Origin of the sequence: Mycobacterium sp. IEC1808 (assembly GCF_002101935.1) — a bacterium.
Taxonomy (GTDB): domain Bacteria; phylum Actinomycetota; class Actinomycetes; order Mycobacteriales; family Mycobacteriaceae; genus Mycobacterium.
In genome coordinates, this window is the sequence record NZ_LQPV01000015.1 from 166,678 (window position 1) to 224,178 (window position 57,501).

Here is a 57,501-nt window from a genome sequence, read left to right on the forward strand (position 1 = left end):
TCCGGTCAACAGCTCGATCATTATGTCGGCAGACGCCTCGCTGCCCGGGTTGTTGACGATCGCGACCGTCAGCGCCCCCGCCGCGCGGGCATGCTCGAGCGCCCCCAGCACGTAGGGCGTCCGGCCCGACGCCGTGATCCCGACCAGCGCGTCGGCGGCGGCGAGATCGGCGAGATCGGCGGGGTCGAACGCGTCCTCCGCGCCCTCGATCGCCTCGGTCAACGCCGCGCTCCCGCCGGCGATTACGCCGCGCACCAGGTCCGTGCCGAACGTCGGCTTGCACTCGGCCGCGTCGAGCACTCCCAGCCGTCCGGGTGTCCCGGCCCCGACATAGATCAGGCGGCCTCCCCGCTCGAGCCGCGCGACGATGGCCTCGGCCGCCGCCGTGATCCGCGGGACCGCCGCCGCAACCGCTACGTGCGCCTCGCCCTCGGCGGCAACAAGCAGCGCCACGACCTCGCCGACCGGCCGCAGGTCGAGGTCGTCGAGGCCGGGTCGGACGGCCTCGGTGGCGAGGGCGTCGAGGCCCTGCCGGACGGCCGCCTGCACCCGGGTCACGTGCGGCTCGTGAATCGCGCCGAGCCGCAGCGCGCCGTCGAGCGCGTCGCCGGCGGCCGGGATCAAGTCGAGTTGTTTGCGCAGCGCCTCCATCCCCGCCAGGCCGCCGACCATCGCGACCGGCCCATCCCCGGCCGCGCGGGCGGCCGCGGCGAGCGACTCGGCGGCGGCGCCGACGATCGTCGACGCCACCGGGTCGTCGTCCGTAGCGAGGACGGCGGGCGCGAAAGACGCGACCGCCGCCGCGTCGGTGAGCTGCGCCGGCCAGGATTCCGGCGCCCCGAACCGGGCGCGGGCGGCGTCCAGCAGCGTGGTGGACGGGCCCCGGCCGTCGTGGGCGCGCAGCGCAGCGCGCAGGCCCGCGGCGCCGATCCACGCGCCGCCACCCTCGTCGCCCAGCCACGTGCCCCACCCGTCGGCGGTTCGCAGCGCGCCGTCCGCGCCGATCGCGAGCGCCACGACCCCGGTGCCCGCGATCAGCACGACGCCTGGCTTCCCGTCCAGCGCGCCCGCGTGCGCGATCACGCTGTCACCCGTCACGGCGACCCGCTCGGCCCGCAGCGACCTCAGCAGCGACTCGGCCAACGCGTGCGCCGCGGCCGGCGCATTCAGCGCCCCGGCGGCCCCCACGATCACCTCGTCGACCGGGCGGAAATCTCGCGCGACGGCGAGGATCGCTGCCTCCGCGGCCCGGACGCCGCCCGGCGTGGCGAGTCCGGGCGCGCCCGCCCCCTCGGCCCGCCGGCCGCCCCCGGACGCTCGACACGACGTCTTGCCGAGGTCGATGGCGAGGATCATTGGACCCATACTTGCACGAGGGCGCCGGTTCGAACCCGCCGTTTTCGCCAATTGTTCGCGCCGCAACTCACCAGCAAGAGCCGTACGATTTGCCTTTGTGGCGAGTGAGTTGCCGAAGGAGCTGCTCGAAGAGACCCAGAGCGCAATCAACCATGTCGTCGGGCTTCAGTTGTCCCCCTCTCAATGGTCGGTCGTTGACGCTCGCTTCCACGAGATCGACTGGGCGACCAAACATGACGACACCGCCGCACTGACGGAAGCGCTCAGTAACCTCGCCGATCTGGCGGGATCGGACGGAGAGTCCGCGGTAAGAGCGGCGCCCCCACGTGGGGCGCCCCCGCTTCGGGCCGAGCTCTCGCGCGGCAATCCCCCGCGTGTCGCACGGTTCTCCCTCGCCATACTTCTGAGCGCTGTCGCGACGGTGGTAGTGGGCCTGCTCGGCGTCTTCGCCGTCGGGACCAGCCTTTCAAAACGTTCGGTTGCACCGACGCCGGCGCCCCCGTCGCCCACACCCCCGGGGCCGGCCACGTCGTTCCATGCGGGGTTCATCGGATTGGTGCTCGGAGGCGTACTGCTCGCGATTATTGGTGCGGCGCTCATCGCGGTAATGATCCGAAGGCGGCAGTCGCGGATCAACGGTGCGCCCGCCGGGCGGCCTGCGATGCCGGTGGGTGTTCTCGACGCAGCTGTCGACATCCAAGTCCCGCCCCCGCAGGAGATACGCGAGTTCGCCAATCGCTTGGTGGACACGCTTTCTGCCCGGGGCGGCTTCCGCTCCGCGGAAGGTTGATCGCGTGACGATCAGCATCCGCGGTCACGCACTTCACGTTTTCGTATTCGTGCCGCTTTTACCTGGCGTGGGTAGTCCCGACAGGGCCCTGCGGAAGACGTGGATGGCGGCATCGAAGATCGGGATCACCGAGCCCCTCGCCGATCATGACGTCCCCGTCGAGCCGCCAGACGAGCTGCCCATCGACGACGTGTGGTTCCGCGTGCTGGCGGGCAAAACCGATGCCGACGCTCAAAACGCCGCGTTCGTATTCACCGCGCATGACGTTGCGGCGGTTGCCATCAGGCTGCGCGCGCCGACGACCGACGTCGAAGACGCATGGACCGACTTGTCGACAGCGTGGCGCGATGCCACCGGCGGCGATCAGCTCATCGGCGCGTTGGGCGCAGTGCACCTATTCACCGGCGTCGGCGACCAACCGGCAACCGTATTGGCCGCGGAAGCCGCCGGCACCGTCCGCAAGTTACAGGCCGACCACGCAGGCTCAGGACTTGAATTGTCGGCGGAAGTCGAGCCGGGAATTGCGCTGTGGGATAGAGAATCGTCGTGGGGACGTTCAGTCGTCGCGCTGACCGACCGCGAAAACGCCGCGGTGTTAAACGAATGGTGTTGGCTGACAGGCGAGAACGACGACATCGGCCTATTGATGCGCTACTTTATGCATGCGAGCAAGCTCCGCTTTGAGGTTAATGTGTTCCAGCGGGGCATTTCAGATTTGCGCGAACAAGAACGCAGACTCGACGACGACCTCGCCGAAATGTTCGCGCTTCACCAACAATTCGAGACAGAGGCGACATCGGCGAGCGAGTTGATCGACGCACAGAGCCGGCTGGGTCGCGCTCAGGGCGAGGCCACCGGCCTTCTGATCTCCATCACGCGCCTGCGCGATCTGCATCAGACCGTGGAGATCGCCGCCCACAACTTACGGGAATATCAGCCGACTGATGTTGACACAGCCACTTCAAACAGCTCACCTTTCGCGCGCGAGCTTGGCCTCGCCGACTGGCTTCTCCATCGGGTGGATCACGAGATTGCTTATCTGGAGTCGTGTCGTGAACGCGTGGCTGAAGCGCAGAAGCTCACCGACCTTCGCCTGCAACAGATTTCAGCTGCGCACGGGCGAACCGCAAACTTGCTTGCCGTCCTACAGACCAGCCTTCTGGGCGCGCTGCTGGGTGCGTTCAGCGTGTCGAACACGCTTGGCGGCAAGTTCGACGTGCCAACATCGGTGCGGGCGGCAATCATGGCGCTGGTCGCCTCGATCGCCCTGCTCCTGCCAACACTGGCGCTTCGATGGGCGCATCGATATGCATGGCCCGAACTCATCGCCGTCGCTGCGGTCGGCGGTGTCGTGGGCTGGCTATGCGCGGTGCTGGCGTCGAGCCACGCACCAGTATGGATGATCGTATTATCTGCGGCATTGGGTGCGACGTGTTTATCCTGCATCGCCCATCTCAAGAATGGGCGTCGTAGACGAGCCCGATGACTATCAACGCGGCCTCACCGCGAGCGCCGGCGAGATGACGTTTCCCGTGACCGGATCCGTGCAGTTGGGGCCCTTCACGTTGCCGCCGGCATGCGCGCAGCAGTAGTCGTTGCCCTGGCCAAGGTTCGTGATGCAGAACTCGTAGAACTGCTGATTGAAGTCGGCGCGCGCGACGGCAGGTGCGACGAACGGGCTGGCGACAAGGGCGAGCGCCGCGCCGAACACGGTGGCACGCACCAACCGAACCGCACGCGCCTGACGGGGCGTACTCCTCCTGGGGCGGATAATCATCAAAGGCTCCTTCCGTGTATTCATGCCGCCGGCGCGTCGGGCACGTCGTCGCTGACCGCCTGCACCGGGCTTTCACTCGCGGGGACGCTGCCGTCGCCGGGGACCTTCATGGCACTCACCGCGATACTGCGGCCGACCTCCGTGTAGGCGGCGAACTGCCCCTCGGAGAACCATTGGTCGGATGTGTTGTCGTGCGGGAACTCTGCGCCGCCGTTCTCCGCGGCATAGGTCAAAACCCAGTCGGGCAACTCCCGCCACAACACAGCCTTGGCGATGATCAGCCATCCGGTTCTGGCTTCCTCCGATTCGATTCCGGCTGCGTCGGGATAAGTGATTCTTCCCCGCGCCACAGCGCATCTGGTGATGCGCGAGTTGAGGCTGCAAAACGCATTACTTTCGGAGAATTGCTCACCGGATCCCGGTGCGAGGTTTTCCACCCCGAACGGTTCGCCGGTCTCCATGGTGATCTCGACGCCGAGCTCGAACCTGGCAAGCCTGATCGCTTCGGACAGACCGGACAGCAATGGAGGGCAGTCGCCGCTGCTGTCGATGCAGTAGATCAGCCGGCACCGCCGACGGAGAGCCTCGACGAGGCCGAGATTTTCGTAGTGTCCACCGTCGGTGACCTGGACCAGTCGCGCATCGAACCTGTTGATCCCCAATAGCTCTCGATAGAAATACCCGGCTCCGCGCACCGAGGGCAGCGCCTTGGGGAACGAAGGGTCGGCGGCTTTGAGTTGAGCGTTCCTGACGAAAAGCGGGTTGGGGAGCCAGGTTCCGAGCCGGGCACCGGACAGCGCGAGCAGCGACTGGATGCCTTTGCTTTCCCTTCCCATTGCCGACGCGAACGCCGCTCCGCTCACCGCCATCGCCGCTTCGACGGTGAGGTCCCGTTGGATGCGCGGGGGTGACGCGTGGCGAAGCTCCGCGGTCTTGAGCCAGCCGAGCGCCGGTCCCCCAACGTAATCGGCGGTCATGACGAACGACACGGCATTCAGGCCGGGCGCCGGGCGGATGTCGCCGTCCGATATCGCGGCGGCCGCGGCAAACACGAATTTCGGACCACCGGTCTGCGCCTTGCCGTACTGGTCGAGCCACGTCGATTCGCTGGGCTCGTACTCCACCGCCTTCCCGCCGAGGCGGCGCACCGCGAATGTGTGTGCCAATCGTTGCCGATAGAACGGATGCAGGCTCAGCGACGTCACGTCGAAGCAACCAAGGAACAGCGCAAGCAGCATGATCCCACCCAGGTATAGCCACTGCGGGTCCGACGTCAAAGGCTGGCGGCTGCGGCCCGGATGGTCGATCGCTTGTTGGATCTCCATGTTGAAGACGTGACTGGCGACGACTCCGAGTAGCAGCAGCCATGCGACCAGCAGCACACCCAACGTCAAAACCACCAAGGCGATGCGCACGACTCCGGAAGGAACCAATTTCAGCCACCGCGATGGATTTACCGGGCTGTCCTTCTTCGACGTCATCGACAAAAGTGTCGTCGCGTACTGCAGGCCCACCACCGCCGCAATGCCGCCGATCGCGCCAATGGGGCCTTTATCCGGTCGTTGCAAACACAGCCACATCAGTGCGGGCCCGGCGACGCTGAGACCGAATACCAGCAAGGCCAGCAACGCGGCCCTGCGACCCAACCAGACGAACCTGTTTTGCCATGTGGTGCTCCCCCGCGACGTGGAGGCCCACTCGCAGACCAGGCCGCCGATGACGCACAAGATCACTGCCGCAACGGGAATCGCGATGGCCGCAAACGCCGCTACGGGGCGGGCATGAAGCGCTTCGATATCCAACCGCGAGTGCGCGATCGGGTTGGCCGGCGATATTCCTTCCCTATAGGGGACCACCGCCCTGAACGGGAAATAGTTGACGAATATGCCCAGCAGCCAGCCTAGAATTACCGCCGACGAGGCCAGGATGAGCAGTGATGCCAGGAGGTTCTTGAAAACCTCGGCGAGTGCCCGCAGCAGCGCGAGCGGAGAATCCGCGAGGTAGTCGCAGCGGCGGCGCAAGGAGTCGAATTCGACTGAGCCCGCGCTGAAACGCTCAGACAGCCGCGCGATCGCGCCACCTACCCCGCCGCCGGGCGTTGGCTCAGGTTGAACGCCGAGCACCCGCGCCCCGGCGCTGAAGCCGCCCCCCGACACCGAGATCACATAGTCGAAATCGTCAAGCGCCGGCGTCGTTGGCCACGCGTCAGCGACCGCACCTCGCGGGCCGGCGAGCTGCTGCATCGCGCCCATCGCCACACAGGCAGAGCGGATTCCGCCGCCCGACAGACACAGCGCCGTTGGCGTCGGAACAGAGCCGCCACCGTCATGGCCGCCCGGACCGTCGTCGTCAGGTACGTAATAAGCCCGGCGCCAGGCCGCCTCGACGTCACCCTCCTCCGGCTCCGGCGCCGGATCCGGCAAAGCGTCGTCCCACCAATTTCGGCCGTCGTGTTGTCGTCGGTACCTGCGCATGCGCCGGTGCGACAGGGCCGCCCGGATTACCGCGAACACGGCTGCGGGGACCGCCGTCACCGCCACGATGAGCGCGCACCATTTCACGGTCGCGACAGCCGCGGGCGCATAAATCCAAAACGCATCGGGCAGTCGACTGAGCGACCCACCGGGCGTCCGGTGCAGTACGCAGTAAATCAACGCGTCCTCGAGCGCGTGTGCGACCGTGGCGACTACCGCCGCAGCAAGGATGTAGCAGCTCATCCTCTTGCCCGCTTCGGAGAACGCCAGAGACCTGAAGACCACCGCACAGGTAATGAGCGCCAGGCAATAACCGGGGATCACCCAGTGATCGAAGTGCAGGGCGTCACTCAGCGCCTGCGCCACAAAGGGCGGTATTCCCTTCCAGAGAAACTCCGGATTCTTGGAAAAGATCACCGTGAAGAGGTATTCCGCGTCGGCCCTCCCCCAGTACGCGGCGAACAGATATCCGCCCAAAGCAATCAAGATCGCGCTGGCAATGCCATGCCACCAACGAAATCGTCTCGGCACGAAGCCGCGTGGGCTTGCCGCGGCGGTCATGATGACCTCGCCGGTCGATCAGTGGTGCACCGGGTCTGTGGTTGTTGGGCGTCCATGACTACCCCTTTGCAGCGCGAACGACGGTGTTGCGGTGTGCTGCTGCTGAGGATTCCGCCGCGGACGCCGGGCCGGCTAGAGTAATCGACTACCTGACGCGTCAGTGCACGAGACCGAGTTCCTGATCAATCTGCGCCCAGTACCGGGGGCCGGTCGGGGTCAGCAGGATCCAGTCGTGAACCTGGCCCTGCGCCAGCACGAAGCCCATCGGGGCGCCGACGGCCAGGGCTTTTTGCTGAAGGGCCAGCGTCTCGTTGTAGAGCGAATCGAATGAGCCCGAGTAGACATACGTCGGCGGCAGGCCGTGAAGTATCGCCGGTGACGCGTACAGCGGACTCACCTCGGGATCGGTGACGGACAGGCCTCCCGCCCACACCCTGCCGATCTGACCCCCGTCGTGCGCCAGGTCGAGCCACGGAGAGAGCAGGACGATCGACGACGGCACCTGCTCACCGTGGGTGAGCGCATATTCAGCCGCCGCCAGAGCAAGGTTGCCGCCCGCGGAGTCACCGGTGACGCTGACATGTCCGGGGTGTGCGGTGATCTGCGAGTCGATGAAGCCGGCCATGTTGGGCACCACCGTGCCGGCCGTGCCGCCCTGCTGCAGCAGCGGGTAGATCGGCACCTCGATGGTCGCGCCGGTCTGATACGCCATCACCGTGTAGTCGATCCAATGAAAGATCGACGGCGGCAAGATGAACGCGCCACCGTGAATGGCCACCACATAATCGCCGTTGGGATGAGCCGGCGTGATCTGCACGACGGGCATCCCGTTATAGGTGGTGTGCTGCACCGTTTCTCCGAGCAGCAACGTCAACACCCGCGGCGGGTTGTTGGTCCCCACGATGCCGGTAAACGGATTGTCGCCGGTAAGCAGCGCCAAGAGCGGTGAATGCGGGTCCGCGAACAGAACATCGAATCCCTGGCTGAATCCGTTCCCCAGCGCCGTGGGGATCTGCTGGATTTCCTGCTGCACACCGAGCAGCGCCTGCTCGAGCGCCGCCAAAGGCGATGCGTTGGCCGCCTCGGTGGCGGAGTACGCGCCGGACGCGCCGGCCAAAGCCTGCACGAACCACTGGTGATAGGCCGCCGCCTGCGAGCTGAGGGCTTGATAGCCCTGGCCGTGCGCGGAGAACACGGCGGCGATCGCCGTGGAGACCTCGTCCTCGGCCGCGGCCAACACCTCGGTGGTGGCGCCCGCCACGCCGCGGTTTGCCGTCGCGACCACCGAACCAATCGAAGCCACGTCCGTAGCCGCGGCGGACATCACGTCTGGCAACGCAACAACATACGACACCGAGCCGCTCCCATTACCGATCGCCGAATAGCCAGAGCCTATGCCCGCGCCGCGGAGTCAGGGGCAAGTTTGCGAGGACCTCCGCCCCTGCGAACACAGGGTTTAAGAGTGTCCACCCCCGGCTATGTATGGATGACCAATATCAGCGTCCGTGCGCGTCCGGCCGATGCGGTCGGTGAGCACCGCGGGAGCGAGACGAAGCGATGACCGCCACGCAACCGGTTACACCTGATCCGCCGACGACTGACATTCCTCGCTACTGGGTAGAGCCGTATTCGCCCAGAGAAAAGGCGCCCCTTGTTGCCGGTGCCACGATCGCGGGCGGCCGGATTCGGCTAATGATCTTCTACGGCAAATCTTCGCATCTTCAGTTCTGGCAAGCCGCTGACACGGTCACGGGGCAACATCTGGCCGTCACGGTGGTCGACTCCGAGAACTCGCTCCCGACCAGCACTGTCGACGCGATTCTTTCCAACACCGCAAGCCTGCGCAGCATCGAGTCGCCAGGCTTGGCGAGGGTGATTGATGTGGGACGCGACTGGTGCGGCGGAGTAGTTGTTTCCGACTGGACGCGCGGTGCCACGCTGAAAGAAGTGGCCCGCACGCAGCCGTCGCCCGTCGGGGTCGCAGACGCGGTGTTATCCCTGGCGGAGACAGCCGACGTCGTGCACGGGGCAGGTTTCGCGTTGTCAATCGACCATCCCGAGCGAATCCGGGTCAGCGTCGACCGGCGCCTGGTGTTGGCTTTTCCGGCGACCATGCCAAATACGACGCCGCGGGATGACCTTCGGGGCATCGGTGCGGTCATGTATGGATTGCTCGTCAACCGCTGGCCCGCCAAAGTCGGTGCCCCGGTTGAGGATTGGGAGAGCGTCGAGACCGATGCAGAGGGCCTGATCCCAGCGCCCGCGGTCCTCAACCCGCAAGTTCCGTTCCTGATTTCATCCACCGCCGCAGGGCTAGTGCGTGATGGCGACGGCATCCGCAGTGCCAAGACGATTTCGACGTTGCTGCGCGAGGCCAGCGACGACGCCAAGAACTACGCGGCGCCCTCCACCACTCGCGAGCTGCTCTTACCTCCACCGCCCGGCTGCTATGCCAGCTTTCGCAATTTCGGACCGGCCGAAAAGGCCGAATACGCTCGCCGTCAGCTGTTGAAAACAATGCTGGGGACAGCGGCGGCTGTCGTTCTCGTCGTGTTGATGACGTTCGCCAGCACAATCAGTCGGATTGTGGGCGCCATCAACACCGACGCGGCGATGCACCCGGACAGGCTGGGACTTCAGACCACCACGGCGAGTCCGGCGACGCCGGCAGCGCCTCCGCCTGCCGCTCGAAGCGGAACGGTAAAGCCGCTCAAAGCCTCAGTCTTTTCACCCGGCGGGGCCCCGGACAGCCCAAACTCGGCCGGGCTGGCCATTGACGGTAATCCCGCCACGGCGTGGTCGACCGACACTTACTTTGACCCCGAACCGTTCCCAAAGTTCAAGGACGGGGTCGGATTACTGTTGGAACTTCCCGAGCCGACATCGCTTAGTGCCGTGACCGTCGATCTGGACAGCACCGGCACGGTGGCACAGATACGGTCATCGCCGAGCGCGGCCCCCGCCAAGCTCAGCGACACCGCCGAACTGAGCCCGCGCACCGGGCTGCGGCCCGGCCACAACGTCATCGCCGTGAACAAGCCCGCCCCGGTGACCGTCGTAGTGCTGTGGATAAGCACCCTCGGCACCACCGGAGGGAAAAGCCACTCCGACATTTCCGAGGTCACCCTCCAGCGGGCAGTCAGCCCGAGGTGATGAACAAAGCAGTCCGGATCCGCTTCGACAGCCCTATGACCACAAAGACTGCGAATCCGACGACCAGCCCAACCACCGCGGATATTCCGGTCTCGACCAACCAGCCCAGCACCGCACCAAGAGGCTTGACACCGTGGCGAACCTGGTCCTCGGCATGGTGGACCAGGTGATACGGCGCATGCCAACCGAGCCGGTCGCCGCCCGCCAGCAGGATGTGGCCGCCGACCCAGAGCATCGCCAGCGTCCCGACGGCTGACAGCGCCGAGAGCACCATGGGCATACCAGCGACGAGACCTCGGCCGACCCGTTGCCCGATTCGGGACGTGGTCTCCGTGAGCTGCAGGCCGACGTCGTCCATCTTGACAACGACGGCGACGACGCCGTACACGACGAGGGTGAGGACCAAGGCGACGACGATGAGAATGATGAGCCGCGGCACCAACGCCTGGTCGGCCACCTCGTTGAGGGCGATCACCATGATCTCGGCGGACAAGATCATGTCGGTCCGGATGGCCCCGCTCACCACTTCGTGCTCGGCGACCGGCGGAGGATCGGCATCACGACCGCGGATGCTCTCCCAAATCTTCTGGGCGCCTTCGTAACACAGGTAGGTAGCGCCGAGCATCAACAGCGGGGTCAGCAGCCGCGGCGCGAACTGACTGAGCAGCATCGCGACCGGCAGGATCACCACGAGCTTGTTACGCAGGGATCCGATCGCGATGCGTTTGATGATCGGCAGCTCGCGCTCGGCGGCGATGCCGTGGACGTATTGGGGGGTCACCGCGGTGTCGTCGATGACGACCCCGGCGGCCTTGGCGGTCGCGCGGCCAGAGGCGGCGGCCAATCGTGCGAGGACCGCGACGTCGTCGAGTAGCCCGAATAGGCCGGCGCTCATCGCGTCTCCCCGATCGCGTGGGAGGTTACGCGGGGTTGGCGAAGACGGGTTGCTCCCCGGACATTCCGGCGACGACGGCAGCGATCTGGTTGGGCGTGCCGATCAGCCCCCTTTGCAGAACTGATTCCCGCGCAAGAGCCGTCGCGGGTTCGTTGCTCATCCATGTTTCGTTGTAGAGGCGCTTCGCGGCCCGGACGGCATCCGGTGACTTCAGCGCGATCTCGCCCGCGAGCGCCAGCGCCGCCGACAGCGGATCCGCGGCTGTCCGGGTGACCAAGCCGAGCTCGGAACCCTCGCTGCCCGAAACGATGCGGCCGGTGAACGTCAACTCCTTCGCGACGTCGATCGGTATAAGTCTCGGCAGCGTCTGCGTGATGCCCATGTCGGGAACGAGGCCCCACTTGACCTCCATGATGCTCAGCCTCGCGTCCGGCGCCGCGATCCGGATGTCCGCGCCGAGCGCAATCTGCAGACCGCCGCCGAAGCAGTTGCCGTGGATCGCGGCGATGACCGGCGCCGGTACCAACGACCAGTCGTAGCTCACGCGCTGAGCGAGGTTCGCGGGCCGGTCCTGGTCTCTGTCCAACAAGACGCCCGTGCCACGTTCGCCACCCATGAAACTCGCGACGTCCAAACCCGAGCAGAAGCTCTTGCCCTCACCGTGCAGAACGACCGCGCGGACCGACGTATCACCGGCCAGCTTCTCCGCGGCGTCCACCAAGGCTTCGAACATCGCTTGGTCGAGCGCGTTGTGTTTGTCGGCGCGCACCATCGTCGCCGTTGCCACGCCGTTGTCTCCGATCCGCACCCGGACCCTGTCTTCGCTCACGGTTAGCAATCTATCGGGCGGGCACCCGACCAGGTCGGCCGCGGCAACCAAAGGTGGAGCTGCCGGAAATCGAAATAGCTAACCGGGCAGACCCACTCGCAGCGCAAGGTGCTCATCGAGTATCCGGCGCAGCGCAGCGTCCATCGGATGAGCGGATGCGAGGTCGCGGCCGAACCGATTGTCCACCGCAACCGCCGCGCCTTCATGCAGTTCGGCGGTGTCGACCTGATCGACGAATGGATCGAACAACGCGGGCGGCGTGGCCAGGTAATACAGCGCCCGGCGCGACTCGGTCAACCCGACGGCATACATCAGTCCGTGTTGGGTGATCACGAAGAGTTCGGACGTGACCCTGGCGTTCGGGGTCTCGGTCTCGCCCCATGCCATTGCGGCACGCCGGGTCTGCGCCAATCGATCCGAAACGTGGTCCGTGAGGGTGAGCAAACTATCGACGAGTGCTCCACCGGTTCGCGGATATGCGCCGATGGCTGGTCCGAAGTACCGCTGGAAGATCTCGCCGAAAAAGTCGTACTGTTGCTCGCTCATCGCGCACTCCCGGGTTCAGACAGGCCCCTCAATTGTGCGCCCAAAATCGTCAGCTGTGCAGCACGGGTTTGGCCAGGACGGCGACCTCGCTCCCCCGCAATCGATGCCGCACCGCCAAGGGCACACCGACGACGACTACCTGCTGGGGTCGCAGGAGCTGCATCTTCTGTTGTGGAGCTGCCGGGAATCGAACCCGGGTCCTACGGCATTCCCTCAAGGCTTCTCCGTGCGCAGTTCGCTATGCCTCTGCTCGGATCTCCTGGTCACGCGAACTAGCCAGGATGACGATCCCAGTCGCTGTGTATGTCCCGATGAGTCCCGCGACCGGACTCACCGGTGGATCCCTCTAGCTGACGCCAGGCTCCGGGTCGAGGGCGTTCCCGGTCTGACGGACTAGCTGTCGCTTAGGCAGCGAGAGCGTAGTCGCGCTGATGTGAATCGGCGCTTATATGGTTGCAACGACGCTTACGGTGGTCTCTTGCCTGCACCGGCACGCTTCCCTTGATTCGATGCGCGAAGTCGAAACCTTTCAGCCCCTTGTCTTTGTTGCTTCGAGCATCCCTGCCGATTTTCGGCAGGACAATCCATGGTACGCGGTAACCAACAACGGGCAACGGAATTAACTTCCCGCGCCGACCGCCAAAAGCCGAGTACCCCCGGTCGGGCGACTGCAGGGGGTACTCGGTGCCAAGACGGTACTTCGGGTTACTTGATGCCGACGACGTCCTGCGCGATGGCGGCGACGTGGGTCTGCGCGGCGGAAACGATGCGTTGCCGGTTCTTGTGCGCCTCCTCGTAGGCGATGATCGCCCGAACGTCGCTGGGGTCCGTCAGCTTTCTGATCGCGGCCACCGCCTCGTTGACGTTCAGGTCGTCGTACTTGCGGATCGGCAGCTCCTTTGCGTCCAAGACACCGGCGGCCGTCCGGCCCGAGTGCAAGGCGCTGGCGGCCCCGTCGGCCCCCTCGGACCGGGTGACCCGCTCGGCGGCCTTCAGCGCCGCGCTCTGGGAAGCGGATAGCGCCTTCGCCGCGATCTCGCCGGCGTTGCCGCCGCGCTTGACCAGGTCGTTAAACGCCGGACCCGCCGAGCGCAGCGCCTCAACGGTCCGGTCGACCCCCCGCGCCGACCACGCTGCCGGCAGGTTGACCAGCTTCACCGCGGTGCCGGCGGCCGCCTGCAACGGCGTGCGGCGTAGCGCGGCCGGCCCGCCAAGCGCGTCCTCGGCCAGCACGGTCGTGATCCAGTCCACGGTCGCCGAATGGGCAGTGATCAGGCGCTCGGCCAAATTCTCGATGTCCTGGCGCTTTGCGGCGACGGCCAGCGCCTTGAGGTACCGAGCGCGGTCCAACAGCTGGTCCTCGAGCGCGAGATCGCCCAGCAGCGCCTCATCGAACGGTTGCGCCTGCTCGGTCAGCGCCTTGACTGCTGCGGCGGCACGACCCAGGAACGGACCGATGACGTCGGGGTAACCCCCCACCTTGCGGATCGCGGACTCAAGGGACTCGGCGCGCTTGCGGGCATTGGCCGCGTTCTGCGACAGCTCGCGGCGCACGGCGTCGGTGCGCGCCTGGACAACGCGGGTTTCCGCGATCTGGATCTCGGTGTTGGTCAAGTCGAGCAGCGTGCGCAGCTGCGCGAGCAAACGGGTGGTGTCGGGTGCAGTCATTATTGTCGGCCTCCTGGCGTTGACGATTTTGATGTCGGCGCGAGGTGCGCCTGTAAGTTCCGGCTACCCGATCGCCCCCGGAGAACAAACCCCCAATGCGCGGGGTGTGAGATGTCGCTTCGCTTGTAGCGCGTGCGCCAAATATGGCCTCAGATCACGAAATTGAGGTTTTCAACGACCTGTCTGGCGATGTCTTTTTCGCCGCCGAGCTCGATGTCCTGGGCGCGCGCAGGGCACATGGGACGCCCGCCCGACAGCCTGGTGAACTGCAGCCCGTCCAGCCGAATCGTCGCCGTCGGCTCCTGGTCGCCGAAGTCCTCGACCAGCTGGGCGCGACCGTCCACGCTGACACGGATTTCGCGGGCCACCGGGCCGGTCAGCTCGAACAGGATGCGCGAACCGTCGGGCGCCTTGCCGCGTTTGCCGACCACGTAACCCATGGTGGCCGCGATCTCGTCGAGCGAAAGCTGCGACGCGGGCCCGACGAGCTCGCTCTCGGACGACGGCCGCGACAGCGCCTCGCGGATGTCCTGCTCGTGCATCCAGCAGTCGAACGTGCGCACCCGCATGAACCGGCCGTACGTTTCCGGGCCCACCGGCGTCGGCATCACCGCGTTCCACTCCTCTTCCGACATGCCGGCCAGCGCCTTGCGTCGATCGGCGGTGATCTCCCTGAACCGCGCGAGCACTTCCGCGCCCGACTCCCCGCCGAGGTGGCGCACCCAGCACTCGTTCATTACGCCGATGTCGTTGCGCACGTGGTCGAGCGCCGACACGTCGATATCGGGCTGCGGGGCCGCGATGCCGGCCAAGAACGATTCGGTGCCGATAATGTGCGACACCACGGCCTTGACGTCCCAGCCGGGTAGCGGCGTCGGCGCCAGCCAATCGCCCTCCGGCAGGCCGTCGAGCAGCGCGTCGATGGAGTCCCACACGGCGAAGAGCCCGGACAGGACGTCGGATTTATCCAGCTGCGTGACGGGGCGGTCGGCCATGGACGGATAGTAGGCCGATCGCGAGCCGATCCGTTAGCTTGCGGCGATCATCGCCACGGAACCCATGGCCATCACCATGCCGACGCCCTGGCATCGGCTCACCCGCTCGCGCAGCACCACCATCGCGAGCACGACCGTCGCCGCCGGATACAGCGAGATCAAGATGCTGGCCAGCGAAAGCAGCCAGGTGTGCAGCGCCAGCAGCATGGTCACGTTCGCGCAGATGTCCAGCACGGCCACGCCCAGCGCCAGCTTCAGCGGCTTGCCGGCCGGCATCTTCAGGTTCTTGCTCATCGCGGACATCGCGAACACCACCGCGGAGGCGGACAGCCGGGCGAACACCAGCGGCCAGAGTTTGGTCTCGTGCGGCGCCTGATGAAGAAACACCAGGTTCAGCCCCATCGCCGAGCCCGCCACGACCGTCAGCCAGGCGACCTTCGGGGTGAATCGATACGGCGTCACTCCCTCGACCGCCGCTTCGCGGCTGACCAGCATGACGGCGACCAGGGCCAGCACCACGCCCACCGAGGCCGCGCGACCCGGCCGCTCCCCCAGCGCCACACCGACCGCCACCGGTACCGCGGCATTGAGCACGGCGGCCAACGGAGAAACCACCGATATCGGGCCGGCGCCCAGCGCGGCGAAAAACGCCCACATGCCGAACGCCATCCCGACGCCGTACAGGCAGCCCCACACGACCGCGCCGCACTGAATGGGGCCGCCCACCACGACGGCCAGCAGACCGAGCAATACTGCCTCGACCGGGTAGGCCACGAGCATCACTCGCAGCGCCGCTACCCGTCGAGCGGCCACACCGCCCACGAAATCGCTGACGCCGTACGTAACGGCCGACAGCTGGGCGTAAGCCGCCCCGATCAGTTCATGCCCTTGGCGCGTCGCCCCAGTTCGCGAAGCACTTCGCGCTGGGCATCGCGCTGGGCCATGTCCTGACGTTTATCGTGAGCCCGCTTGCCTCGTGCCAGCGCGAGCTCAACCTTGACCTTGCCCTCGGAGAAGTAAAGTGACAGTGGCATCAGGGCGAGGTTACCATCTCGTATCTTGCCGACTAGTCTGTCGATTTGTTGCCTATGCAACAACAACTTTCGATTGCGACGCGGATCATGGTTGGTCCAGCTACCGTGCTGATACTCAGGAATGTGCAAGTTACGCAACCACACTTCGCCGTCATCGATGGTTGCGTAGGCATCGGCTAGAGAGGCCTGCCCTTCCCGCAGGCTCTTTACTTCGGTGCCTTGCAAAGCGACCCCCGCCTCGAAAATCTCGAGGATCGAATAGTTGTGCCGCGCTTTGCGATTGGTGGCCACGATCCGTTTGCTGCCGGGCTTGTCGCCGGCCGCCTTGGCCCCGCGGGAGTCCTTGGCCACAGCTATCGCCGTACGTACAGGCGCAACGTCACGTAGGCGGTCAGGGCGGCCATCGACACGCCGAGCAGGAACAGCCACGGCGAGATGTAGACGATGTCGGCGTAGTCGACCCGTGCGATCAGGTTGGCTTGGTAGAACTGGTTCAGCGCGTTGTCCAAAAACGTTGCCCGTACCAGGATTAACCCCGCGACCGAGATCGCGACACCAACCGCCGCGGCGACCATCGCCTCGACCAGGAACGGCAGCTGGGTATACCAGCGGCTCGCGCCGACCAGGCGCATGATCCCGATCTCCGTGCGGCGCGTATACGCCGCCACCTGGACCATATTGGCAATCAACAGGATCGCGCCGACGGCCTGTACCAGGGCGACGGCAAACGCTGCCTTGCTCAGCCCGTCCAGGACCGCGAACAGACGGTCGATCAAGTCTTTCTGGTTGAGCACCGAAAGCACACCGGGTTGTCCCTGCATTGCAGAGTCAAAGTCCTTGTGCTGCTCGGGATTGTCCAGCTTGACGATGAACGAGGCTGGGAAGGAATCCTTTCCGGCAACGTCTTTGTACTGCGGGAACTTCCGGATCGCGTCGTCGTAGGCGTCCTGACGGTTGAGGAAGCGCACCGATTTGACGTCTTGCCGTGCTTCGATCTTTTCGCGCAGCGCCTTGCACGGGTTGGTGCCGCAGGACGGGTCGTTGGCAGACACGTCCTCGGTGAGGAACACCTGCGTCTCGACGCGGTCCAGGTAGATGGCGCGGGAATGGTCGGCCAACAGGACCACCAGCAGCCCGCCGCCGAACAGGCCGATCGAGATCGCGGTCGTCAGGATCATCGCGGCCGTCATCGTGACGTTGCGACGAAGGCCGGTCAGGACCTCGTTGAGCAGGAAGCCGAAGCGCACTTAGCGATCCATCCCGTAGATGCCGCGCTGCTCGTCGCGAACCAGCCGGCCCAGCGACAGCTCGACGACCCGCTGCCGCATGGAGTCGACGATGTGGTGGTCGTGCGTCGCCATGAGCACCGTGGTGCCCGTGCGGTTGATCCGCTCCAACAAATCCATGATGTCCTTACTGGTGTCCGGGTCGAGGTTGCCGGTCGGCTCGTCGGCCAGCAGCACCAGCGGGCGGTTGACGAACGCGCGGGCGATGGCGACCCGCTGCTGCTCGCCGCCGGACAACTCGCCCGGCAGCCGGTTGGCCTTTCCGGACAGCCCGACCGTTTCCAGCACCTCGGGCACCGTCCGGTTGATCGCCTCGCGGCGCTTGCCGATGACCTCCAGCGCGAAAGCGACGTTTTCGTACACGGTCTTTTGCTGCAGCAGCCGGAAATCCTGAAATACGCAGCCGATGACCTGACGCAGCTTCGGTACGTGACGTCCGGGGAGCTTGTTGACGTGAAACTTCGATACCCGGATATCACCGGTGTTCGGGCTCTCCTCGGCCAGCAACAGCCGCATGAACGTCGACTTGCCCGACCCCGAAGGGCCGATCAGGAAGACGAATTCACCCTTGTCGATTTTGACGTTGATGTCGTCCAGCGCCGGACGAGCCGACGCTTTGTACTTCTTGCTGACGTTGTCAAGGGTGATCATCACGGCACGCCAGTGTAGCCGTGAATTTCGCTGGCGAGCCAAGTCAGCTGGCCGGTGGCGGGGAACTCGGCACCGGACCGGGCCCGGGCTGGGGTAGCTGCGTCGGCGTCGGCGTCGGGCTGGAGCTGGGCGGGCAGAAGGGCGGCGGTAGCAGGCACGGCGGCGTAGGCAACTGGAACGGCGGGGGCGTGGTGGTCGTCGTCGTGAGGGGCGGGGGCATGGTGGTGCTTGGGGTCGTGGTCGGAGTCGGCGTGACCGTCACGGTGGCCGGCGGCTGCTGCACACGGCTGCGCGGCACCCAGGTGTAGTTGGGGTCCGGCACGAAGCCCGGCGGCACCACCTGCGGGGCCGGGGGCTTGGGGGTCGCTTCCGGACGGTAGGTGTCGTAAACCCACCACACCGCCAAGAACGCGATGATCAGCACCAGCGTGGACGTGCGCATCCGGCCGCCGAAGAGGTGGCTCCAGCGCCGTCGTTGCTTGTCCTCGCCGCGATTCTCGAGGATGCTCACGGTGAACTTCAACGCCGTCGCACCGCATCTTCGACTTTGCCGTCGGTCGCCCCTTCCGCGGCTTCGGCGGCGGGCACGGACGGGTCCTCGACGAGGCCGACCGTCGCGTCGGCCGCGGTCACGATGCCGACCCGGGCCAGCGCCCGAATGACCAGGACACGCAGCTGGCGGCCGACCTCGAACTGTTTGCCGGGCAGGGTGCGGGCCACCACACGCAGGGTGACGGTGTCGACCTCGATGCTTTCCACGCCCATGACGGTGGGCGGATCCAGCAGCAGTTCCCCGAGCACGGGGTTGTCCATGGCGCGGTCGCATTCCTGGTGCAAGACCTCGTTGACCCGGTTCAGGTCGGCGTTGGTCGACACCGGGATGTCCACCACCGCGCGTGCCCAATCCTTCGACAGGTTGACCACCTTGACGATCTGTCCATTGGGAATGGTCAGCACCTCACCGTCCGGTGAGCGCAGCCGCGTGACCCGCAGCGTGACGTTCTCGACCGTGCCGGTGGCTTCGGTCGAGGCGACGACGGTCAGGGTGACCAGGTCACCGAACCCGTACTGCTTCTCCACCAGGATGAAGAAGCCGGAAAGCAGATCCCTGACCAGCTGCTGGGCGCCGAAGCCCAGCGCAGCGCCGACCACGGTCGCCGGCGCGACCAGCCCGCCCACCGAAAACTGCAGGATGCCGGCGATCTGCATCATCACCCAGATGCCGATGATGACGATGGACACCCAGGAGATCACCGACGCCACCGCCTGGCGGTGCTTGGACGTCTCCGAGCGCACCAGCGCGTCGCTTTCGGCGAAGCCCTCGGTGAGCTGGCGCGTCACCTGCTGGGCCACCCAGTTGACGAACCGGGCCATGAGCATGGCCGCGATCAGCACCATGACGATGCGCAGGCCGCGGGTGATGATCCATTGGCCGGCTTCGCCGCGCCAGAAGTCGTGCCAGCCCAGCGCCTTTATCGAAGCGGTCGATGCAAGAACAGTGGTGTTAGTCGTCATCTTTTCGGTTGCGCCACCGGATTCCCGCTTCCAGGAACCCGTCGATGTCTCCGTCCAGGACGGCGGCCGGATTGCCCACCTCGTAGTCGGTTCGCAGATCCTTGACCATCTGATACGGGTGCAGTACGTAGGAGCGCATCTGGTTACCCCAGGAGCTGCCGCCCTCACCCTTCAACGCGTCCAGCTCAGCGCGCTCTTCTGATCGCTTGCGCTCCAACAACTTTGCCTGAAGCACTCGCATTGCCGAGATCTTGTTCTGCAGTTGCGATTTTTCGTTCTGGCAAGTCACGACGATACCCGTTGGGATGTGGGTTAAACGAACCGCCGAGTCGGTGGTGTTCACCGACTGACCGCCGGGACCGCTGGAACGGTAGACGTCCACGCGCACGTCCCCGTCGGGGATATCGATGTGGTCGGTGGTCTCCACCACCGGAAGCACCTCGACTTCGGCGAAGGAAGTCTGGCGCCGGCTTTGGTTGTCGAACGGGCTGATCCGCACCAGCCGGTGCGTGCCCTGTTCGACGGACAGCGTGCCGTAGGCGTACGGCGCATGCACCGCGAACGTGGCGCTCTTGATCCCGGCCTCTTCGGCGTAGGAGGTGTCGAACACCTCGACGCCGTACTTGTGTTGCTCGGCCCAGCGGATGTACATCCGCATCAGCATCTCGGCCCAGTCGGCCGCGTCCACGCCACCGGCGCCCGAGCGAATGGTGACCAGCGCCTCGCGTTCGTCGTACTCGCCCGACAACAGCGTGCGCACCTCGGCGGCCTCTATATCGGCGCGCAGCGCTTTGAGTTCGGCGTCGGCCTCGGCGAGCGCGTCGATGCCGCTGGCGGCATCCCCTTCTTCGGCCGCCAGCTCGTACATCACCGGAAGATCGTCGAGGCGCTGGCGCAGCTCTTCGATGCGGCGCAGCTCGCCCTGCGCGTGGGACAACTGGCTGGTCACCCGCTGCGCGTTGCTCTGGTCGTCCCACAATTTGGGATCGGACGCCTCGTGCTCGAGCTTCTCGATCCGGCTGCGCAGACCGTCGACGTCGAGCACCCGCTCCACCGTGGTCAGGGTGGAGTCAAGGGCGGCAATGTCGGCTTGACGGTCGGGTTCCACAGCCGCCCACGTTACCGGCGACGAATGCTCAGGTCGTCGTCCGGGCGGCAGCGTTTAGCATCAGGTGACCCGTATGTGCAGCCCGGACCGCGACGCTCAGCCCCCTCGCGCACGGCCCGGCACGAGTAGAAGGCTCGAGGATGCGCTTATATCACGTCGCGATTGTTGGCTCCGGGCCGTCGGGTTTCTTCGCCGCGGCATCGTTGCTCAAGGCGGCCGACGCGTCGGAGGACATCGACGTGGCGATCGACATCCTCGAGATGCTGCCGACGCCCTGGGGGCTGGTCCGCTCCGGCGTCGCGCCCGACCACCCGAAGATCAAGTCGATCAGCAAGCAATTCGAGAAGACCGCCGAAGACCCCCGCCTTCGCTTCTTCGGCAATGTGGTGGTCGGTGAGCACGTGAGCGCCGCCGAACTCGCCGAGCGCTACCACGCGGTGATCTACGCCATCGGGGCGCAATCGGATCGGTCGTTGAAGATCCCCGGCGAGGACCTGCCGGGCAGCATGGCCGCCGTCGAATTCGTCGGCTGGTACAACGCGCACCCGCACTTCGAGACGTCGACCCCGGATCTGTCGGGCGCCCGGGCGGTGGTCATCGGCAACGGCAACGTCGCGCTGGACGTCGCCCGCATCCTGGTGACCGACCCCGACGAGCTCGCCCGCACCGACATCGCCGACCACGCCCTGGAGTCGCTGCGCCCGTGCGGCGTCGAGGAAGTGGTGGTCGTCGGTCGGCGCGGGCCGCTGCAGACGGCGTTCACCACGCTGGAGCTCCGCGAGTTGGCGGATCTGGAGGGGGTCGACGTGATCGTCGACCCGGCGCAGCTGGAGGGCATCAGCGACGAGGATGCGGCCGCGGCGGGGAAGACGACCAAACAGAACATCAAGGTGTTGCGCGACTACGCCGCGCGGGCGCCGCGCCCCGGCCACCGCCGAATAGTCTTCCGCTTCCTCACTTCGCCGATCGAGATCAAGGGCGACGGCAAGGTCGAGAGCATCGTGTTGGGCCGCAACGAACTGGTCACCGATGAGAGCGGGTGGGTATCGGCCAAGGACACCGGCGAGCGAGAGGAACTGCCGGCCCAGTTGGTGGTGCGGTCCGTCGGATACCGCGGAATGCCCACGGCCGGGCTGCCTTTCGACGACAAGAGCGCAACCATCCCCAACACCGACGGCCGCGTGCACGGCAGCCGCAACGAGTACGTCGTCGGGTGGATCAAGCGCGGGCCGACCGGTGTGATCGGTACCAACAAGAAGGACTCCCAAGACACCGTCGACACGCTGCTGAACGACCTGGCCTGCTCGAAACAACAGGGCGCGCTCGCGGAGTTCCCCGACGACCACGCCGACAAGCTGGCCGAGTGGCTGGAGTCCCGGCAGCCGAAGGTCGTGACGTCGGCCCACTGGGAGGTCATCGATCGCCACGAGCGAGCGGCCGGCGAGCCGCACGGGCGTCCACGGGTCAAGCTGCCGAGCGTGGCCGAAATGCTACGAATCAGCCACGGCTGACCCGGCGCCTCAAAACCATTGGCGGTAAGCCCGATTGGGCTGGCGGGACACCCCCAGTTTGACCAGCAGTCGCGACACGTGGTTCTTCACGACGTCTTCGCCAAGCAGCGTCCGGTCGGCGATTTGCCGGTTGGTCAGGCCGTCGCCGAGCAATCCGAGCAACGTTCGCTCCCGGTCGTTGAAGGCCCACAGCTCGTCGCTGTTCTCGATGGTCCACCACAGTCTCGCCATCAATGCCGCCGCGGCATGAGTGTCAAGCAGCGACCGGCCCGCGCCCACATCCTTGATGGCGCAGGCCAATTCCATTCCCTTGACGTCTTTGACGACATAGCCGCTGGCACCGGCCAGGATCGCGTTCAGCATCGCCTCGTCGGAGGTGGACGACGTCAGGATCAGGCAGCGCAGCTCCAGCATGCAGGACAACAGTTCTCGGCACAGCTCGATGCCGTTGCCGTCGGGCAACCAGTCGTCGAGCACCGCGACGTCGGGGCCGACCGCGGGAATCTTGTTCATCGCCTCGGCGACGGATCCGGCCTCGCCGACGCAGTCGAGTTCGGGGTCCGCACAAAGCAAATCGACCAGGCCGCGCCGCACCGCCTCGTGATCGTCGACCAGAAATACTCTTAACGCCGCTCCTCCGGAGCCCAACCGAGTCCCCACCCGTAAGCCTCTACAGGTTGCTCGAACGCGCGGCGAGAACGGAAGTTCCAGGGAGGTGCGCGCCGCACAGGTCGAAACAGGCGCGCGCGTCGGTGACGAACAGCTGATCCCGCCCCCCGCCGGCGGAGAGGTATTGATCGACCGACCCGCTCACGACGGCAGATTCGACGGACACGTCGGGATACAAGCGGGTCCACCGCGCGATGCGCCGCCTCAGTTGGGCTCCCGCCGAACATTTCGTGTCGGCATCGTCGCCCCCCGCGGCCACCGCGATCGCCAGCACCGGCGCGTGCCGCAGCATCGCCTCCTCGAAGGCATGGCGCAGCCCCACCGCGTTGTCTGCCTGCACGATGACGCGGTCGAGATTGGCGATTGCCGGCCTGCCCGCCGGGCGGCGGATGACGGCTACCGGACAGAGGGCCGACGCGGCCAGGCTGGCCGACAGGGACCCGGCCCCACGGGCCGCATGACTCAGTCCGACGGATCCGACACAGATCATCGCCGCCGACCTCGACTCTTCGGTTAGCTTGGCAAGCGGGCTGCCCCAAAGGATTTCAGCTTCGATCTTCACCTGTTGCCCGGTCGCCTCAACCGCCCGACGAGCGTCGTGCAACACGGCGCGGGCCGCGGCCAGTCGGCCGTCATGGGCCCAGCGTGGTGGAGATTCCGGCGGCGCGACCACATATACCAACCGCAGCGGTATGTCTCGGCTGACCGCCTCGTCGACAGCCCAGCGCGCCGCATCGGTGGCCGTTTTCGACCCGTCGACACCAACGACGACCGTCGGGGCTGGCTGAAGCATCGCGGTCTCCTGTGCTGATCAGAGGGGACAAATCACGGATTCGTCCCACCCAACGCTATTGAGCGCAGACCGGCGCAACCCAGGGGCATTCGGTTCACAAATGGGGGCCATTAGTCCCTATCGATAACGGGGCAGACGGTCACCTTCGTCGCAATGCCGCATCACTTGGCGGATTCCGCTTCGGGCGTCCGACCCCGAAAATGAATTCAGTCGTTTTCAGGTATCGAAATCCGGCGGGCGTTATCGCAATGACCCACTTGCCTTTTCGTCTTAAAACTCCAGTAGAAACGCGGATTGGCGCCTACATTTTTATGACCACCGCCGGCGGGCCGGCGGCGGAAAAGGTGCCGATTCGGGCTCGGCACGGTTCACCCGGCACACCCATAAGGGAGATCTGACAATGGATTACGCCTTTTTTCCGCCCGAATTCAATTCCGCCAGGATGTACAGCGGTCCGGGTTCCGGGTCGCTTTTGGCAGCGGCGGGAAGCTGGGACTCGCTGTCCGCCGAACTGGGTACCACGGCCGAAACGTATGGCTCGGTGCTCTCGGCACTGACCACGCTGCACTGGCATGGCCCGGCGTCGGCAGCGATGACCGCCGCGGCGACTCCCTACGTCGAGTGGCTGACCACAACCGCCCAGCAGACGAAGCAGACCGCCATGCAGGCGCGGGCGGCGGCGGCGGCGTTCGACCAGGCGTTCGCCATGACGGTGCCCCCGCCGGTGATCGCGGTCAACCGCGCGCAGCTGCAGGCGCTGATCGCGACGAACTTCTTCGGCCAGAACACCGCGGCGATCGCGGCCACCGAGGCCCAGTACGCCGAGATGTGGGCCCAGGACGCCACCGCGATGAACGGCTACGCCGCGACAGCGACGGCCGCTTCCCGGTTGACGTCCTTTGCGTCCCCGCAGCAGACCACCAACCCCGATGGCCTGAACGAGCAGACCGCCGCGGCCAATCAGGCGGCCAGCGACCCGCTCGGGGATCTGTACCAGGCGCTGTACCAGTTGACCGCACAGATCGGCGACGGTCTGCAGAACCTGTTGAACCTCAGCCCGATTCCAATCAGCTCCACCAGTTGGAACAACATCAGCGTGCTGGACTCCATCCAGCTCGTGAACACGGCGATCTCCGGGACCGGAACCATGGCCGGGATCCCGGCGTCGCTGAGCGGCAACACAGCCAATCTCTTCGGCATCCAAGCGAATATGGCGTACCTCGCTGGCCTGGGGGCACCCGCGCCCGCGCTCGGGCCGATAGGGCTCGGGCAATTGCAGGGCGCCGCAACGGGGGTCGGCGGACTACCCAACGCGATCACGGTCAGCATGGGGCGGGCCAACGCGATCGGGCCGATGGCGGTGCCCGCCAGCTGGTCGGCGCCGTCGGCCAGCCGCGTCTCGGCGCTGCAGCCCGCCGGCCTCACCACCCTTCCGGGCACCGACGAGCTGGCCGGTTCCGGCTATCCCGGCGTTCCCGGCATGCCGGCGGGTACGTTGGCCCGGGCGTCGGGCGTCCTGCCACGCTACGGAACCCGGCTCACCGTGATGACGCGCCCGCCCGCGGGCGGGTGACCGCTACGCGGCCGGCGGTTCGGCGGGAACGAACCGCCAGTTGTCGGGGTTCTTGGGCGAATAGACCACCGGGAGCAGCTGGCCCATGGTCGGCCAGTGGTCGACGTCGACCGCCATGCGCTGATACACCTCGTGCTCGCTGACCGTGGGTCCGTTGATGACCCCGGCGACCGTGACGTACTGCTCGCCGGTCGCGTCCGGCCGCGGGCTGACGCCCGTCACCAGGAGGGTGCCGTGCGCGAGCTCACCGCGGGGGCCGCGCGGGGCGAACCGCTGCGCAAGGGCCACTCCCAGGACCGCGACGAGCAGAATCAGCACACCGTATTCCCACATCCGGCCATGGTAGGACTGCTCAATGACCGACGACGATCTGGCGCTGGCACTCGCGCTGGCCGACCGCGCCGACGCGCTGACCTCCGCGCGGTTCGGGGCGCTTGACCTGCGCGTCGACACCAAACCCGATCTGACCCCGGTCACCGACGCTGACAGGGCGGTCGAAACCGAACTTCGTGACGTGCTCGGGCGCGAACGGCCGGACGACGGCATCGTCGGCGAGGAGTTCGGTGGAACCGCCACCTTCAGCGGGCGGCAGTGGATCATCGATCCGATCGACGGCACCAAGAATTTCGTGCGCGGGGTGCCGGTGTGGGCCAGCCTGATCGCGTTGCTCGAGGACGGCGTTTCGTCGGTCGGCGTCGTGAGCGCACCGGCGCTGCACCGCCGGTGGTGGGCGGCGCGTGGCCGCGGCGCGTTCGCCACGGTCGACGGCGGTCCCCCCCGATCGCTGTCCGTTTCCTCAGTGGCACAACTGGATTCGGCGAGCCTGTCGTTCTCCAGCCTTTCGGGATGGGCGCAACGCGGGCTGCGCGATCGCTTCGTCGGCCTGACCGATGCGGTGTGGCGGGTGCGGGGCTACGGCGACTTCTTTTCTTACTGCCTGGTCGCCGAGGGGGCGGTCGACATCGCCGCCGAACCGGAGGTGTCGGTGTGGGATCTGGCGGCGCTCGACGTCCTGGTGCGCGAGGCGGGCGGAACGTTCACCGGCCTGGACGGGACCGCGGGCCCGCACGCGGGCAGCGCCGTGGCGACAAACGGACTGCTGCATGAGCAGGTGCTTTCGGGCCTGCGAGCCTAGTCTTTGTGAATTAGTTAACAGGCGGTCGCATCTATCTTACTCCGGAGTAAGATAGGTTTTATCCGCAACGCCCATCGATAGAGGCTGAAATGACCGACACCCGTTCCGGTTCAAAACAGACTTCAGAAAACACTCGCTCACGCGCCCGACGGCGCGGCCGCAAGACCGGCGTCGGGCTGCAACCGCACAAGCGCACGGGCATTGACATCACCCTGGCGCTGCTCACCCCGCTGGTCGGCCAGGAGTTCTTGGACAAATACCATCTGCGCGACCCGCTGAACCGGGGCCTGCGCTACGGCACGAAGACCATCTTCTCCACCGCCGCGGCCACTTCCCGCCAGTTCAAACGGGCCCAGAACCTGCGCGGCGGACCGACCCGGCTGAAGTCCAGCGGCAAGGACTACTTCGACCTGACGCCCGACGACGAGCAGAAGATGATCGTCGAGACCCTCGACGAGTTCGCCGCCGAGGTGCTACGTCCCGCGGCGCACGACGCCGACGAGGCCGCGACCTACCCGCCCGATCTGATCGCGAAGGCCGCCGAGTTGGGCATCACCGCGATCAACATCCCCGAGGACTTCGACGGCATCGCCGCGCACCGCTCCAGCGTGACCAACGTGCTGGCGGCCGAGGCGCTGGCCTACGGCGACATGGGCCTGGCCCTGCCCATCCTGGCACCCGGCGGCGTCGCCGCGGCCTTGACCCATTGGGGCAGCGCCGACCAGCAGGCCACCTACCTGCACGAGTTCGCCGGCGAGAACGTCCCGCAGGCCTGCGTGGCGATCGCCGAACCACAACCCCTGTTCGACCCCACCCGGTTGAAGACCACCGCCGTGCGCACCCCGAGCGGATACCGGCTCGACGGCGTGAAGTCTTTGGTTCCCGCCGCGGCCGAGGCCGAGCTGTTCGTCGTCGGCGCCCAGCTGAACGGCAAGCCCGCGCTGTTCATCGTCGAATCGTCCGCCAAAGGCCTTACCGTCAAGGCGGATCCGAGCATGGGAATCCGTGCCGCAGCGCTGGGCCAGGTCGAGCTGTCCGGGGTGTCGGTGCCGCTGGGCGCCCGCCTGGGCGAGGACGAGGCCTCCGACGAGGATTACTCCGAGGCGATCGCGCTGTCCCGGCTCGGCTGGGCGGCGCTCGCGGTCGGCACCTCGCACGCCGTGCTCGACTACGTCGTCCCATACGTCAAGGAGCGCCACGCCTTCGGGGAGCCGATCGCGCATCGTCAGGCCGTGGCCTTCATGTGCGCCAACATTGCCATCGAGTTGGACGGACTGCGGCTGATCACCTGGCGCGGCGCCGCCCGCGCCGAACAGGGCTTGCCGTTCACCCGGGAGGCGGCGCTGGCCAAGCGGCTCGGCGCCGACAAGGGCATGCAGATCGGCCTGGACGGCGTGCAACTGCTCGGCGGCCACGGCTTTACCAAGGAGCACCCGGTCGAGCGCTGGTACCGCGACCTGCGGGCCATCGGCGTCGCCGAGGGCGTTGTCGTCATCTGAGTCGTCAGCTAAAACGAGCCGAAAGTTCAACCATGGCAATCAATCTGGAACTGCCCCGCAAGCTGCAGTCGGTGATCGTCAAGACCCACCAGGGCGCCGCCGAGATGATGCGGCCGATCGCCCGCAAGTACGACCTCAAGGAGCACGCCTACCCGGTCGAGCTCGACACCCTGATCAGCCTTTTCGAGGGCGCGTCCGAATCGGTGGCATTCGCCGGGGCCGACGCGCTGCGCGACGAGGACGAGGACAGGGACCGAAACCACAACGGCGCCAACATGGCCGCGCTGCTGCAGACGATGGAAGCCTGCTGGGGCGACGTCGCGATGATGCTGTCGGTTCCCTACCAGGGGCTTGGTAATGCCGCCATCTCCGCGGTCGCCACCGACGAACAACTGGAACGCCTGGGCAAGGTCTGGGCGGCGATGGCCATCACCGAACCCGGCTTCGGGTCCGACTCGGCGGCGGTGTCCACCACCGCCAAGCTCGACGGCGACGAGTACGTCATCAACGGCGAGAAGATCTTCGTCACCGCGGGCTCGCGCGCCACCCACATCGTGGTGTGGGCCACGCTGGACAAGTCACAGGGCCGCGCCGCGATCAAGTCGTTCATCGTGCCGCGCGAACATCCCGGCGTCACGGTCGAACGCCTGGAGCACAAGCTCGGCATCAAGGGTTCGGACACCGCGGCGATCCGGTTCGATAACGTCCGCATTCCCAAGGACAACCTGCTGGGCAACCCCGAAATCGAGGTCGGCAAGGGCTTTTCGGGGGTGATGGAGACCTTCGACAACACCCGCCCGATCGTCGCCGCCATGGCCATCGGGGTCGGCCGCGCCGCGCTGGAGGAGATCCGCAAGATCCTCACCGAGGCCGGGGTCGAGATCTCCTACGACCGGCCCTCACACGCCCAAAGCGCGGCCGCGGCGGAGTTCCTGCGGATGGAGGCCGACTGGGAGGCCAGCTACCTGCTGTCGCTGCGCGCGGCGTGGCAGGCGGACAACAAGATCCCCAACTCCAAAGAGGCCTCGATGAGCAAGGCCAAGGCCGGGCGGATGGCCAGCGACGTCACCCTCAAGTCCGTCGAATTGGCAGGCACCGCAGGGTATTCCGAGCAGTCCATGCTGGAAAAGTGGGCGCGCGACTCCAAGATCCTGGACATCTTCGAGGGCACCCAACAAATCCAGCAGCTGGTGGTCGCGCGGCGGCTGCTGGGGCTGTCGTCCGCGGAGCTCAAGTAGCGATCGGTCGCGGCGGAGCCGCATCCTCGTCGGGGCCGAGCAGGTCGAGCTGCCACCACTCGACGTCGTGCCAGGCGCCAAGCTTCCACCCCACGCGCGGGTAGTAGCCCACCGGCCGAAAGCCGAACGCCTTGTGCAGCGCGTTGCTGGCCTCGTTGGGTTGGGCGATGCCGGCGAACGCCCGCCGGAAACCGCGTTCGGCGAGCCGGCGCAGCAGTTCGGTGTAGAGCAGCCGACCCCCGCCGGAGCGCAGTCGATCCGGGGCCAGGTAGATGCTCGTCTCGACCGACCATCGGTACGCCGCGCGCGGATTGAATTGGCGCGCATAGGCGTAACCGGTCACGACGTCGTCGTCCTCGAGCACCAGCCATTCGTGGGCGCCGGCGATGCGGCGCGCCATCTCCTCGACGGTCGGCACCTCCGTCTCGAATGAGATGACGGTGTCCAGCACGTAGGGCCGGTAGATGTCGACGCACGCGGCGGCGTCGGCGGCGATGGCGGCCCGGACGCGCATCAAGGAGCGAGGGCGCCCAGCCGCACCGAGGAGGTGGCGGTGATCGGCGGCCGAACGGTTTCCATGAGGCGAGGTTAGCGTCGCCGGTATGGACAGGTTTCCGGCGGATTCCGAGCCGGCGTTAGGCTGTCCGACCATGCGGGCGGCACGGGTGACTCGGTTGGATGGTCCAGACGCGATCGAGGTGGCGGAGGTCGACGAACCCGCCGGGGACGGTGTGGTCGTCGAGGTGCACGCCGCCGGCGCGGCGTTTCCCGACGCGCTGCTGACCCGCGGCCTGTATCAGTACCGGCCGGAGCCGCCGTTCGTGCTCGGAGCCGAGATCGCAGGCGTGGTGCGGTCGGCCCCCGACAACATCCACGTCAAGGCCGGCGACCGGGTCGTCGCGCTGACGATGCTGGCGGGCGGAATGGCCGAGGTGGCCGTCGTGCAGCCCGACCGGGTGTTCAAGCTGCCGGACAACGTGAGCTTCGAGGCGGGCGCCGGCCTGTTGTTCAACGACCTGACGGTGTACTTCGCGCTGACCGTGCGCGGCCGCCTGGCCAACGGCGAGACCCTGCTGGTGCGCGGCGCGGCGGGCGGGATCGGGACCTCGACGCTGCGGCTGGCCTCGCTGCTGGGGGCGTCGCGGACCATCGCGGTCGTGAGCACCGAAGACAAGGCCGACGTCGCGACGGCCGCCGGCGCCACCGATGTGGTGCTGGCCGAGGGGTTCAAGGACGCCGTCAAGGAACTCACCGGCGGCCGCGGCGTCGACGTGGTGGTCGACCCGGTCGGCGGCGACCGCTTCACCGATTCGCTGCGCTCGCTCGCGCCCGGCGGTCGGCTACTCGTCATCGGGTTCACCGGCGGCGAGATTCCCACCGTCAAGGTGAACCGGCTGCTGCTCAACAACATTGACGTCGTCGGCGTGGGTTGGGGAGCCTGGACCGCGACTCACCCGGACGCGCTGGCCGAACAGTGGGCCGGCCTGGAGCGCCTGCTCAGCTCGGGCGAGCTGGCCGCCCCCACGCCGGAGGTCTACCCGCTGGAGCAGGCGGCCGCGGCGGTCGCATCGCTCGAGAATCGTACGGCCAAGGGGAAAGTCGTGGTGCGCGTGCGCGATTGACGCACTCCTGTCACGTCTGTCACACAGGGCGCAGCGGAGAAGGAATTGCCTCTTTGCCCGCCTCGCAGCGACAACGGCCGCGCCGGTCTTGCACCAAGGAACTTGTCGCTGAGAGGCGGGCACAAAGGGTGTCCCTTCCTCCGGAGAAGCTCGGGGCGGATGTGACCAAAGCTACGAAGCCCTCGCCCCTTGTACATCCCAAAAACAAAAAGTAATGTCACTTTCAGTTTTGAGGCCTGCCGCCGGAGCCCAGGAGTCGCCCCGTGGAATCGTTCGTTCACCTGCGAAAAGGCAAGACGCCGCGCCGGCTGCACGCCGACCTCGACGGGCTCAAGGACGACGAGCTGGGCCGCGGCGGCTTCACCGGCCGGACCGCCAACATGTACCGCCGCAACGACCCCACCGCCTATCGGTCGGTCGGCCCGCTGCGCCCGGTCGACGTGCTCGCCGGAGAGCTGAAACCCAGCGATGCCACCGACGCCGGCGGCGGGCCACTGCTGATGTTCAGCAACGACGACTGCCGAATCCTGTTGAGCCGCCGCCACGAGCCGATGCCCTTCTACGTCCGTCACGTCGACGGCGACCTGCTGTGCTTCGTGCACCGCGGCGCGGGCCTGCTGGAGACCGAGTTCGGGCCGCTGCGCTACCGGGAGGGCGACTGGCTCTACATCCCGAAGGCATGCACCTGGCGGCAGCTGCCCGATACCGAGACGACGCTGCTGATGATCGAGGCCAGCGACGAGTTCCGGGTGCCGCCGCCCGGCGCGCTGGGGCGCCACTTCCCGTTCGACCCGTCGCAGGCCACGATCCCCGAACCGCAGCCGATCGAGGATGATGGCCGCGATGAATACGAGGTCCGGCTCATCCATGCGGGCGGGCCGACAACGCTGTTCTACCAACACAATCCGATCGACGTGGAAGGGTGGCGCGGTGACAACTTCCCGTTCACCTTCAACATCGCCGACTACAACGTGGTCACTTCGGACAGCGTTCACCTGCCGCCGACCGTGCATCTGTTCATGCAGGCCACCGGCGTCTACGTGATGAACTTCCTGCCCAAGCCTGCCGAGGGGGTCCCCGGCACCGAACGCACACCCTGGTATCACCGCAACGTCGACTACGACGAGATCGCCTTCTTCCACGGCGGGTCGCTCTACGGCATCCCGATGCCGCCCGGCCTGATCACCCATGCGCCGCAAGGGGTTCACCACGGTGCGCCGGAGAAGGCGCGGGAACGCGCGCGCCGCAAGTTCGCCGAGCATTCGCGGGTGGACTGGCAGGTCATCGCCGTCGACACGCGTCGGCGGCTGACCCCGTCGGCCGAGGTACTGGCTCACGACCTCGGGCAGCACTGATGAATCACGAATACGACCGCATCCCGTATCTCGTTGCGTTCCAGAACAATTCCGCGGTCCGCGACGTGTACGGCGGGCTGGCCGAGATCACGGTTCTGGAAAGCTATCTGCTCAAGCCCAGGGACAAGCCGTCCGACACCGTGTTGGTGTTCATGCACCCCATCGGCGGCGGCGCCTACCTGCCGATGATCAATGCGCTGGCCCGCGCCGGCCACCACGTCATCTACTGCAACAGCCGGTTCCGCGGCACGGATTCGGGACTGCTAATGGAGAAGGTGGTCGAGGATCTCGGCGAATGCATCAAGGACGCCAAGAAGAGGCTAGGCTACGCCAAGGTGGTGCTGGCCGGATGGAGCGGCGGCGGCTCGCTGTCGATGTTCTACCAGCAGCAGGCCCAGCACGCGACCATCACGTCGAGCCCGTCCGGGGACGGCCCCGACCTGACGCGGCTCGACCTGCCCGCTGCCGACGGTGTCATGCTGCTCGCCGCGCACATCAGCCGGCACGGCACGCTCACCGAGTGGCTGGACGCGTCGATCCTCGACGAATCCGACCCCACCAAGCGCGATCCCGAGCTCGATCTCTACAACCCGGACAACCCCAACCAACCGCCCTACAGCCACGAATTTCTGGCCCGTTACCGGCAGGCGCAGATCGACCGCAACCGGCGCATCACCGCGTGGGCCAAGGAAAAACTCGCCGAACTGCGGGCCGCCGGCCGCCCCGACGACGAATTCTGCTTCGTCGTGCACGGCACCATGGCCGACCCGCGCTGGCTGGATCCGACCGTCGATCCCAACGAACGCACCCCCGGAACCTGCTACCTGGGCGATCCTCGAGTGGTGAACATGAGCCCGGTCGGGTTGGCCCGGTTTTCGACGCTGCGCGGCTGGCTGTCGCAATGGAGCTACGACGACGCCCGCGGCGACGGGGTGGCGTGCGGGCGCGACCTCGCGGTCCCGGCGCTGGTGATCGGTAACCTGGCCGACGACGCCTGCACGCCCAGCCACACCCGACGGCTTTACGAGGCGATCGGGCACCCGGACAAGGAGATGCACGAAATTCCCGGCGCCACACACTATTACGCCGGCCCCGACCAGCGGGACAAGCTGCGCCAAGCGGTCGACGTCGTCACCGACTGGCTGGTTCGCCACGACTTCGCGAGCAGACAGTGACGGGCCCGCTGGACGGCGTCCGGGTGCTGGAACTCGGCACCCTGATCGCCGGGCCGTTCGCCGGCCGGCTGCTCGGCGACATGGGCGCCGACGTCGTCAAGGTGGAACCCCCGGGCGCGCCGGACCCGCTGCGGACCTGGGGCCAGGCCGAAGTGGACGGGCACCACGTGTTCTGGACGGTGCACGCGCGCAACAAGCGCGCCATCACGCTCGACCTGCGAAAGCCTCGCGGCCGCGGGCTGTTCCTCGACCTCGTCGCGAAATCCGACATCGTCGTGGAGAACTTCCGCCCGGGCACCCTGGAGAAATGGGAGCTGGGCTACGACGTGCTCTCCGAGCGCAACCCGGGCATCATCCTGGTCCGGGTGTCCGGCTACGGGCAGACCGGCCCCGAGGCGCACAAGGCCGGCTACGCGTCGGTGGCCGAGGCCGCCAGCGGGCTGCGGCACCTCAACGGATTCCCCGGCGGGCCGCCGCCCCGGCTGGCGCTCTCGCTCGGCGACAGCCTGGCCGGCATGTTCGGCGCCCAGGGCGCGCTGGCCGCGCTGTATCGCCGCGGCATCACCGGGCGCGGACAAGTGGTCGATGTTGCGTTGACCGAATCGTGTTTGGCGGTCCAGGAATCCACGATCCCCGATTACGACGTCGGCGGCGTGGTGCGCGGGCCGTCGGGAACCAGGCTGGAGGGCATCGCGCCGTCCAACATCTACCGCAGCGCCGACGGCTCGTGGGTGGTGATCGCCGCCAACCAGGACACCGTGTTCGCGCGCCTGTGCAAGGCGATGGGGCGCCCCGAGCTGGCCACCGACGACCGGTTCGCCACACACGGCGGCCGCGGCCGCAATCAGGACGAACTCGACGAGATCATCGGCGCGTGGGCCGCCGACCGCCAGCCCGGCGAAATCATCGAAACCCTTTCCGCCGCAGGCGTGATCGCCGGGCCGATCAACACCGTCGCCGAGGTGGTCGACGACCCGCAGTTGCGGGCCCGCGGCATGCTGGTCGAGCACTACGACGAACGGGTCGGCCGCAACGTGCTCGGACCGGGCATCGTCCCGGTGCTCTCGGACTCCCCCGGCAGCGTCCGCTACGCCGGCCCGGCGCGCCCGGGACAACACAACGACGACGTCTACATCGGCTTGCTCGGCAAGACCGCCGCGGAGCTCGAAGAGCTAAGGGCTGAGGGGGTGTTATGACACAACACGTGGACATTCGCGAGGTGGCCCTGCGCGACGGCCTGCAGATCGAAAAGCCAATCCCGTTGGCCGCCAAGCTGGAGCTGCTGGCCGCGGTGGCCGCCACCGGGGTGGGCGAGGTCGAGGCCACGGCGTTCGTGTCGCCGTCGAAGGTGCCGTCGATGGCCGATGCCGCCGAAGTCGCCGCGCACCTGCACAACTACCCCGACATCGAGTTCTCCGCCCTGGTGGCCAGCCCCAACGGCGCCCGGCGCGCGGTCGCCGCGGGGCTGCGCTCCGTCGAATACGTGGTGGCCGCCAGCGACGCGTTCAGCGAGGCCAACGTCGGGCGCGACAGCGCCGAGGCCACCAGGCAGATCGAGGAGATCGTCGCCATCGCGCACGACGCCGGCGTCACCGTCGAGGTCATCGTCGCCACCGCGTGGGACTGCCCGTTCGAGGGGCCGACCCCGCCCGGGCGGGTGCTCGAGATCGGCGCGGCCGCCCGGGAACAACGGGTCGACCGGTTCTCCATCGCCGACACCATCGGCACCACCACCCCGCGACGGGTGAGCTCGCTCGTCGCCCAACTGCGTCCGGTGATCGGCGACATGCCGCTGGGTGGCCATTTCCACAACACCCGCGGCACCGGGCTGGCCAGCGCGTACGCGGCGGTCGAGTCGGGGGTGACGCGGCTGGACGCGTCGGTCGGCGGGCTGGGCGGCTGCCCCTTCGCCCCGGGCGCCACCGGCAACATCGCCACCGAGGACCTCGTCTACCTGTTGACCGACAGCGGTGTCGACGTCGACGTGGACCTGCGGGCCGCCATCGCCGCGGCCGAGGTTGCCAAATCCGTTGTGGGTCATGATTTGCCGAGCGCCCTGCTGCGCGCCGGCGACCGAATCCGGAACTGATGCCGACCGACACGTTGACCGCGAAGGGCCGCCAGACCAGGCAGGCCATCGAACAGGCCGCCCGGAAGCTGTTCGCCGAACGCGGTTTTCACGGCACCACGCTGGCCGACATCACCTCGGCCGCGGGCAAGTCACCCGCCGTGTTCTACCGGTATTTCGACGACAAGGAAGACCTGCTGGCCGCCCTGGCGGAGTCGTTTCTGCACGAGGTCGTGGCGCCGCCCGGATTGCGCCTCGAGCTCCCCGAATCCCCCGACGACGACGCGTTCTTCACGTCGGTGGTCACCGGGTACTGGAACATGTTCAAGCAGAACATCGGCATCATGATCGCCGTGGCACAGCTGGCGGCCACCCAACCGCGCTTCGCGAGCGTCCAGAACGAATTCCGGCGCTTCGGCATGGACATCGTCGCCGCCTCGGTACGCCGCGCGCAGCAGCAGGGCTACGGAACCGAGCTCAATCCCCAACACACGGCGGCCGCGATCGCGCTGCTGTTCGAGAACTTCACCACCGTCTTCGCGGGCCCGTCGGGCCTGGACCTTCAGATCAGCGACCACGACGCCATCACCACCTTGTCGACGGTCTGGAAGAAAACCCTCTACGGCGCAAAGGAGTAACCGTGGATTTCACTCTGCCAGAACATCTTCCGGGAGTGCTCGCCGAGATGGATGCGTTCATCGAGTCGGAGATCAAGCCGCTGGAACGTGACAACATCCAGTATTTCGACCATCGCCGCGAGCATGCCCGCACCGATTGGGACAACGACGGCATCCCGTCACGCGAGTGGGAAGATCTGCTCGCCGAGATGCGCAGGCGCGCCGACAAGGCGGGCTGGCTGCGCTATGGCCTGCCGGCGTCGCTGGGCGGCCGCGACGGCACCAACCTGGACATGGCCGTGATTCGGGAACACTTGGCGCACAAGGGCCTTGGCTTGCACAACGACCTGCAGAACGAGTCGTCGATCGTCGGGAATTTCCCGCAGGTGATCATGATGGAACGCTTCGGCACCGAGGAGCAGCGCCGCGACTGGTCGGAGGCGTTGATCACCGGGGAACGGTCGATGGCGTTCGGGCTGACCGAACCGCGGCACGGCTCCGATGCGACCTGGCTGGAAACCCGCGCCGAACGCGACGGTGACGGGTGGGTGCTCAACGGCTCGAAGCGGTTCAACACCGGGGTGCACCGGGCCACTCACGACCTGATCTTCGCGCGCACCTCCGGCGAACCCGGGGCCGCGCTGGGCATCACCGCGTTCCTCGTCCCGACGGATGCGCCCGGATTCCGTGTCCCCTACTACTGGTGGACATTCAACATGCCGACCGACCACGGCGAGGTCGAGTTGACCGACGTGCGGGTCCCCGCCGACGGGGTGCTCGGTGAGGTCGACCGCGGCCTGGAAGTCGCGCAAACCTTCCTGCACGAGAACCGGATCCGGCAGGCGGCGAGCAGCCTGGGTGCCGCCCAATACTGCATCGACCGTGCCGCCGAATACGCCGGCAGCCGCATGGTTTTCGGCAAGCCCCTGTCGGTCAACCAGGCCGTGCAGTGGCCGCTGGCCGAGCTGCAAACCGAGGCCCAGATGGTGCGGCTGCTGGTGCAATACGCGGCCTGGCATCTGGACCGCAACCACCATATGGAGGTCTCGGACAAGGTGTCGATGGCCAATTACCGCGCCAACCGGCTGGTGTGCGACGCGGCCGACCGGGCCATGCAGGTCTTCGGCGGCCTCGGCTACAGCCGCCACGAGCAGTTCGAGCACATCTACCGCCATCACCGCCGTTACCGGATCACTGAAGGCGCCGAGGAGATCCAGATCCGGCGGGTGGCCCAGCGGCTGTTCAAGTTTGGCCACAAGTGACCGACAACGGCGAACTGGCCGGCAAGCTGGCCCGGGTGCTGGAGCCGGCGCTCGGCGCGAGCCCGGCGATCGAGAACCTGCGGGCGCTGACCGGCGGCGCCAGCCGTACCACGTGGGCGTTCGACGCCGTCGCGGGTAAGCAACGCCGTTCGCTGATCCTGCGCACCGGCCCGCCCGACGACGTGCACGCCGGCATGGAGCTCGAAGCACGCGCCCAGGCCGCGGCCGCGGCGGCCGGTGCGCCGGTCCCCCACATCCTGGTCGCCGACGATTCGGTTGCCGCCCTGGGCAATCCGTTCCTGATCTGCGACGCGATCCAGGGCGAGACCATCGTCCGGCGCATCCAGCGCCAGCTCGACGCCGCCGACGGCCACGCGGGCCGCACCCGCCTGCTGCACCAGTGCGCGCGGGCGCTGGCCGCCATCCATCGCGCCGATCCGGACATTCCTGGCCTGGCACACGAAGACCAACTCGCGCAGTGGCGCGAGCGGCTCGACGCCATGGGCGACACCACCGCCACCTTCGAGTGGGCGTTTCGCTGGCTCGAGGCGAACCGGCCGCAAAAATCCGAGCCGTCGAGCCCCGTTCTGGTGCACGGCGATTACCGGATGGGAAACCTCATCGTCGACGGGTCCGAGCTGGCCGCCGTCCTGGACTGGGAGCTGGTCCACCTCGGCGAAGCGTACGAGGACCTGGCCTGGTTCTGCATCCGGGCCTGGCGGTTCGGCGCCCCGGCCGGCCTGGCCGCCGGCGGCCTCGGCAGCATCGAGGGCTTTCTCCGCGCCTACGAGGAGGCCGGTGCCGCTAGCGTCGACCGGGTGACGTTTCACTGGTGGCTGGTGCTGGCGACGCTGCGCTGGGGTGTCATCTGCCGCTACCAGGCCGAGCGGCACCTGAGCGGCGAGTTTCGCTCGGTGGAGCTGGCGACGATCGGGCGCCGCGTCTGCGAGACCGAGTGGGACCTGCTCGACCTGCTGGAAGGAGCGCCGGCGTGATCGGCGCGTACGGCCGCCCGCTCGCCGCCGAGCTCGTCGCCGCGGTGGCCGAGTTCCTCGAAACCGACGTCCGCGATGCGACCACCGGGCAGGTCAACTTCCACGCCAGGGTCGCCGCGAACGCGCTGCGCATCGTCGAGCGCGAACTGCTTGACGAGAGCGAGGCGGAGGCGGGCGCGGCGCTGGCCGGCCTGGGCTTCGCCGACGAGGAAGAGCTCGCCGCCGCGATCCGGGCCGGCGAGCTGGACGGCCGCGCCAACGACGTCACCGCCTGCCTGCGCACGCTGGTCCGGCGTCGCCTGGCGATCGCGCATCCCGGATATGAGCAACCCGATTAGGAGGGTGCCGATGCCGACCGCCACCGCACAGACCGTCGTCGACGTGGCCGACCGCCTGTTCGCGGCGATCGAAAACGGCGACGCCGCCGCGGTCGATCGACTGTGGAGCAACGACATCGCGCTCTGGCGCACGGGCGCGCGCCGCGATAACGACAAGGCCCGCGCGATGCGGGTCATCGACTGGTTCATCACCTCCACCACCGAGCGCCACTACGAAATCCTCGACCGGCGGCTCTTCGATGACGGCTCCGTCGCGGGCTTCGTGCAGCAGCACATCCTGCACGCCACCGGCCATGCCGGCCAATCGATCTCCATGCGGGTCTGCATCGTGATCAGGGTGGGCGCCGACGGGCTCATCGATCGGATCGACGAATACTTCGACCCCGCGGAGATCGCACCGTTGCTCGCCTAACGGCTAGATTTGCCACGAGTCAGAAGGGGGGACGATGACGACGCTGGAAACACTGCTGAGCGATCCCGACCTGGCCGGCGTGTGGAACCTGGTTCCCGATCGCTCGGCCATCACCTTCAAGGTCAGAAACTTCTGGGGCCTGCTGAATGTCAAGGGCCGCTTCGTCGAGTTCAGCGGCGACGGGCAGCTCACCGGCAAGGGCGCCGTTTTCGGCCGCGTCGACATCCGGGCCGCGTCGCTGTCCACGGGCATCGGCCGCCGCGACAAGCACCTGCGCTCGGCCGACTTCTTCGACGTCGAGCGTTTCCCAGAGATCAGCGTCGTCGTCACCGCAGTGAACCCAACCAGAGGCAACGCCGCGGAACTTCGCGCCAGCTTCACCATCAAGGGCGTCACCGCGCCGCTGCCGCTGCCCGTCACGATCGCCGAGCTGGAGGACGGTTCTATTCGGATCTCGGGCGAAACGAAGGTCGACCGGTCCCAATTCGACCTGGGCTGGAATATGTTCGGCATGGTCGGCGCGACGGCAACGGCGGCGGCGCAGGCGGTCTTCGTTCGGGCAACCCGGTAGGGCTTGCGCGCCACCAGTACCATCTGAGCGTGCCCGACTCCAGCAGCGCCCTGCGGATCCTCGTCTACAGCAACAACGTCGAAACCCGCGAACGGGTGATGCGCGCGTTGGGCAAGCACCTGCACCCGGACCTGCCCGAGTTGACCTACGTCGAGGTGGCGACCGGCCCCATGGTGATCCGCACGATGGACGAGGGCGGCATCGACTTGGCCATTCTCGACGGCGAGGCGACGCCCACCGGCGGCATGGGCATCGCCAAACAGCTCAGGGACGAACTCGAAACCTGCCCGCCGATCGTGGTGCTCACCGGCCGCCGCGACGACGCGTGGCTGGCCAGCTGGTCGCGCGCCGACGCCGCCGTGCCGCATCCGCTGGACCCCATCGTGCTGGGCCGTACGGTGCTCGGCCTGCTCCGCACCCCCGCCCGGTAGCAATTACCGCTCTCACCTGCGCCGACACGGAACCGTAGACCGTGTGGGCGGGTGCTCAGCACCGCCGCGACGACGCGCCCGAATGCGGGGACGTTAAAACCGGGCAAATAGCACCACCCCGAGCACGTGCGCCGACGCCAACGACGCTATGTTGAAAGTCACTGTGACGGGCCACAGACCCGGTTCGTCACAGCAGCCCGGTCACCGCCCGGCCGCCCGCTCAGTCGAGAAGGCGGCCGCATTACGACGGATCATGGAGCGAGTTGAACGTCTACATACCCATCCTGGTACTCGGCGGGATTGCCGCCGCCTTTGCCGTCGGCTCGGTCGGGATCGCGAGCCTGGCCGGGCCGAGGCGCTACAACAAGTCGAAGCTGGCCGCCTACGAATGCGGGATCGAGCCCACCGAATCGCCGGTGAGCGGCCCGCACGCGACGGCCGGACAGCGGTTCCCGGTGAAGTATTACCTGACCGCAATGCTGTTTATCGTCTTCGACATCGAAATCGTGTTCTTGTATCCCTGGGCCGTTAGCTACGACGCGCTCGGAACGTTTGCGTTGGTCGAAATGGTGGTGTTCATGCTCACGGTCTTCGTGGCCTACGCCTACGTGTGGCGCCGCGGCGGACTGACATGGGATTGAGGTAAGAGTGGGCCTGGAAGAACAGCTGCCCGGTGGCATCCTGCTGTCCACCGTCGAGAAGGTGGCCGGCTACGTCCGCAAGAACTCGCTGTGGCCGGCGACGTTCGGGCTGGCGTGCTGCGCGATCGAGATGATGGCAACCGCCGGACCGAGGTTCGACATCGCGCGCTTCGGCATGGAACGATTCTCGGCGACGCCGCGGCAGGCCGACCTGATGATCGTGGCCGGGCGGGTCAGCCAGAAGATGGCCCCGGTGCTGCGCCAGATCTACGACCAGATGGGCGAGCCGAAATGGGTGCTGGCCATGGGCGTGTGCGCGTCGTCGGGCGGAATGTTCAACAACTACTCGATCGTGCAGGGCGTCGACCACGTCGTCCCGGTCGACATCTACCTGCCCGGCTGCCCGCCCCGCCCGGAGATGCTGCTCCACGCAATCCTGAAGCTGCACGAGAAGATTCAGCAGATGCCGCTGGGAGTCAACCGCGAAGAGGCCATCGCCGAAGCCGAACAGGCCGCGCTGGCGGCCACGCCCACGATCGAAATGCGCGGACTGCTGCGATGAGCTCTCCCGACCACGACCCGACGGTAGCGGCCAGCGAAGTGGGGGGCGCCGTCCCTACCGCCGACGAAGAAGTGATCGACGTTCGTCGCGGCATGTTCGGGGTCCGCGGCACCGGCGACACCTCCGGTTACGGACGGCTGGTGCGCGAGATCACGCTGCCGGGCAGCAGCCCCCGGCCCTACGGCGGTTACTTCGACGACATCGCCGACAAGCTGGCGGAAGCGCTGGGCCGCAACGGCATCGAATTCGACGACGCGATCGAGAAGGTCGTGGTCGACCGCGACGAGCTGACCCTGCACGTGCGCCGCGATCTGCTGCCGCAGGTCGCCCAGCGACTGCGCGACGAACCCGACCTGCGGTTCGAGATGTGCCTGGGCGTCAACGGGGTGCACTACCCGCACGAGACGGGCCGGGAGCTGCACGCGGTCTACCCACTGCAGTCGATCACCCACAACCGTCGGCTGCGGCTGGAAGTGGCTGCGCCGGACAGTGATCCGCACATCCCGTCGCTGTACGGGGTCTACCCCACCAACGACTGGCACGAGCGCGAAACTTACGACTTCTTCGGGATCATCTTCGACGGCCACCCGTCGCTCACCAGGATCGAGATGCCCGACGACTGGCACGGGCACCCGCAACGCAAGGACTATCCGCTGGGCGGCATCCCGGTCGAGTACAAGGGCGCACAGATACCGCCGCCCGACGAACGCAGGGGTTACAACTAATGACTCAAGCTGAAACGGTTCTGGTCGCCGGCGGTCAGGACTGGGACCAGATCGTCGACGCCGCCCGCAACGCCGACCCCGGTGAACGCATCGTCGTCAACATGGGCCCCCAGCACCCGTCCACGCACGGCGTGCTGCGGCTGATCCTCGAGATCGAGGGCGAGACCGTCACGCAGGCCCGCTGCGGAATCGGCTACCTGCACACCGGGATCGAGAAGAACCTCGAATACCGCTACTGGACCCAGGGCGTCACCTTCGTTACCCGGATGGACTACCTGTCACCGTTTTTCAACGAGACCGCCTACTGCCTGGGCGTGGAGAAGCTGCTCGGCATCACCGACGAGATACCGGAGCGGGTCAACGTCATCCGGGTGATGATGATGGAGCTCAACCGGATCTCGTCGCACCTGGTCGCGTTGGCCACCGGCGGCATGGAACTGGGCGCGATGACCCCGATGTTCGTCGGCTTCCGCGGGCGCGAGATCGTGCTGAAGCTGTTCGAATCGATCACCGGGCTGCGAATGAACAGTGCCTACATCCGACCTGGCGGGGTCGCGCAGGACCTGCCGCCCAACGCGGAAACCGAGATCGCCGAGGCCCTCAAGGAGTTGAAGCAGCCGCTGCGCGAAATGGGCGAGCTGCTCAACGAAAACGCCATCTGGAAAGCGCGGACCGAGGGCGTGGGCTACCTGGACCTGACAGGCTGCATGGCGCTGGGCATCACCGGCCCCATTCTGCGTTCCACCGGGCTGCCGCACGACCTGCGCAAGAGCGAACCCTACTGCGGCTACGAGAACTACGAGTTCGACGTGATCACCGACGACGGTTGTGATGCGTACGGGCGCTACATCATTCGCGTCAAGGAGATGTGGGAGTCGATCAAGATCGTGGAGCAGTGTCTGGACAAGTTGCGGCCGGGCCCGACGATGGTCGAGAACCGCAAGATTGCCTGGCCCGCCGACCTCAAGGTGGGGCCCGACGGCATGGGCAACTCGCCCGAGCACATCGCGAAGATCATGGGCAGCTCGATGGAGGCGCTGATCCACCACTTCAAGCTGGTCACCGAGGGCATTCGCGTTCCGGCCGGCCAGGTTTACGTCGCGGTGGAATCGCCCCGCGGCGAGCTCGGCGTGCACATGGTCAGCGACGGCGGCACCCGGCCCTACCGGGTGCACTACCGGGACCCGTCCTTCACCAACCTGCAGTCCGTCGCCGCGATGTGCGAGGGCGGGATGGTCGCGGACCTGATCGCCGCGGTCGCCAGCATCGACCCGGTGATGGGCGGGGTGGACCGATGACCGGGCCGCAGGGTCAGCCGGTGTTCATCCGGCTCGGACCGCCGCCCGAGGAACCCAACGCGTTCGTGACCGAGGGTGCGCCGCAGTCGTATTCGCCCGAGGTGCGGGCCCGCCTCGAGGTCGACGCCAAGGAGATCATCGGCCGCTACCCCAACAAGCGCTCCGCGTTGTTGCCGCTGCTGCACCTGGTCCAAGCCGAGGATTCCTACCTGACACCGGCGGGACTCGAATTCTGCGGCGAGCAAATCGGATTGACCGGTGCCGAGGTGTCGGCGGTCGGCAGCTTCTACACGATGTACCGCCGCGGCCCCACCGGCGATTACCTGGTCGGCGTCTGCACCAACACGCTGTGTGCGGTCATGGGCGGCGACGCGGTATTCGAGGCGCTCAAAGAACATCTCGGCATCGGCAATGACGAGACCACCGACGACGGCTCGGTCACGTTGCAACACATCGAATGCAACGCGGCGTGCGACTTCGCCCCGGTGGTGATGGTCAACTGGGAGTTCTACGACAACCAGACGCCGGAGTCGGCACGCGAACTCGTCGACTCGTTGCGGTCCGGAAATCCCAAGGCTCCCACCCGCGGTGCGCTGTGCAAGTTCCGCGAAACCTCGCGCATCCTGGCCGGCCTGCCCGACGAGCGCCCCGACGAAGGCCAGGGCGGCGCCGGTGCAGCCACGTTGGCCGGGCTGCAGGTGGCGAAGGAGAAGGGCATGGAAGCCCCGCCGGCTCCCGGAGGCGAGTCATGACCACCCCGCTGACCCCGGTCATCAGCAGCTACTGGGACGACCCGAAGTCGTTCACGCTGGAGACCTACCAGCGCCACGACGGTTACCAGGCGCTGAAGAAGGCCCTGAAGATGGAGCCCGACGCGGTGATTGGGGCGGTGAAGGACTCGGGCCTGCGAGGTCGCGGCGGCGCCGGCTTCTCGACCGGAACGAAGTGGTCGTTCATCCCGCAGGGCGACTCGGGTCCGGCCGCCAAGCCGCACTACCTGGTGGTCAACGCCGACGAATCCGAACCCGGAACGTGCAAAGACATTCCGCTGATGCTTGCGACGCCCCACCTGCTGGTGGAGGGCGCCATCATCGCCTCCTACGCGATCCGGGCCAGCCATGCCTTCATCTACGTGCGCGGCGAAGTGGTGCCGGTGATACGCCGGCTGCAGAACGCGGTCGCCGAGGCTTACGCTGCAGGCTTTTTGGGCCGCGACATCGAAGGATCCGGCTACGACCTGGAGCTGGTGGTGCACGCCGGTGCGGGCGCATACATCTGCGGCGAGGAAACCGCGCTGCTGGAGGGTCTGGAGGGCCGGCGCGGCCAGCCCCGCCTGCGGCCGCCGTTCCCCGCCGTGGCCGGGCTTTACGGTTGCCCCACGGTGATCAACAACGTCGAGACGATCGCCAGCGTGCCGCCGATCATTCTCAACGGCGTCGAATGGTTCCGATCGATGGGCAGCGAGAAATCGCCTGGCTTCACGCTGTATTCACTGTCCGGGCATGTCACCCGCCCCGGCCAATACGAGGCCCCGCTCGGCATCACGCTGCGCGAATTGCTCGACTACGCCGGCGGGGTCCGCGCCGGGCATCGCCTGAAGTTCTGGACCCCGGGCGGGTCCTCGACGCCGCTGCTCACCGACGAACATCTGGACGTGCCACTGGATTACGAGGGCGTCGGTGCCGCTGGCTCGATGCTGGGCACCAAGGCGCTGGAGATCTTCGACGAGACCACCTGCGTGGTGCGCGCCGTGCAGCGCTGGACGTACTTCTACAAGCACGAATCGTGCGGGAAGTGCACCCCCTGTCGTGAGGGCACGTTCTGGCTGGACCAGATCTACAACCGGCTCGAGACCGGCAAGGGCACTCACGAGGATCTCGACAAGTTGCTCGACATCTCCGACGCGATCCTCGGAAAGTCGTTCTGCGCGTTGGGCGATGGGGCCGCCAGCCCGGTGATGTCGTCGATCAAGTACTTCCGCGACGAATACGTCGCCCACGTCGAAGGAGGCGGCTGCCCGTTCGACCCGCGCGACTCGGTGCTGACCGCGAACGGAAAGGCGTGACGTCGTATGACACGCGCAGTCGACGATGTAGAGCGAAGCGATGAGGAGGAGCGGCGCTCATGACTAGTGCGGCCAAGACCCAGACCGGTGACGGCGAGGCGACGCCGCCGGACATGGTGACATTGACCATCGACGGCAACCAGATCTCGGTTCCCAAGGGAACTCTGGTGATCCGCGCGGCCGAGCTGATGGGCGTCCAGATTCCGCGGTTCTGTGACCACCCGCTGCTGGACCCGGTCGGCGCGTGCCGGCAGTGCATGGTCGAGGTCGAGGGACAACGCAAGCCGATGGCGTCGTGCACCATCGTGTGCACCGACGACATGGTGGTGCGCACCCAGCTGACCTCCGAGGCCGCGGACAAGGCCCAGCACGGCGTGATGGAACTGCTGTTGATCAACCACCCGCTGGACTGCCCGATGTGCGACAAGGGCGGCGAATGCCCGCTGCAGAACCAGGCAATGTCCAACGGGCGGGCCGATTCCCGCTTCACCGACGTCAAGCGCACCTTCGCCAAGCCGATCAACATCTCGTCGCAGGTGCTGCTGGATCGCGAGCGCTGCATCCTGTGCGCCCGCTGCACGCGGTTCTCCGAGCAGATCGCCGGTGACCCCTTCATCGACATGCAGGAGCGCGGCGCCCTGCAGCAGGTCGGCATCTACGCCAACGAGCCGTTCGATTCGTACTTTTCGGGCAATTCGGTGCAGATCTGCCCGGTGGGCGCGCTCACCGGGACCGCGTACCGCTTCCGGGCCCGCCCCTTCGACCTGGTCTCCAGCCCGAGCGTCTGCGAGCACTGCGCCTCGGGCTGCGCGCAGCGCACCGACCACCGCCGCGGCAAGGTGCTGCGCCGGCTGGCCGGCGACGACCCCGAGGTCAACGAGGAGTGGAACTGCGACAAGGGGCGGTGGGCGTTCAACTATGCCACCCAGCAGGACGTCATCACCACTCCCCTGCTGCGGGACGCCGACGGGACGCTGCAGCCGGTGTCGTGGTCGCACGCGATCGCGGCGGCGACCGAGGGGCTCGAGGCCGCCCGCGGGCGCACCGGCGTGCTGGTCGGTGGCCGGGTGACCTGGGAAGACGCCTACGCGTACAGCAAGTTCGCCCGAATCACGTTGGACACCAACGACATCGACTTCCGCGCCCGCCCGCACTCCGCGGAGGAGGCCGACTTCCTGGCCGCCCGCGTCGCGGGCCGGCCGGTGACCGTGAGCTACTCCGACCTGGAGTCGGCGCCCGTGGTGGTGCTGGTCGGCTTCGAGCCGGAGGACGAGTCGCCCATCGTGTTCCTGCGGCTGCGCAAGGCCGCCCGCAAGCACGGGTTGCCGGTGTACGCGGTCGCGCCGTTCGCCACCCGGGCGCTGACGAAGCTGTCGGGCCGGTTGGTCAAGACCGTTCCCGGCGCCGAAGCCGCCGCGCTGGACGGGCTGGCCACCGGCGAGGCCGGTGAACTGCTCGCGAAACCGGGCGCGGTCATCATGGTCGGCGAGCGCCTGGCCACCGTCCCCGGCGGACTGTCCGCCGCGGCGCGCCTGGCCGACGCCACCGGCGCCCGGCTGGCGTGGGTGCCGCGCCGCGCCGGCGAGCGCGGCGCGCTGGAAGCCGGCGCGCTCCCGACGCTGCTGCCGGGCGGCCGCCCGGTCGCCGACGACTCCGCCCGCGCCCAGGTCGCCGCGGCGTGGAACGTCGACGAATTGCCTTCCGCGCCTGGGCGGGACGCCGACGGCATCCTGGCCGCCGCCACCGATGGGTCCCTGGGGGCGCTGCTGGTCGGCGGCATCGAACCCAACGACTTCGCCGACCCGGAGGCGGTGCTGGCCGCGCTGGACGCCGCCGGCTTCGTCGTCAGCCTCGAGCTGCGGCACAGCCCCGTCACCGAGCGCGCCGACGTGGTGTTCCCGATCGCGCCGACGACGCAGAAGTCCGGCGCCTTCGTCAACTGGGAGGGCCGCTACCGGGCGTTCGCGCCCGCGATGCGCGGCACCTCCGGGGAGGCCGGCCAGTCCGACCACAAGGTGCTCGACACGCTGGCCGACGAGATGGGGATCTACCTGAACACCGGCACCGTCGAGTCGGCCCGCGAGGAACTCGCCGCCCTCGGCACCTGGGACGGCGGACACGCCGCCGACCCGCAGGTCGCGGCGCCGGAACCGGCCACCCCCGAGCAAGGACAGGCGGTGCTGGCCGGATGGCGGTTGCTGCTCGACGAGGGCCGAATGCAGGACGGCGAACCGCATTTGGCGGGCACCGCGCGCAAGCCCGTCGTCCGGCTGTCGGCCGAGACCGCCGCCGAGATCGGCGCCGCCGACGGTGACAACGTCACGGTCAGCACGCCGCGCGGCTCGATCATGCTGCCGCTGGCCATCACCGACATGCCCGACCGGGTGGTGTGGCTTCCGCTGAACTCGCCGGGTTCGGCGGTGCACCGGAAATTGGGCGTAACCCTGGGCAGCATCGTCACGATCGGAGCGGGAACATGACCGTCCCCTTGTCCGCCTTCGGACACGATCCCTGGTGGTTGGTGCTCGGCAAGGCGCTGGCCATCTTCGTCTTCCTCATGCTCAACGTGCTGGTCGCGATCCTGCTCGAACGCAAGATCCTCGGCTGGATGCAGCTGCGGCCCGGCCCCAACCGGGCGGGGCCATGGGGCGCGCTGCAGAGCCTGGCCGACGGGATCAAGTTGGCGCTGAAGGAGAGCATTTCGCCCGGCGGCATCGACAAGTTCGTGTACTTTGCGGCGCCGGTCATTTCGACGATTCCGGCGTTCACCGCGTTCGCGTTCATCCCCTTTGGTCCGGTGGTGAGCGTGTTCGGCCATCGAACGCCGTTGCAGCTGACCGATCTTCCGGTCGCGGTGCTGTTCATCCTGGGTCTGTCGGCGATCGGGGTGTACGGCATCGTGTTGGGCGGCTGGGCGTCCGGGTCCACCTACCCGCTGCTGGGTGGGGTGCGCTCCACCGCGCAGGTCATCTCCTACGAGGTGGCGATGGGGTTGTCGTTCGCGGCGGTGTTCCTCTACGCCGGCTCCATGTCGACGTCGCAGATCGTCGGCGCACAGGACCGGGTGTGGTATGTCTTCCTGCTTTTGCCGTCCTTCGTGATCTACCTCATCTCGATGGTCGGTGAAACCAACAGGGCGCCATTCGATTTGCCCGAGGCCGAGGGTGAGCTGGTCGCGGGATTCCACACTGAGTACTCGTCGCTGAAGTTCGCGATGTTCATGCTGGCCGAGTACGTCAACATGATGACGGTCTCGTCGCTCGCCACCGCCATGTTCTTCGGCGGCTGGCATGCGCCTTGGCCGCTGAACATGTGGGCGGGCGCCAACACCGGCTGGTGGCCGGTGCTCTGGTTCACCGCCAAGATGTGGACCTTCCTGTTCATCTACTTCTGGCTGCGGGCCAGCCTGCCGCGGCTGCGCTACGACCAGTTCATGGCGCTGGGCTGGAAGCTGCTGATCCCGGCCTCGTTGGTGTGGGTGTTGATCGCCGCGGTGATCCGCACCGCGCGCAACCAGGGCTACGCGCATTGGACGCCGATCCTGGTGGTCAGCAGTTTGGTCTTCGCCGCGGTGCTGGTGCTGCTGTTGCGAAAACCGTTCAGCACGCCGACCATTCGCGCGATGGAACGCGAGCTGCGCCGCGAGGGCGGGGAAATCCCAGCCGCCCAGGCCACCGAGCCGGCCTTCCCAACACCGCCGCTGCCGGCGCAGAAGGTCGGCGCGAGCAAGGAGAAAGCACGTGCCTAAATTCTTCGACGCCGTAGCAGGATTCGGCGTGACCTTTGCGTCGATGTTCAAAAAGACCGTCACCGAGGAGTATCCAGAGAAGCCGGGCCCGGTGGCACCGCGCTACCACGGGCGCCACCAACTCAACCGGTATCCCGACGGGCTGGAGAAGTGCATCGGGTGCGAGCTGTGCGCCTGGGCGTGTCCCGCCGACGCGATCTACGTCGAAGGCGCCGACAACACCGAGGAGCTGAGGTATTCACCCGGGGAACGCTACGGCCGGGTCTACCAGATCAACTATCTGCGCTGCATCGGCTGCGGCCTGTGCATCGAGGCCTGCCCGACCAGGGCGCTGACCATGACCAACGACTACGAGATGGCCGACGACAACCGCGCCGACCTGATCTACGAGAAGGACCGGCTGCTCGCCCCCCTCCTCCCCGACATGACCGCGCCGCCGCACCCGAGGGCGCCCGGCGCCACCGACAAGGACTACTACCAGGGCAACGTAACCGCCGAGGGATTGCGGGAGCGCGAGAACGCGGGAGACACCCGATGATCGCTGTGCTCGCCTCAACCCCGCTCGCCTCGGAGACCATCGTTCGCACCTCCACCGGCGAGGCGGTCACGTTCTGGGTGCTCGGCGCGGTGGCGCTGATCGGCGCGCTCGGGGTGGTGCTCGCCGTCAACGCCGTGTACTCGGCGATGTTCCTGGCGATGACCATGATCATCCTGGCGGTGTTCTACATGATCCAGGACGCGCTGTTCTTGGGTGTCGTTCAGGTGGTCGTCTACACCGGTGCCGTGATGATGCTGTTCCTGTTCGTCCTGATGCTTATCGGCGTCGACTCCGCGGAATCGCTGAAGGAGACGCTGCGCGGCCAGCGCGTGGCCGCGGTGGTGACCGGCCTCGGGTTCGGGATCCTGCTGCTGGCCGGCATGGGCAACGTGGCGACCGGAGGGTTTCTCGGGCTCACCACCGCCAATTCCGCCGGCAACGTGGAAGGCCTGGCCGCGCTGATCTTTTCGCGTTACCTGTGGGCCTTCGAGCTGACCAGCGCCCTGCTGATCACCGCGGCGGTCGGCGCGATGGTGCTGGCGCACCGGGAACGTTTCGAGCGGCGCAAGACCCAGCGGGAGCTTTCCGAAGAACGCTTCCGGGCCGGCGGGCGCCCCACCCCGCTGCCCAACCCGGGCGTCTACGCGCGCCAGAACGCGGTCGACGTCGCCGCGCTGCTGCCCGACGGCTCGTACTCGGAGTTGTCGGTGTCCCCCATCCTGCGGATCCGCGGCGCCGACGGCGGAGACGTCGCAGCGACGCGCTCCACCGAAGCCGTCAAGGGCGGTGCGTCGTGAATCCGGCCAACTACCTTTACCTTTCGGCGCTGCTGTTCACCATCGGGGCTTCGGGGGTGCTGTTGCGCCGCAACGCCATCGTGATGTTCATGTGCGTGGAACTGATGCTCAACGCCGTCAACCTGGCGTTCGTCACGTTCGCGCGAATGCACGGCCACCTCGACGGACAGATGATCGCGTTCTTCACGATGGTGGTGGCCGCGTGCGAGGTCGTCGTCGGCCTGGCCATCATCATGACGATTTTCCGTGCCCGCAAATCCGCTTCCGTCGACGACGCGAACCTACTCAAAGGCTAAAAGAACGCCGAGATGACTGACTACACCTGGCTGCTGGTGGCGCTGCCGTTGGCGGGTGCCGCGATCTTGTTGTTCGGGGGCAGGCTCACCGACGCGTGGGGCCACCTGCTGGGTTGCGCCACCGCGCTTGCGGCGTTCGGGGTCGGCGCGACGCTGCTCGCCGACATGCTCGGCCGCGGCGAGGCCGACCGCACCATCCACCAGAAGCTGTTCACCTGGATCCCCGTCGGGCAACTCCAGGTAGACCTCGGGCTGCAGATCGACCAGCTGTCGATGTGCTTCGTGCTGCTGATCACCGGGGTGGGATCGCTGATCCACATCTACTCGGTCGGATACATGGCCGAAGACCCCGATCGCCGAAGGTTTTTCGGCTACCTCAACCTGTTCCTGGCCTCGATGCTGCTGCTGGTGGTCGCCGACAACTACCTGGTGCTCTACGTCGGCTGGGAGGGCGTCGGCCTGGCCTCCTACCTGCTCATCGGTTTCTGGTATCACAAGCCGTCGGCCGCCACCGCGGCCAAGAAGGCGTTCGTCATGAACCGGGTCGGTGACGCCGGGCTGGCGGTGGGAATGTTCTTGATGTTCGGCACCTTCGGCACCCTGTCGTACGCCGGGGTGTTCGCGGGCGCGCCTTCGGCTTCGAGCGGCGCGGTAACCGCGATGGGGTTGCTGTTGCTGCTGGGCGCCTGCGCCAAGTCCGCGCAGGTTCCGCTGCAGGCGTGGCTCGGCGACGCGATGGAAGGCCCGACGCCGGTGTCCGCCCTGATCCACGCGGCCACCATGGTGACCGCCGGCGTGTACCTGATCGTGCGGTCCAATCCGCTCTACAACCTCTCGCCCGGAGCGCAATTGGGCGTGGTCATCGTCGGCGCCGTCACCCTGCTGTTCGGGGCGTTCATCGGCTGCGCCAAGGACGACATCAAGCGCGCCCTGGCGGCGTCGACGATGAGCCAGATCGGCTACATGGTGCTGGCCGCCGGCCTCGGCCCGGCCGGCTACGCCTTCGCGATCATGCACCTGCTCACCCACGGCTTCTTCAAGGCCGGCTTGTTCCTCGGGTCCGGGTCGATCATCCACGCGATGCACGAGGAGCAGAACATGCGCCGCTACGGCGGCCTGCGCAAGGCCCTGCCGGTCACGTTCGCCACATTCGGGCTGGGATACCTGGCGATCATCGGCGTGCCGCCGTTCGCGGGCTTCTTCTCCAAGGACGCCATCATCGAGGCGGCGCTGGCCACCGGCGGCACCCGCGGTTACGTGCTGGGCGGGGCCGCGCTGCTGGGCGCCGGCGTCACCGCGTTCTACATGACCCGGGTCATGCTGATGACCTTCTTCGGTGAAAAGCGTTGGGCCCCAGGCGCCCACCCGCACGAGGCGCCCGCCGTGATGGCGTGGCCGATGATCCTGCTCGCCGTCGGTTCGGTGTTCTCCGGCGGCCTGCTGGCCTGGCGGGGCACCATGCAGCACTGGCTCGAGCCGGTCGTCGGGACCCACGAGGAAGTGACCCACGCCATTCCCGTCTGGGTCAGCACCGCCCTAGCGTTGGGCGTGGTCGCCGTCGGAATCGCGGTTGCCTACCGGATGTACGCCACCGCGCCCATCCCGCGGGTCGCCCCCGTGCGGGTCTCGGCGCTCACGACCGCCGCGCGCGCCGACCTCTACGGCGACGCGCTCAACGAGGAGGTGTTCATGCGCCCCGGCGCGCAGCTGACCGAGGCATTGGTCGAGGTCGACAACGCCGGCGTCGACGGCTCGGTCAACGCCCTGGCCGCGCTCGTGAGCCGGACGTCAAACGGCCTGCGGCGCTTCCAAACCGGCTTCGCCCGCAACTACGCATTGTCGATGCTCGCGGGCGCCGTGCTGGTGGCCGCACTGATCCTGGCGGTGAGGGTGTGGTGAGCGGAAGTTTTCTTAACGACGTACCGTGGCTGAGCGTCCTGTGGCTGCTGCCGCTGGCGGGCTCCCTGCTGATCATCCTGCTGCCCCCGGGGCTGCGGCAGCTCGCCAAGTGGACCGGCCTGGTCGTCGGGGTGCTGACGCTGGCGGTGGCAATCGTCATCACCGTCGGCTTCAAGGCCGGGGGCCCCACCTATCAGTACGTCGAAAGCCACCGGTGGATACCGGCGTTCGGCGCCGGCTACTCGCTCGGCGTGGACGGCATCGCGGTGGTGCTGGTGCTGCTGACCGCGGTGCTGATCCCGCTGCTGCAGGTGGCCGGGTGGAACGACGGCAACAAGGGCACCCCGGCGAATACCCGTAGCGTGCACGCCTACGTCGCGCTCACGCTGGCCATCGAGGCGATGGTGCTGATCTCGGTGGTCGCGCTGGACGTACTGCTGTTCTACGTCTTCTTCGAGGCCATGCTGGTGCCGATGTACTTCCTGATCGGCGGCTTCGGGCAGGGTTCCGGCCGGTCGCGCGCGGCGGTGAAGTTCTTGCTGTACAACCTGTTCGGCGGCCTGATCATGCTGGCGGCGGTCATCGGGCTGTACGTGGTCACCGCGCAGCACGGCTCGGGCACCTTCGACTTCCGTGACATCGTGGCCGGCGTCGCGTCGGGCCGCTACGGCGCCGATCCGGCGGTGTTCAAGGCGCTGTTCCTGGGCTTCATGTTCGCGTTCGCGATCAAGGCGCCGCTGTGGCCGCTGCACCGCTGGCTGCCCGACGCCTGCGTCGAGGCCACCCCGGCGACGGCGGTGCTGATTACGGCCGTGATGGACAAGGTCGGCACCTTCGGCATGCTGCGCTACTGCCTGCAGCTGTTCCCCGACGCCTCAACGTATTTCCGTCCGGCGATCGTGACGCTTGCGATCATCGGCGTGATCTACGGCGCAATCGTGGCGATCGGCCAGACCGACATGATGCGCCTGATCGCCTACACGTCGATCTCGCACTTCGGGTTCATCATCGCCGGCATCTTCGTCATGACCAGCCAGGGGCAGAGCGGGTCGACGCTCTACATGCTCAACCACGGAATCTCCACCGCCGCGGTTTTCCTGATCGCGGGATTCCTGGTGACGCGACGCGGCAGCCGGGCGATCGCCGACTACGGCGGCGTCCAGAAGGTCGCACCGATCCTGGCCGGCACGTTCCTCGTCTCGGCCATGGCCACCCTGTCGCTGCCGGGGCTGGCGCCGTTCGTCAGCGAATTCCTTGTCCTGCTAGGCACTTTCAACCGGTACTGGCTGGCCGGCGCCTTCGGGGTAACCGCCCTGGTGCTCGCGGCCATCTACATGCTGTGGCTCTACCAGCGGATGATGACAGGACCGGTGGCCGAGGGTAGCGACCGGATCACCGACCTGCGGGCGCGCGAATTGGTCGTCGTGGCACCGTTGCTCGCGCTGCTGTTCGTGCTGGGCGTCTATCCCAAGCCGGTGCTCGACATCATCAACCCCGCCGTCGAGAACACCATGACCACCATCGGCCAACATGACCCAGCGCCGAGCGTGCCGCCCCGGACTGCCGAAGGACCGCACCGATGACCCTGCCCACCCCCAGCGTCGAGTACTTCCTGCTCTGCCCGATGCTCATCGTCTTTTCCGTCGCGGTCGTCGGCATCCTCGTCGAGGCCTTCCTGCCCAGGCGGATTCGCTACGCCGCGCAGATGACGCTGGCCCTCGGCGGCCTGATCGCGGCGCTTTTCGCGGACGTGGAAGTCGCCGAGTCGATTCCCGCGTCCGGTCGCACCGCCGTGCTGGGCGCGGTGGCCATCGATCGGCCGACGCTGTACCTGCAGGGCACGGTGCTGCTGGTCGCGGTGCTGGCGGTCATCTTCATCGGCGAGCGGACCCAAGCCAAGGCGGAGAGCAAGGTCGCCGCGCGGGTGGGCGCCGCGCAGGCGCGCTCGGCCGGGCTGGATTCCTTTACGCCGCAGGCATCCGCGGTTCCCAGCGGTGAGGCCGAGCGCGAGGCGGAGCGGGCCGGGGCCGCGCAGACTGAGCTTTTCCCGCTGGTGATGCTGTCGGTCGGCGGCATGATGGTGTTCCCCGCGTCCAACGACCTGTTGACGATGTTCGTCGCGCTGGAAGTCTTGTCGCTGCCTCTGTACCTGATGTGCGGGCTGGCCCGGCATCGCCGCCTGCTGTCCCAGGAAGCGTCGATGAAGTACTTCCTGCTGGGCGCGTTCTCCTCGGCGTTCTTCCTCTACGGCGTCGCGCTGCTCTACGGCGCGACGGGCACGCTGCTGCTGCCCGGGATCCGGGATGCCCTTGCCGCCCATGGCGATAGCTCGATGGCGCTGATCGGCGTCGCGCTGCTGTCGGTCGGCCTGCTGTTCAAGGTGGGCGCCGTCCCGTTCCACTCCTGGATTCCCGACGTCTACCAGGGCGCGCCCACCCCGATCACGGGATTCATGGCGGCGGCCACCAAGGTGGCGGCGTTCGGCGCGCTGTTGCGCGTGGTCTACGTCGCGCTGCCCCCGCTGCACCACGAGTGGCGCCCGGTGCTGTGGGCGATTGCGATCCTGACCATGGCCGTGGGCACCGTGACGGCGGTGAACCAGACCGACGTCAAGCGGATGCTGGCCTATTCTTCGGTCGCGCACGTGGGCTTCATCCTCACCGGCGTGATCGCCGACAACACCGCCGGCCTGTCCGCCACGCTGTTCTATCTGGTCGCCTACAGCTTCAGCACCGTGGGCGCGTTCGCCATCGTGAGCCTGATCCGCAACGCCGACGGCGTCGAAGACGCGAAGATCTCACACTGGGCCGGGCTCGGGCAGCGCTCTCCCATTGTGGGCGTGATGTTTTCGATGTTCCTGTTGGCCTTCGCCGGCATTCCGTTGACGAGCGGATTCGTCAGCAAGCTCGCGGTGTTCAAGGCCGCCGCCCAGGGCGGCGCCGTGCCACTGGTCATCATCGGCGTCGTCGCCAGCGGTGTAGCCGCGTACTTCTACGTGCGCGTCATCGTGTCGATGTTCTTCACCGAAGCGACCGACGAAACCCCGCACGTGGTGGAGCCCGGCATCCTGAGCAAGATCGCGATCGCGGTATGCGCCGCCGTCACAGTGCTTTTGGGGATCTTCCCGCAACAGCTGCTGGATCTGGCCGACCAGGCGGCCCAGCTGCTGCACTAGAAATCTCCCGCGTCAGCTCACGAACGGGCGGGTGGCCAGCACGTAGATCGCCAGCACCCCGACCGGCGCGGCCAGCGGCAACCACGGCAGCTGCAGCGGGAAGGCCGTCGCAACCAGGCCCGCGAACATAAAGCCCACGGCCGCAACGGCGGTCGGCCAGCTCCACATGACGCCGCCGGCGGCCGTCCCGACCGCGTGCCGGCACACCAGATAGGCGACCGCGCACAGCCCGGACCAGGCGGCGAAGACGAGCGAGGGGTCCGACGCCAGGATGGTCGTCACCGACAGCAGCACGGCGACCGTCGCCGCCGGCCGGAAAACCACGGAAACACCCACCGCGACGGCGGCCGCCACGCCCGCGACGACCGCCGGCCCGTGCGAGCCGAACGCGGCCAGCCCCACCATGAGTGCGCCGAAAACCGTTGAGATGCCCAGTGTTGCGGGACGCGCGATCGAGCTCATGCCCGCAGCCGTCCCCGGACGCGATGGCGCCGGTCGGGCAGGACGGCCATCGACTGATCCAAAGTGCTGTCCCCCCGCCACGCCACGATGTCGACGCCGACGGTCGCCATGTCGCGATACATGGCCGAGCGCTGCAGCGCCCACATCCGGTCGATCAGCGGATCCTGCTGGCTTTCGAAGGGCGAGCTGTCGAGGATGTCGACGGCGATCACGACGTGGCCCCGTTTGCGCAGGTCGATCAGGGCCAGCGCGAATTCCGTGTCGAGCAACGTGGAGAACGCGATGACGATCGCGCCCACGGGAACCGCGGCGCGCGGCGCCAGTGTGCCGGTGGTGTTTTCGAATCGGTCGCCGGCGCCGAGGACGGTGTCGAGCACCCGGTAGAACTGGCGCTGTCCGATGTCGGCGCCCAGCCAGCGCGGGCGGTTGCCGCCCAGGGCGACGATCCCTGCGCGATCGCCGTGCCGCAGCGCGGTCTGCACCACCTGCGCGGCGCCGCGCACGACTCGTTCGGTGGCTTCGGTTGCCGGGCCCGCGGGTTGGCGATACGTGTCGATCAGCACCACGACGTCGGCAGCGCGGTCGGTCAATCGCTGGGTCACGTGCAGCTGGCGCCGGCGCGCGCTCACCGGCCAGTTCACCGCCCGCAGCTGGTCGCCGGGCACGTAGGGGCGGATGTCGGCGTACTCGACACCCGGGCCGATGTGGCGGGTCAGGTGGGCACCCAGCCGGTCGAGCAACTCGATCTGCGGGATCGGTGTCGACTGCGGGGGCGTCAGTGGGAACACGATCACGTCGGCGGCGTCGACGGTGCCCGTTCCCGTCAGCAACCCGCCCCGCGCCAGCACCTCGACCCGGGCCCGCACGGGGTAGCGGCCCCAGCGCTGCGCCGTTGCCGCAATGGTTTTCGCGTGCCGGGAATCGTCGTCGAGCGCTTCGAGCTGCATGCCCGCGACGGGCGGCACGGTCAGCTCCACCGCCGCGGGCCCGGAATCGCCCTCCTGGGTAAGCCAGACGCGCACCCGCGCCTGTTCGTTTTCAAAGCATCGCTGCGAATCGGGTGCTCCGTGCACGCGGATCTTCGGCACCGCGGGTTGCCAGCTGATCGAACACAGCACACCCAGCAGCGGCGCGGCGAACGCGAGCAGCTGCCAGCGCGCGCCGATCACCGCGGCGGCCAGCGCAACCCCGGCGCAGGTCGCGATTGAGAGGGTCAATGGCGATGCGCGCCAACGGAACTCGACTTCGGTGCCCATCGGGGTCAACCGTGTCCCCCGCTCGTTCGGGGCACCGGCAAGCGTCGCAGCAATTCCCCGACCACGTCGGCCCCCTGGATCTTGCGGACCCACATCTCCGGCCGCAGGGTGATGCGATGTGCGACGGCCGCGACCGC

General features: G+C 67.3%; 57 protein-coding genes and 1 other RNA gene (2 of these 58 cut by a window edge). 34 read left to right on the forward strand and 24 right to left on the reverse strand.

The genetic code is table 11. The features are described 5' to 3' along the window. On the reverse strand, positions 1-1,356 hold the 5' portion of the coding sequence (locus AWB92_RS30440) for an N-acetylmuramic acid 6-phosphate etherase (protein ID WP_158090371.1). 351 nt of this gene lie to the left of the window's left edge; only the first 1,356 of its 1,707 coding nucleotides appear in the window; it begins with the start codon at positions 1,354-1,356; its stop codon lies off the left edge, out of view. A gap of 97 nt (positions 1,357-1,453) precedes the next feature. Between AWB92_RS30440 and AWB92_RS09485 the strand changes: the two genes are divergently transcribed. After that, positions 1,454-2,146, forward strand: coding sequence for a hypothetical protein (locus AWB92_RS09485; RefSeq protein WP_085185097.1), 693 nt, complete (start codon positions 1,454-1,456; stop codon positions 2,144-2,146). 4 nt (positions 2,147-2,150) lie between these two features. Continuing rightward, positions 2,151-3,632 (forward strand): CATRA conflict system CASPASE/TPR repeat-associated protein, encoded by a 1,482-nt coding sequence (locus AWB92_RS09490; RefSeq protein ID WP_142282012.1) that lies wholly within the window; start codon positions 2,151-2,153, stop codon positions 3,630-3,632. 3 nt (positions 3,633-3,635) lie between these two features. Here the strand turns inward: AWB92_RS09490 and AWB92_RS09495 are convergent, their stop codons facing one another. The 3 genes from AWB92_RS09495 to AWB92_RS09505 form a co-directional block, all read right to left on the reverse strand. Continuing rightward, positions 3,636-3,869, reverse strand: coding sequence for a hypothetical protein (locus tag AWB92_RS09495; RefSeq protein ID WP_085185099.1), 234 nt, complete (start codon positions 3,867-3,869; stop codon positions 3,636-3,638). A 74-nt stretch (positions 3,870-3,943) separates the two neighbouring features. Then, the gene (locus AWB92_RS09500; RefSeq protein ID WP_142282013.1) at positions 3,944-6,958 is read right to left on the reverse strand and encodes a hypothetical protein; all 3,015 of its coding nucleotides are present in this window, start codon (positions 6,956-6,958) and stop codon (positions 3,944-3,946) included. A 157-nt stretch (positions 6,959-7,115) separates the two neighbouring features. Continuing rightward, positions 7,116-8,282: a PE domain-containing protein gene (locus tag AWB92_RS09505; RefSeq protein ID WP_241523412.1), complete on the reverse strand. Its 1,167-nt coding sequence runs from the start codon at positions 8,280-8,282 to the stop codon at positions 7,116-7,118. 233 nt (positions 8,283-8,515) lie between these two features. Here AWB92_RS09505 and AWB92_RS09510 point away from each other — a divergent pair, with 233 nt between their 5' ends. Next, entirely contained in the window at positions 8,516-10,111 is a 1,596-nt protein-coding gene (locus AWB92_RS09510) for a protein kinase family protein (protein ID WP_142282014.1), read from the forward strand. On the opposite strand, the gene AWB92_RS09515 is transcribed toward AWB92_RS09510, so the two are convergent. The 13 genes from AWB92_RS09515 to prfB all read right to left on the reverse strand — a co-directional run bounded on the left by AWB92_RS09515 (position 10,098) and on the right by prfB (position 20,638). Next, positions 10,098-11,006 carry a DUF808 domain-containing protein gene (locus AWB92_RS09515; protein WP_085185103.1) on the reverse strand — a complete coding sequence of 303 codons (909 nt, stop codon included), beginning with the start codon at positions 11,004-11,006 and terminating at the stop codon, positions 10,098-10,100. The genes AWB92_RS09510 and AWB92_RS09515 overlap by 14 nt on opposite strands. Before the next feature lie 25 nt (positions 11,007-11,031). Further along, positions 11,032-11,835: a crotonase/enoyl-CoA hydratase family protein gene (locus AWB92_RS09520; protein ID WP_085185104.1), complete on the reverse strand. Its 804-nt coding sequence runs from the start codon at positions 11,833-11,835 to the stop codon at positions 11,032-11,034. A 78-nt stretch (positions 11,836-11,913) separates the two neighbouring features. After that, on the reverse strand, positions 11,914-12,381 hold the full coding sequence (locus tag AWB92_RS09525; RefSeq protein ID WP_085185105.1) for a glucose-6-phosphate dehydrogenase: 468 nt from the start codon (positions 12,379-12,381) through the stop codon (positions 11,914-11,916). 169 nt (positions 12,382-12,550) lie between these two features. Then, positions 12,551-12,918, reverse strand: a transfer-messenger RNA (tmRNA) gene (gene ssrA, locus AWB92_RS09530). Positions 12,919-13,086: 168 nt separating this feature from the next. Beyond that, positions 13,087-14,049 carry a hypothetical protein gene (locus tag AWB92_RS09535; protein WP_085185106.1) on the reverse strand — a complete coding sequence of 321 codons (963 nt, stop codon included), beginning with the start codon at positions 14,047-14,049 and terminating at the stop codon, positions 13,087-13,089. 149 nt (positions 14,050-14,198) lie between these two features. Next, the gene (locus AWB92_RS09540; protein ID WP_085185107.1) at positions 14,199-15,044 is read right to left on the reverse strand and encodes a maleylpyruvate isomerase family mycothiol-dependent enzyme; all 846 of its coding nucleotides are present in this window, start codon (positions 15,042-15,044) and stop codon (positions 14,199-14,201) included. Between the two features lie 33 nt (positions 15,045-15,077). After that, positions 15,078-15,827 (reverse strand): EamA family transporter, encoded by a 750-nt coding sequence (locus AWB92_RS09545; RefSeq protein ID WP_173817391.1) that lies wholly within the window; start codon positions 15,825-15,827, stop codon positions 15,078-15,080. A gap of 92 nt (positions 15,828-15,919) precedes the next feature. Beyond that, entirely contained in the window at positions 15,920-16,429 is a 510-nt protein-coding gene (gene smpB, locus AWB92_RS09550) for an SsrA-binding protein SmpB (protein ID WP_068102932.1), read from the reverse strand. A gap of 2 nt (positions 16,430-16,431) precedes the next feature. Then, complete coding sequence (gene ftsX / locus AWB92_RS09555) at positions 16,432-17,325, reverse strand: permease-like cell division protein FtsX (protein WP_085185109.1); 894 nt, start codon at positions 17,323-17,325, stop codon at positions 16,432-16,434. Beyond that, positions 17,326-18,015, reverse strand: coding sequence for a cell division ATP-binding protein FtsE (ftsE, locus tag AWB92_RS09560; protein WP_067153866.1), 690 nt, complete (start codon positions 18,013-18,015; stop codon positions 17,326-17,328). A gap of 43 nt (positions 18,016-18,058) precedes the next feature. Then, on the reverse strand, positions 18,059-18,538 hold the full coding sequence (locus tag AWB92_RS09565) for a hypothetical protein (RefSeq protein ID WP_085185110.1): 480 nt from the start codon (positions 18,536-18,538) through the stop codon (positions 18,059-18,061). After that, positions 18,535-19,530: a mechanosensitive ion channel family protein gene (locus AWB92_RS09570; RefSeq protein ID WP_085185111.1), complete on the reverse strand. Its 996-nt coding sequence runs from the start codon at positions 19,528-19,530 to the stop codon at positions 18,535-18,537. Before AWB92_RS09570 ends, AWB92_RS09565 begins: the two co-directional genes overlap by 4 nt. Continuing rightward, entirely contained in the window at positions 19,520-20,638 is a 1,119-nt protein-coding gene (gene prfB / locus AWB92_RS09575) for a peptide chain release factor 2 (RefSeq protein WP_085185112.1), read from the reverse strand. The genes AWB92_RS09570 and prfB overlap by 11 nt, the downstream gene beginning before the upstream one ends. A gap of 140 nt (positions 20,639-20,778) precedes the next feature. Between prfB and AWB92_RS09580 the strand changes: the two genes are divergently transcribed. Next, on the forward strand, positions 20,779-22,149 hold the full coding sequence (locus tag AWB92_RS09580) for an FAD-dependent oxidoreductase (protein WP_085185113.1): 1,371 nt from the start codon (positions 20,779-20,781) through the stop codon (positions 22,147-22,149). Positions 22,150-22,158: 9 nt separating this feature from the next. Here the strand turns inward: AWB92_RS09580 and AWB92_RS09585 are convergent, their stop codons facing one another. Together AWB92_RS09585 and AWB92_RS09590 are read right to left on the reverse strand one after the other, a co-directional pair. After that, complete coding sequence (locus tag AWB92_RS09585) at positions 22,159-22,797, reverse strand: response regulator transcription factor (RefSeq protein WP_085185114.1); 639 nt, start codon at positions 22,795-22,797, stop codon at positions 22,159-22,161. A 22-nt stretch (positions 22,798-22,819) separates the two neighbouring features. Then, positions 22,820-23,611 (reverse strand): universal stress protein, encoded by a 792-nt coding sequence (locus AWB92_RS09590; protein WP_085185115.1) that lies wholly within the window; start codon positions 23,609-23,611, stop codon positions 22,820-22,822. 400 nt (positions 23,612-24,011) lie between these two features. Here AWB92_RS09590 and AWB92_RS09595 point away from each other — a divergent pair, with 400 nt between their 5' ends. Beyond that, positions 24,012-25,184, forward strand: coding sequence for a PPE family protein (locus AWB92_RS09595; protein WP_085185116.1), 1,173 nt, complete (start codon positions 24,012-24,014; stop codon positions 25,182-25,184). Between the two features lie 3 nt (positions 25,185-25,187). On the opposite strand, the gene AWB92_RS09600 is transcribed toward AWB92_RS09595, so the two are convergent. Further along, positions 25,188-25,517 carry a hypothetical protein gene (locus AWB92_RS09600; protein ID WP_085185117.1) on the reverse strand — a complete coding sequence of 110 codons (330 nt, stop codon included), beginning with the start codon at positions 25,515-25,517 and terminating at the stop codon, positions 25,188-25,190. A 22-nt stretch (positions 25,518-25,539) separates the two neighbouring features. Between AWB92_RS09600 and hisN the strand changes: the two genes are divergently transcribed. The 3 genes from hisN to AWB92_RS09615 all read left to right on the forward strand — a co-directional run bounded on the left by hisN (position 25,540) and on the right by AWB92_RS09615 (position 29,056). Next, positions 25,540-26,319 carry a histidinol-phosphatase gene (hisN, locus tag AWB92_RS09605; RefSeq protein WP_085185118.1) on the forward strand — a complete coding sequence of 260 codons (780 nt, stop codon included), beginning with the start codon at positions 25,540-25,542 and terminating at the stop codon, positions 26,317-26,319. 89 nt (positions 26,320-26,408) lie between these two features. Further along, on the forward strand, positions 26,409-27,818 hold the full coding sequence (locus AWB92_RS09610) for an acyl-CoA dehydrogenase family protein (RefSeq protein ID WP_085185119.1): 1,410 nt from the start codon (positions 26,409-26,411) through the stop codon (positions 27,816-27,818). 32 nt (positions 27,819-27,850) lie between these two features. Further along, on the forward strand, positions 27,851-29,056 hold the full coding sequence (locus AWB92_RS09615) for an acyl-CoA dehydrogenase family protein (protein WP_068102903.1): 1,206 nt from the start codon (positions 27,851-27,853) through the stop codon (positions 29,054-29,056). Here AWB92_RS09615 and AWB92_RS09620 read toward each other — a convergent pair. After that, positions 29,049-29,570 (reverse strand): GNAT family N-acetyltransferase, encoded by a 522-nt coding sequence (locus tag AWB92_RS09620; RefSeq protein ID WP_085185120.1) that lies wholly within the window; start codon positions 29,568-29,570, stop codon positions 29,049-29,051. The two genes, AWB92_RS09615 and AWB92_RS09620, sit on opposite strands and share 8 nt — an antisense overlap. A 136-nt stretch (positions 29,571-29,706) precedes the next feature. Between AWB92_RS09620 and AWB92_RS09625 the strand changes: the two genes are divergently transcribed. The 26 genes from AWB92_RS09625 to nuoN all read left to right on the forward strand — a co-directional run bounded on the left by AWB92_RS09625 (position 29,707) and on the right by nuoN (position 55,646). Then, positions 29,707-30,678: an NADPH:quinone oxidoreductase family protein gene (locus tag AWB92_RS09625; RefSeq protein WP_085185176.1), complete on the forward strand. Its 972-nt coding sequence runs from the start codon at positions 29,707-29,709 to the stop codon at positions 30,676-30,678. A gap of 263 nt (positions 30,679-30,941) precedes the next feature. After that, positions 30,942-32,033, forward strand: a complete 1,092-nt coding sequence (locus tag AWB92_RS09630) for a homogentisate 1,2-dioxygenase (RefSeq protein WP_085185121.1) — start codon at positions 30,942-30,944, stop codon at positions 32,031-32,033. After that, complete coding sequence (locus AWB92_RS09635) at positions 32,033-33,208, forward strand: alpha/beta fold hydrolase (protein WP_085185122.1); 1,176 nt, start codon at positions 32,033-32,035, stop codon at positions 33,206-33,208. The genes AWB92_RS09630 and AWB92_RS09635 overlap by 1 nt, the downstream gene beginning before the upstream one ends. Next, positions 33,205-34,404, forward strand: a complete 1,200-nt coding sequence (locus AWB92_RS09640) for a CoA transferase (RefSeq protein WP_085185123.1) — start codon at positions 33,205-33,207, stop codon at positions 34,402-34,404. The genes AWB92_RS09635 and AWB92_RS09640 overlap by 4 nt, the downstream gene beginning before the upstream one ends. Beyond that, positions 34,401-35,297 (forward strand): hydroxymethylglutaryl-CoA lyase, encoded by an 897-nt coding sequence (locus tag AWB92_RS09645; RefSeq protein ID WP_085185124.1) that lies wholly within the window; start codon positions 34,401-34,403, stop codon positions 35,295-35,297. Before AWB92_RS09640 ends, AWB92_RS09645 begins: the two co-directional genes overlap by 4 nt. Further along, positions 35,297-35,914: a TetR/AcrR family transcriptional regulator gene (locus AWB92_RS09650; protein WP_085185125.1), complete on the forward strand. Its 618-nt coding sequence runs from the start codon at positions 35,297-35,299 to the stop codon at positions 35,912-35,914. Before AWB92_RS09645 ends, AWB92_RS09650 begins: the two co-directional genes overlap by 1 nt. A gap of 2 nt (positions 35,915-35,916) precedes the next feature. After that, on the forward strand, positions 35,917-37,155 hold the full coding sequence (locus AWB92_RS09655) for an acyl-CoA dehydrogenase family protein (protein WP_085185126.1): 1,239 nt from the start codon (positions 35,917-35,919) through the stop codon (positions 37,153-37,155). Continuing rightward, positions 37,152-38,150 (forward strand): phosphotransferase family protein, encoded by a 999-nt coding sequence (locus tag AWB92_RS09660; RefSeq protein WP_142282015.1) that lies wholly within the window; start codon positions 37,152-37,154, stop codon positions 38,148-38,150. Before AWB92_RS09655 ends, AWB92_RS09660 begins: the two co-directional genes overlap by 4 nt. Further along, complete coding sequence (locus AWB92_RS29335) at positions 38,147-38,488, forward strand: DUF6285 domain-containing protein (RefSeq protein ID WP_142282016.1); 342 nt, start codon at positions 38,147-38,149, stop codon at positions 38,486-38,488. Before AWB92_RS09660 ends, AWB92_RS29335 begins: the two co-directional genes overlap by 4 nt. Positions 38,489-38,498: 10 nt before the next feature. Then, the gene (locus tag AWB92_RS09665; protein ID WP_085185177.1) at positions 38,499-38,900 is read left to right on the forward strand and encodes a nuclear transport factor 2 family protein; all 402 of its coding nucleotides are present in this window, start codon (positions 38,499-38,501) and stop codon (positions 38,898-38,900) included. Positions 38,901-38,934: 34 nt separating this feature from the next. Continuing rightward, positions 38,935-39,471 (forward strand): YceI family protein, encoded by a 537-nt coding sequence (locus AWB92_RS09670; protein WP_085185127.1) that lies wholly within the window; start codon positions 38,935-38,937, stop codon positions 39,469-39,471. A 29-nt stretch (positions 39,472-39,500) separates the two neighbouring features. Beyond that, positions 39,501-39,902, forward strand: a complete 402-nt coding sequence (locus tag AWB92_RS09675; RefSeq protein WP_085185128.1) for a response regulator transcription factor — start codon at positions 39,501-39,503, stop codon at positions 39,900-39,902. A 263-nt stretch (positions 39,903-40,165) separates the two neighbouring features. Further along, positions 40,166-40,543, forward strand: a complete 378-nt coding sequence (locus AWB92_RS09680) for an NADH-quinone oxidoreductase subunit A (protein ID WP_068138774.1) — start codon at positions 40,166-40,168, stop codon at positions 40,541-40,543. 7 nt (positions 40,544-40,550) lie between these two features. After that, the gene (locus AWB92_RS09685) at positions 40,551-41,105 is read left to right on the forward strand and encodes an NADH-quinone oxidoreductase subunit B (protein ID WP_068102870.1); all 555 of its coding nucleotides are present in this window, start codon (positions 40,551-40,553) and stop codon (positions 41,103-41,105) included. After that, positions 41,102-41,830: an NADH-quinone oxidoreductase subunit C gene (locus AWB92_RS09690; protein WP_085185129.1), complete on the forward strand. Its 729-nt coding sequence runs from the start codon at positions 41,102-41,104 to the stop codon at positions 41,828-41,830. The genes AWB92_RS09685 and AWB92_RS09690 overlap by 4 nt, the downstream gene beginning before the upstream one ends. Continuing rightward, positions 41,830-43,128, forward strand: coding sequence for an NADH dehydrogenase (quinone) subunit D (gene nuoD, locus AWB92_RS09695; protein WP_068138780.1), 1,299 nt, complete (start codon positions 41,830-41,832; stop codon positions 43,126-43,128). The genes AWB92_RS09690 and nuoD overlap by 1 nt, the downstream gene beginning before the upstream one ends. Further along, positions 43,125-43,880, forward strand: coding sequence for an NADH-quinone oxidoreductase subunit NuoE (gene nuoE / locus AWB92_RS09700; RefSeq protein ID WP_085185130.1), 756 nt, complete (start codon positions 43,125-43,127; stop codon positions 43,878-43,880). The genes nuoD and nuoE overlap by 4 nt, the downstream gene beginning before the upstream one ends. Then, positions 43,877-45,193 (forward strand): NADH-quinone oxidoreductase subunit NuoF, encoded by a 1,317-nt coding sequence (gene nuoF / locus AWB92_RS09705; protein ID WP_085185131.1) that lies wholly within the window; start codon positions 43,877-43,879, stop codon positions 45,191-45,193. The genes nuoE and nuoF overlap by 4 nt, the downstream gene beginning before the upstream one ends. 59 nt (positions 45,194-45,252) lie before the next feature. Beyond that, positions 45,253-47,673, forward strand: a complete 2,421-nt coding sequence (locus AWB92_RS09710) for an NADH-quinone oxidoreductase subunit G (RefSeq protein ID WP_085185132.1) — start codon at positions 45,253-45,255, stop codon at positions 47,671-47,673. 8 nt (positions 47,674-47,681) lie between these two features. Beyond that, on the forward strand, positions 47,682-48,941 hold the full coding sequence (gene nuoH / locus AWB92_RS09715; RefSeq protein ID WP_173817392.1) for an NADH-quinone oxidoreductase subunit NuoH: 1,260 nt from the start codon (positions 47,682-47,684) through the stop codon (positions 48,939-48,941). Further along, positions 48,934-49,479 (forward strand): NADH-quinone oxidoreductase subunit NuoI, encoded by a 546-nt coding sequence (nuoI, locus tag AWB92_RS09720; RefSeq protein WP_085185134.1) that lies wholly within the window; start codon positions 48,934-48,936, stop codon positions 49,477-49,479. Before nuoH ends, nuoI begins: the two co-directional genes overlap by 8 nt. Further along, complete coding sequence (locus AWB92_RS09725; protein ID WP_085185135.1) at positions 49,476-50,276, forward strand: NADH-quinone oxidoreductase subunit J; 801 nt, start codon at positions 49,476-49,478, stop codon at positions 50,274-50,276. Before nuoI ends, AWB92_RS09725 begins: the two co-directional genes overlap by 4 nt. After that, positions 50,273-50,572 (forward strand): NADH-quinone oxidoreductase subunit NuoK, encoded by a 300-nt coding sequence (gene nuoK / locus AWB92_RS09730; protein ID WP_007168303.1) that lies wholly within the window; start codon positions 50,273-50,275, stop codon positions 50,570-50,572. Before AWB92_RS09725 ends, nuoK begins: the two co-directional genes overlap by 4 nt. A 12-nt stretch (positions 50,573-50,584) precedes the next feature. Further along, positions 50,585-52,471, forward strand: coding sequence for an NADH-quinone oxidoreductase subunit L (gene nuoL, locus AWB92_RS09735; protein WP_085185136.1), 1,887 nt, complete (start codon positions 50,585-50,587; stop codon positions 52,469-52,471). Further along, entirely contained in the window at positions 52,468-54,054 is a 1,587-nt protein-coding gene (locus AWB92_RS09740; protein WP_085185178.1) for an NADH-quinone oxidoreductase subunit M, read from the forward strand. The genes nuoL and AWB92_RS09740 overlap by 4 nt, the downstream gene beginning before the upstream one ends. After that, on the forward strand, positions 54,051-55,646 hold the full coding sequence (gene nuoN, locus AWB92_RS09745; RefSeq protein WP_085185137.1) for an NADH-quinone oxidoreductase subunit NuoN: 1,596 nt from the start codon (positions 54,051-54,053) through the stop codon (positions 55,644-55,646). The genes AWB92_RS09740 and nuoN overlap by 4 nt, the downstream gene beginning before the upstream one ends. 12 nt (positions 55,647-55,658) lie before the next feature. Here nuoN and AWB92_RS09750 read toward each other — a convergent pair whose 3' ends face one another. The 3 genes in view from AWB92_RS09750 to AWB92_RS09760 are tightly spaced (at most 5 nt apart) and all read right to left on the reverse strand, a layout consistent with a single transcriptional unit that may run on beyond the window. Beyond that, on the reverse strand, positions 55,659-56,108 hold the full coding sequence (locus tag AWB92_RS09750; protein WP_085185138.1) for a hypothetical protein: 450 nt from the start codon (positions 56,106-56,108) through the stop codon (positions 55,659-55,661). Then, a complete protein-coding gene (locus AWB92_RS09755; RefSeq protein WP_085185139.1) occupies positions 56,105-57,364 on the reverse strand; it encodes a DUF58 domain-containing protein in 1,260 nt (419 codons plus the stop codon). Before AWB92_RS09755 ends, AWB92_RS09750 begins: the two co-directional genes overlap by 4 nt. Positions 57,365-57,369: 5 nt before the next feature. Next, positions 57,370-57,501, reverse strand: the end of a protein-coding gene (locus AWB92_RS09760; protein ID WP_085185140.1) for a MoxR family ATPase. The gene runs 837 nt beyond the window's last position; only the last 132 of its 969 coding nucleotides appear in the window; its start codon lies beyond the right edge, outside the window — the gene reads right to left on this strand; its stop codon occupies positions 57,370-57,372.

Bases quoted from the DNA above. Each gene is read 5' to 3' on its own strand.
- AWB92_RS09595 (WP_085185116.1), top strand. From the start codon at position 24,012: ATGGATTACGCCTTTTTTCCGCCCGAATTCAATTCCGCCAGGATGTAC.
- AWB92_RS09505 (WP_241523412.1), bottom strand. From the start codon at position 8,282: ATGTCCGCCGCGGCTACGGACGTGGCTTCGATTGGTTCGGTGGTCGCG.
- AWB92_RS09600 (WP_085185117.1), bottom strand. From the start codon at position 25,517: ATGTGGGAATACGGTGTGCTGATTCTGCTCGTCGCGGTCCTGGGAGTG.
- AWB92_RS09535 (WP_085185106.1), bottom strand. From the start codon at position 14,049: ATGACTGCACCCGACACCACCCGTTTGCTCGCGCAGCTGCGCACGCTG.
- AWB92_RS09645 (WP_085185124.1), top strand. From the start codon at position 34,401: ATGACACAACACGTGGACATTCGCGAGGTGGCCCTGCGCGACGGCCTG.
- AWB92_RS09710 (WP_085185132.1), top strand. From the start codon at position 45,253: ATGACTAGTGCGGCCAAGACCCAGACCGGTGACGGCGAGGCGACGCCG.
- AWB92_RS09580 (WP_085185113.1), top strand. From the start codon at position 20,779: ATGCGCTTATATCACGTCGCGATTGTTGGCTCCGGGCCGTCGGGTTTC.
- AWB92_RS09540 (WP_085185107.1), bottom strand. From the start codon at position 15,044: ATGGCCGACCGCCCCGTCACGCAGCTGGATAAATCCGACGTCCTGTCC.
- AWB92_RS09570 (WP_085185111.1), bottom strand. From the start codon at position 19,530: ATGACGACTAACACCACTGTTCTTGCATCGACCGCTTCGATAAAGGCG.
- ftsE (WP_067153866.1), bottom strand. From the start codon at position 18,015: ATGATCACCCTTGACAACGTCAGCAAGAAGTACAAAGCGTCGGCTCGT.
- AWB92_RS09610 (WP_085185119.1), top strand. From the start codon at position 26,409: ATGACCGACACCCGTTCCGGTTCAAAACAGACTTCAGAAAACACTCGC.
- AWB92_RS09620 (WP_085185120.1), bottom strand. From the start codon at position 29,570: ATGCGCGTCCGGGCCGCCATCGCCGCCGACGCCGCCGCGTGCGTCGAC.
- AWB92_RS09750 (WP_085185138.1), bottom strand. From the start codon at position 56,108: ATGAGCTCGATCGCGCGTCCCGCAACACTGGGCATCTCAACGGTTTTC.
- AWB92_RS09515 (WP_085185103.1), bottom strand. From the start codon at position 11,006: ATGAGCGCCGGCCTATTCGGGCTACTCGACGACGTCGCGGTCCTCGCA.
- AWB92_RS09755 (WP_085185139.1), bottom strand. From the start codon at position 57,364: ATGGGCACCGAAGTCGAGTTCCGTTGGCGCGCATCGCCATTGACCCTC.
- AWB92_RS09635 (WP_085185122.1), top strand. From the start codon at position 32,033: ATGAATCACGAATACGACCGCATCCCGTATCTCGTTGCGTTCCAGAAC.
- hisN (WP_085185118.1), top strand. From the start codon at position 25,540: ATGACCGACGACGATCTGGCGCTGGCACTCGCGCTGGCCGACCGCGCC.
- AWB92_RS09615 (WP_068102903.1), top strand. From the start codon at position 27,851: ATGGCAATCAATCTGGAACTGCCCCGCAAGCTGCAGTCGGTGATCGTC.
- AWB92_RS09590 (WP_085185115.1), bottom strand. From the start codon at position 23,611: ATGCTTCAGCCAGCCCCGACGGTCGTCGTTGGTGTCGACGGGTCGAAA.
- nuoD (WP_068138780.1), top strand. From the start codon at position 41,830: ATGACTCAAGCTGAAACGGTTCTGGTCGCCGGCGGTCAGGACTGGGAC.
- AWB92_RS09670 (WP_085185127.1), top strand. From the start codon at position 38,935: ATGACGACGCTGGAAACACTGCTGAGCGATCCCGACCTGGCCGGCGTG.
- AWB92_RS09625 (WP_085185176.1), top strand. From the start codon at position 29,707: ATGCGGGCGGCACGGGTGACTCGGTTGGATGGTCCAGACGCGATCGAG.
- AWB92_RS09725 (WP_085185135.1), top strand. From the start codon at position 49,476: ATGATCGCTGTGCTCGCCTCAACCCCGCTCGCCTCGGAGACCATCGTT.
- AWB92_RS09650 (WP_085185125.1), top strand. From the start codon at position 35,297: ATGCCGACCGACACGTTGACCGCGAAGGGCCGCCAGACCAGGCAGGCC.
- AWB92_RS09510 (WP_142282014.1), top strand. From the start codon at position 8,516: ATGACCGCCACGCAACCGGTTACACCTGATCCGCCGACGACTGACATT.
- AWB92_RS09665 (WP_085185177.1), top strand. From the start codon at position 38,499: ATGCCGACCGCCACCGCACAGACCGTCGTCGACGTGGCCGACCGCCTG.
- AWB92_RS09525 (WP_085185105.1), bottom strand. From the start codon at position 12,381: ATGAGCGAGCAACAGTACGACTTTTTCGGCGAGATCTTCCAGCGGTAC.
- nuoN (WP_085185137.1), top strand. From the start codon at position 54,051: ATGACCCTGCCCACCCCCAGCGTCGAGTACTTCCTGCTCTGCCCGATG.
- AWB92_RS09690 (WP_085185129.1), top strand. From the start codon at position 41,102: ATGAGCTCTCCCGACCACGACCCGACGGTAGCGGCCAGCGAAGTGGGG.
- nuoE (WP_085185130.1), top strand. From the start codon at position 43,125: ATGACCGGGCCGCAGGGTCAGCCGGTGTTCATCCGGCTCGGACCGCCG.
- AWB92_RS09500 (WP_142282013.1), bottom strand. From the start codon at position 6,958: ATGACCGCCGCGGCAAGCCCACGCGGCTTCGTGCCGAGACGATTTCGT.
- nuoF (WP_085185131.1), top strand. From the start codon at position 43,877: ATGACCACCCCGCTGACCCCGGTCATCAGCAGCTACTGGGACGACCCG.
- nuoL (WP_085185136.1), top strand. From the start codon at position 50,585: ATGACTGACTACACCTGGCTGCTGGTGGCGCTGCCGTTGGCGGGTGCC.